We start from the raw sequence: 57,671 nt of genomic DNA, 5'->3' as shown, positions 1-57,671 counted from the left end.
TGCACCCGGTATTTGCAGTATCATATATCCAATAAAGAATATACCTGCTGCAAGTCCCATGTCAGCACTAGATAGATGAATAGATTTAGTCATATATGGTAAAATCATAGCAACATTGATTCTGTCCATATAAGCAGTCATATACATTACAAAAGCAACAGGTATAATTCGACTCCAACGTTTTGATGTACTCTCCATATTAGCATTCTCCTTTCATGAAAATATTTTTGATTTTATTTACATTCTATAAACTTTTGCATAAAAAGCTGCTAATTTAATTGCCTCCTCCATACTGATAGAACTTGCAATATTCTTACCTGCAATATCAAAAGCTGTACCATGATCAACAGATGTTCTAATAAATGGCAATCCCAAAGTTACAGATATAGTTCGCTCAAAATCAACCATCTTTGTAGCAATATGTCCCTGATCATGGTATAGTGATATAACAGCATCAAAAGCACCTTTTAGCGCTATATAAAAAACTGAGTCCGCTGCTATTGGCCCTGTTACATCTATCTCAAGGTTTTTAGCTTTCTCAATTGCAGGTATTATCTCTCTCACCTCCTCATCTCCAAATAACCCGTGCTCTCCACTATGCGGATTTAAGCCTGCTACCGCAATTTTCGGTTTTTCTATACCTAAGCTTTTTAAAGCATTATTGCATTTTAAGATATAGTCATAAACTCTTTCTTTTTTTATCATCTCTACTGCTTGTTTAAGCGATACATGCCTAGTTAGAAAAAACACTCTCAAATTACGCACTTGAAACATTGTCAGTGGATCAACAGTATCTGTAAGTCCTCCAAGTATTTCAGTATGCCCCACATAATCTATTCCACCAGCTTTAAGGGCTTCTTTATTAATTGGAGTAGTTGCCATCGCATTCGCGTACCCATTTTGAATTATTTCAACTGATTTTTTAATAAATTCAAAGGCAGCTTTACCCGCTTCAGCTTGAACTTTACCAAACTCAATATTATTGGAATCAACATTATTCAAGTTAATTAAATCTATGGTGCCATACTCAAATTTCGCCTCTCCTATAATATTGACAATATTAATATTTAAACTTAAATTAGTTACATTTAATGCTCTTTTTATGGCCATTAATTCACCTACAACTAACGGTTTTGAAACAGAATAAATCTCTTTATTAGTTAATGCTTTAACAACTATTTCAGGACCTATTCCTGCAACATCACCAATGGGTATTATTACAACTGGTCTATCCATCTTAGCTTAATTTCTCCTTTCAATATTTTTTTCAATATATGAAACTATATAATCGAGAGTTTTTTCGTCTCCAACCAATCCTCCTTTGGTTATTATGTTCAAACCATTAAATTCACCTCCTATTATCTTCCCATGTACAGCTAATGGAATAACTTGCTCTATAATCTCAATTCCTACTGCATTTATATTCTTTAAAAACTCTTGTGTTATATCACCCCCACTTACATACACAGAACTTACTTTAAAAATAGGATTCTGCAAAATGTACTTAGTTATTTTACTTAATCCATCTGAGATTTTGTATGATATTGTATTTGGACTAACGTTATATTGTTTGGATAATAATTTTAAGTCTAAAACGTCTTCACTTTTTAGTGAAGTCGTTATACATAAATATTTGTTTCCTTTATTATTTTTTATATAGTCAGAGATTCTTGTTATTTCTTCGCTTAAATTTTCAATCACGTTTCTTATATTAACATTCCAGATTAATATATTTCTCTGCTTTGAAATATAATCAATCTGTTTTCTTGTTAGATCTGTTGTACTACCAATAATCATTAAAATTTTGTGTTCTTTACCCTCGTTATAATTTTGTCCTAATAAGTTTTTAGCCATTGCTGTAGTAAAAGGTCCAGGGTCTATACAAACGATAGGTATTTTTGACAATATACACGCTTTTGCAATTGTATCAATGTCCTCATCCGTAGCAGCGTCTATAACAATTATCTCATTTAAATCGTTTGCAATTTTTTCACTTAAAACAACATAACCTTTCATTACATCTTCCAAATAAATATATCCGATATTTTTATTACTTTGCCCTTTTATTATATCTATTATTTTTGAGGACTTAACTGGCGTCTTAGGATCTTTTGAAACACCTGTTCTTTGTAAAGGTATAGAATTGACAAGGAGGTATCCTCCAACTGAAATTCGCCCAGAAGAAGGGTATGCCACCACAACAATAGCTTTATATCCCTCTTTTAATCCATCTAGAACACCATCTATTTCAGCTCCAATATTTCCTCTTAAAGTACTATCTATTCTTTTGCTAATTAAGTCTACTTTTTCTCTAAATTGGTTGACTACGTTTTTTACTGTCTCATATGCATAAGTAGGTTCTTGTGCTCTTGTATCTGTGTTTATACAAACTACATCTTTGTCTATAAAACAATCTGCTATACTTTGATAACTTAATAACGAAATAGAATTAAATCCACTTTCTTTCAACAAAGCTCCCGTCGCATTTGCTCCTGTAAAGTCATCTGCAATAACCAAAATTTTGGGCATCAATAATATCCTCCTTTATCTACATTTAAACCAAATACAGTGTTGGAACTAATTTTTTTAGATCTTCTATTATTTTTTCATCTAAAAGTGAATCGCTTATTAAAATATCAATTTCACTTATTCTACATATTTTTGCAAGTGACCTCTTGTTAAACTTACTATGATCAGCAAGCAAAACTGACTTATTTGCACTTTGAATCATTTTTTTCTTCAAAAAAGACTTTTCAACTGTTGGGGTAGAAACCATATATTCCTCATCAATTGATGATACTCCTATAAACGCGTAATCTACATTAATCGATTTTATAAATTCCTCTGCATAATTCCCAATTAAAGCCCCTACATTTGATTGGACTAATCCTCCGGTACAAAACACTTTTATATTTGAGTTAGTATAAAGCTCAATTGCGATCTTTATATCATTTGTTATAACAGTTATATCTTTTGTGTATTTCAAATTCTTTGCTACTTCCAGACATGTTGTTCCTGCATCAAGTATTATAGATTGCCCTTCCTTGACAAATTCCGCAGCTTTTTTACCGATTCTTTCCTTCTCAGCTTTGTTTATCACTTCTTTATTTGAGTACGGAATCTCATAGTTCAATATATTAGAATATACAGCTCCTCCATGAGTTCTTAATACTATACCTCTTTCTTCTAAATATGCAAGATCACGTCTTATAGTCATTGGCGATACTTTTAATTTTTGGGATAGCTCTTCTACTTCAACTTTTCCATTTTCTTTTAATACACTTATAATTTTAATGCGCCTTTCTTCGGGTAACATTTTCATTCTCCTTGTTCATTTTTATCGATTATATATGTTTATTTATGTTCATATATGTTATATTCGACATAATTTAAAAAAATCCTTCTTAAAGTTTTAAAAAATCTTATAGATTATTGTTCCAAAAACATCTGTAAAAAAGCTGTTTCTTTTTATCTTGGTTGTATTTATTATAAAATCAATTTCCATTCACATTATTTAAGCACTAATAGTTAAGCAGGCTAAGTAATTTTTGGCATTATTCCTTAATATATATTGCTTACTCTCCTTCCTTACTCTCTTTTTCTAATCTAGCATCTAGTAAAATTTGATTTTATTTTGCCATTTTAAGAGCTAAAGATGAAAAGCTAGCCAAATTCTTAGAGTCTGTACTTAATCAAATACTAATCACTCAAGCTATTGAGCAAATCAAAACTCATTGATGATAGTTGATTAATTTTAGATAGAGAAAAATCTTTCCCATAAGGAAGGAATTTTTATTGACAATAACAAGTTGATAAAAAAACCTGCCAGCTAGCAGGTAAAATAGTTTATCTTTCAATTATTCTGTTTTATACATTTGCTTGACGACATATTTTGACATATAAAAATAACTCCTTCCGAGAGCCTATCGATTTAAGTTTTGTACACGGAATTTGAAGCTCCTTTACCTGATTATTTTACGAGATTGCTCGAAATTTTAAGGAAAAAGAAAAACGAAGAATAAAACAGGTGGAATTTCACCTGTTGTTATCTCCAGACAAAGCCTAATACAACTTTACCATAGATTGTATTGGTGTTTTAGGCTTATATATTGAGGCAGCCCCTCTACCGGAATTTTTACCTCACCGTGTATTAAAGGCCTTGCGTAGTTGAAAAATTCCTCTTTTACATAAGTGCCGTCCTCTGTTATCCAGGATGAAGGCAGCAGTTTTTCCTCGTTGCATACTTCTCCCGCGTTTATCACTTCGATGTGTGTGGTATAAGGATTGTCGCTATCTCTTATGATAGCCACCATTTTACCGCTTTCACCGTTTAATGCAAACTGCACCGCTTTTCTGCCAACTTTTTCTGCTTCTTCAAAGTCCACCTGGGAGGCAAAGTGAAGAGCGCTTCTCTGTGTAAAACCTAATCTTGTCATTCTTACCCTTTTATATATCTTTTGTTTTATTAGGTATTCCAGGTAATCGCCAACTCCGCCTAACTGAGTGTGTCCAAAACTGTCCTGTTTGTAGGAACCAGAGCCTGCTTCAACATAATTACCACTTTCATCTTTAATTCCTTCTGAAATGGTGATAAAGACGTTGCCGTACTCTTTGTAAGCTTTATTTACTTCTTCCAGAAATTTTTCTTCTTTGAAAGGTACCTCAGGAAGATATATAAGATGTCTTAAGTTAGGGAGTCGGTCTTTTACTAGGGCAGAAGAAGCAGCCAGCCATCCAGCGTTTCTCCCCATCACTTCAAGTACATTTATTGTTTTTGTCTCGTATGCTTCTCCGTCCAGCGCAAGTTCTAACGTTACAGTTGCAATAAACTTTGCTGCACTGCCAAAACCCGGAGAATGGTCTGTAAATACAAGGTCGTTGTCTATCTATCGTCTTGGGTATGCCGATGACGTTTATTTCAAATCCCACTTCTTTTGCGTAGCTGTGAATTTTATGGACGGTTTCCATTGAATCGTTTCCGCCGATATAGAAAAAGTATTTTATATTGTACTCTTTGAAGATTTCAAATAATTTTTTGTACTCTTCATCATTTTCCCTGTAATCCTTTAACCTGTATCTGCAAGAACCCAGCACTGCTGAAGGAGTAAACCTCATCTGGTTTATTTTATCGTAGGGTATGTCAAATACGTCAATTATCTTTTTTTTTAAAATACCTTCTATGCCGTTTATCCCGCCGTAGACTTTGTTAATTTTAGAAAAGGTTGAGGCTTCCATTATCACCCCATACAGGCTTGAATTTATGACAGCTGTAGGGCCTCCTGACTGAGCTACCAGGCAATTGACTTTAGAAGACATGGCCATACCCCCTACTATAATTTCCTACTTTTTACTTTTATTTATTTCTTCTAAAATAGCTGGTGCCCAATTGCTGCACCCCAGGACATTTTTCATCTTATGTTTTACTATGTTCTTTATGGCTTCCCTTCCTTCTTTTAAGTACTGCCTCGGGTCAAAATTTTCAGGATGTTCCGCCAGGTGTTTTCTTATGGCTGCGGTCATGGCAAGCCTTAAGTCTGTATCTATGTTAATCTTCAATACGCCCATAGTAGCAGCATTTCTTAGAATGTCTTCAGGAACACCTTTAGCTCCAGCAATATTTCCGCCGTACTTATTGCATATTTCAACAAATTCTGGAATTACCGTGGAAGCGCCGTGAAGAACTATAGGGAATCCTTCTGGAAATCTTTTTACTATCTCCTGTAATCTTTCAAAATCCAGTTTGGGATCGCCTTTGAATTTATAGGCGCCATGACTGGTTCCAATAGCTACTGCCAGCGAATCAATCCCGGTTCGCTCTACGAATTCTGCTGCCTGGTCAGGGTGAGTCAAAATAGCTTCATGCTCTTTTACTTTCACATTGTCTTCAATTCCGGCTAAGGTTCCAAGTTCGCCTTCCACAACTACACCTCTTTCATGTGCGTAATCTACCACTCTTTTTGTAAGCTTAACGTTTTCTTCAAAAGGAAGCTTGGAACCGTCAATCATAACAGAGGTAAATCCACCGTCTATGCACTCCTTGCAGATTTCAAAGTCTTCACCGTGGTCAAGATGTAAGGCTATTGGTATGTCCGCAGCTTCCTGAACAGCAGCTTCTACGAGTTTGACCAAATAGATGTGCTTTGCGTATTTTCTAGCCCCAGGAGAAACCTGAAGTATCACTGGTGCCTGCTCTTCTTTTGCTGCTTCGATTATGCCCTGTATAATCTCCATGTTGTTGATGTTGAAGGCTCCTATGGCGAATTTGCCCTCATAAGCTTTTTTAAACATTTCCTTAGTGGTAACCAATGGCATTTAAATCTCCCCATCTTTGGTAATTTGTTGAGCATGGTGAATAAAAATACCGGTTGAGTTATTAATTTCATTTTAAACTATTTCATTGTAAAAGTACATAACTTTCAAGAATAAAATTTTAAGTAACCTTCTTCTGAGTGAATTTTAGGGATTTACCACCCCTTTTATCAATCTTATAACAGGATTTAACTTTTCCCTTTTCCCTATTATTATTTATTATATACTCAAAAATTCTTTTTCATTGAGTATGAGTATATGACTTGATTCATTTATACAGCGGGGTCTCAAATGTAAATGATAAAAAAGGTAAACAAGTCTTCTGTCAGTTTCATCGCGCCATCTTTCAACGAGCCCATCACTTACAAGATTGTCAACAAGTCCTGTCAGGGTACCGGGAGCTAGCAGTAGCCTCCTTTGCAATTCTTTCATGGTTATTGGATTATCAGCAGACAATTTATTCATAACCCAAAATCTCTCCCAAAAAGTCAATGGAAAAGAGATAAAAAGTAGGATTATCGACATAGAAGTAAATCATGTAATTCCCAAATGAAACCAGTTTTATAGTTTTCTATTACTCTTATTTTTACTTTGATTTGTCCTTCCCTAATATCACCGTCACATCTACAGGTGAGTCGTGAGAAATGTCTTTTTCTACGGAAAGTATAGAAAGGGCATTTGCTACTTTTTTAGCTTTTTCTTCATTAGTTCTGGCATATACGTGGGATGAGAAAAATGTAGTTCCTATAACATTTCCTATTCTTATTACATCAAATCCTTGTCTTTTCAATATTTCCGCGTATTTTGAAGCTAGTCCCTCTATATTTGTCCCATTTAATATTTCCACTCTTATATTTTTATTTTCTTCTCCAGTAGATGTATTGGATAGTAAGTTCTTCTTACCTAAAAACTTTGCCACCATCTCAGGAATTTTAGTAGAGTCTGCAAAGAAATAACTAACACCATCTTTATACCCTGGTTCACCGGGCAGTGTAAAAGTATTTACAGTAAAAGGTTTATTTTTTATAAATTGGTAACTGTACTCTGTTATTTCTGATGCAGTCAAATCTGTCTTTACATATTTAGTTATGGTAATAGCCAACGAAGGAAGTTTGGGCAGAATAGAAGGTTGTGTCAATTTTTTGAATATAGCCTCAAGAAATTGGTGCTGTGCTCTTATCCTCCCAAGGTCAGCATCAGGATAACCATATCTATATCTCACAAATTCCATTGCTTTTTCCCCATTTAATACTTGCCATCCTTTTTTTAAGTCTATATGAAGAGGAGGATCAGCACTGTTATCGTCATATTTCATATCAAAAGGAACATATATTTCTACTCCTCCAACTATATCTATCACTTTTTTAAAGCCTTCATAATTTAAAATTATATAATTATCTATTTTTATACCAAGCAGGTTTTCTATAGCTTTTTTTGTTCCTTCTATTCCTTCTTCAGAAAAGGCAGCGTTTATTTTTTTATCACCAGGAGCGTTATAGCCTGGACGATGATAATAAGTATCTCTTGGAATCGACAAGATATTTATACTTTTATTTTCAGGATTGTAGTTTACTATAAATAAGGTATCAGATAAGTTGTTTTCATCGCTTCCTATAACAACGATATTTTTCTGAGTAAGAGATTTGTTTTTAGAAGAAACATTTGAAGAAGGGTTTCCATTTTGAACAGCAGATACATGTATATTTCTGTAAAATATAAGAGCTGCTATTCCTGTAGAAATTATAACTCCCACCAAAAGAAAGGAGAATATTTTAAACAGTTTCATATTTTTCCCTCCTAAATATCTTATTATGCTCATTTAGTCTATCACATATTATATATCTACTGGTATATCACTTTGTTTTAATAATGTCAATTAATGTGATGTTATTGTTATATAGAAAATTCGAAAGGCATTACATCTTTTTTTAAAAAACTTTCATAATAAATAAAAAAAATAAAGACACCGAGACCGATAATATTACTTTCAGTGTCTTTAAAACAAGACAGGTAAAAATAGTGCCAATATTATAAATTTTTCTTATCTTTGCCAGCATACTGCGTCCACCTGTTCCAATCAGGTCATCTGTCGCGCGGAGTATAACCTTAATTTCTTCATCACTTAAGCTCTTAATCCCACCACTATTAAGTTTATATCTTACTTTCTGTTTAGTTCTCCCCATAAATAATACCCCTTTTATATTTTCCCTATATTTTAATAAAAAGTTTCTTTAACCCTGTCTTACTTAATTTTGCTAAGTTCATCAATAAATGCTGGTCTTTTTTTATATAACCTCATTAGCTCATTTATAATTTCTTTTTGACTTTGCTCTCCTGCTATTTTTTTATATCTTTTAAGTATTCCACATACTTTTTGATAGTCTTTTCTATTTGATGAAGAGCTTGCAGCAAGTTTTATATATTTTTTGTATACTTCAATAACTTCATCTTTAAACTTATCTTTTAGCTTATCTGCATATTCTTCTATTCTTGTTGGATTTTCTTTTACAAACTCCATAAGCTCATCCAAGTCATTTTCTTCTAATATGACCTTAAGATAAATATCTTTCCCATGCCATCCCTCGAAGCTTTTTAATTCTTGTTTTAAATTATTGTAAAACTCTGCTCTATCGCCAGTAATTAATTCCTTTAGTTCTCGATAGTATTCAAAATTTCCATCAAACAAAAGCTCTTTTGCCAATTTCATTTGTTCTTCTTTTAATGAAAGCTTTCTATAGGCTTCATATCTCATTTTTTTCCATTTTGATGCTAAACCAGGATATTGCCTGTCTTGTTCCTCCCACTTTAAAGCTAACTCTATGACTTTCTCATACTCTTTTTCTCTAAAACTCTTTTGAATAAACACTTCTTTAAAAAAGTCAAATTCAAGATGTTCTTGTACGAATTGTTCTGCTTCTTCTCTACTCCCATATCTCTCTTTTATCACATAAAGAATTTGAAGTAATTTTTCAGTAATATATTTTCCATAGCGATTTTCGGTAGACCAATTACTTACAAGATATTCTATTTTCGATACCAGTTTATCTCTCAGTTCCTCTATGTCAACAAAGTCAGCACAAAGCCAAAGTATATCAATTCTATAACTTTCCCATCCATCAAAAATTTTACTTTCACTTAATGTCAATAACCTATTAAATATTTCCTTTTTTAAATTTATATCTAGGTTTTCGCTCCGGAATACTATGTCTCCTATAACTTCTATGGCGTCTGATACCAACAAATCTATACTTCCACTCGAATCATCTGCGTATTCAAAAGCCTGTATTGCTTCTTCAAGTACTAAAAATGCAATATCTAATGCTAAAAATATATCCTCAGTATCTCTGGCTTTCCACAATAAATCTCCCATTTCACTTGCAAAATCATATGTTTCATCATAAGAAATAAAACCATCTCTGCCCTTATATTTCCTAACAATAGAATTTATTAGTTTTCTGCACCTTATAAGTTCCTGTTTACTGTCAACCTTTGAATATCTTAAGACGAGCCTATTTTTTAAAGTTTCATCGTCTCCTATTAAATCCATTATGATATCTATTAACTCTTCCTTTGAAAGATTGTCTAATACTTCTTTTATATCTTGACGTTCTTTAGCTCTTTTTTGTACATTTGAAGCTTCATTTTGACTGCTAAAAATCTCCACCAGTTTATAAAAAGCTGCTACCTGATGTTTACAAATAGGACCATAATCATATGGGCAATTACATTCTGAATAGAGAATTTCCCCATTGTCATCTAGTCTTATCATAACCTCATAGTCATCACTACCTTGAATTTTAAAAATATATTCATTTTTTCCGGGATTATAAAGGTCTATTATGTTTCCTCCAACATAGTAATCGTAACCTCTATGTAAAATTATTTCATCGATATAGTCTTCAAAATCATATATAGTCATTTATACTTTCTCACCACTCTTTCTCAAAAAGACAACATTTAGTATTATTATCCAACCCCCACCAATTGCTATATAAGTAATTTTTTGTACTTTTATTATGTGGTTAATAATGTACAATTGACCCACTCCCAGCAAAATTCACCTTGGGAGGATTGGAGAAAATAAAAATGCTCGGAAGTAGATCACTTATAGAGTGGGTCTATTCTTATGATATATTAACTTAAAAGCAAAAGCAATTCTATTTTTTGTACTGCTCTCAGACTTAATAAAATCAAAGTACAGCGTGAACTTGTGGCTGGTGGAATTTATAGGGAAAGGTATTCCTATAAGTTGGTATTTTTATTGAAATATTTTATCTATTAAAAAGTTATGGACTTTCAGGAATTACAATCCAACCAATTATGTACGCTAAAATTCCACTCCCCCATACTATTGCTGCAAAAGCCCAAATTAACCTCACAATTGTAGGGTCTACATTAAAATATTCTGCTATTCCTCCGCAAACTCCACCTAACATCCTATTTTCTTTTGAACGATAAAGCCTTTTTTGCATATTTTACACTCCTTAATTTTATATTTCATTATTAAAAGCTACATCTATATTATATCAGAATTTTAGAATTTTTTAATAAAATTAAAGGATAGAATTAAAAATTTCTATCCTATCCTTTAATTTTAAATATAACTTTTTTAACTTAAAACTTTCTTAGCCATATATTTTTAAATTTTAAATTTAAAATTAACTAATTGCATTTTTAACTACATCTATAAACCGCTTTGCTCGTTCGAGATCAATAGGGTTCCAAAGAACTTCATCTTTTTTTATACTTGTTCCTACAATTACACCGTCACTGATTTTCAAAATTTCTTTTACGTTCTCAATACTCACTCCACTACTTACAATAATATTTTGATCAGGAAAATGTTCTTTCAAACTGGAGACTGTTTCTAATTTAGGTGGCAATCCTGCCCGTGGTCCTGGTATCAAAATAACTTCTGGATTTATCATTAATACTATACTATCTACAATTTCTTCAATTGTTCGTGTATCAAGAGTTGTTGCAGCATGAGGAGTAACATTACAGAATATTGGTAAATCCATGGCCTCAATTTTTCTTCTATATCTCATTATTTCCCCAGGATCAAGATACTGAAATCCAAAAGTACCTGCAAATACTCCTGACACATACATTCTAACAAAATTAGCTTCTAAAGTTTTACCTAGTGCAAGAGTTGCTTTGGGGTCCATCAATACTCCTACTCCAAAAGGCAATTTTATTTCTCGCGTAACAGAGTAAGCTACTCTAGAATATAAGGATACAATTTCGGGGCCTACCTGGTGTTCATATGGTCTATCACCTTCATTTGCAAAAAGAATAGCATCAAAACCAGCAATTTTTAATTTTTCAGCTTCTTCTAATGCCTTATCTTCTATTATTGAAGGAGTGTATTTGTTATTATAATATGGTGTTCCAATAAGTGGTAACAAATGTACCATTCCAATTATAGGTTTTTCTTTGTTAAAAATTTCTTGTATCTTTTTCACACTTTATCCTCCTATCTCTTATTATTTGCTTTTATTCAAAAACATACACTTTATAATATTTTAAAATAAGCTGCTATTATCCCTATTATGAATATCCAAAGTATCAAAGAAACCACCGATTTATTTTTCTTTAATAAATACCACAAAATAAAAACCGTCATAAGGCTTAACAAATTAGGTACTATTTTGTCTAACAATTGTTGTACTTCGATAGTTGTTTGTTGGATTTTAAAAACTAATGGAGTCTTAATATTTACCATTGCAGCAACCAATGCCCCTAAAACAGTAAGACCTAGCACATTCATACCCTCTGTAATTTTCTGCATTACATTAGTTCCTGTTATTTTATTTAAAGCATTTTTTCCCCATTTATATCCTTGAAAATACATAAAATAACCTACACCTACGACGTATGTGGTAAACAGAATAAAAAATAATATTGGTCCAAAAACATTACCTTTTGCTGCAATATCTACTGTTACAGCCAAAAATACCGTTTTTACCAAACCTTGTGTTATAGTATCTCCAATTCCAGCAAAAGGTCCCATTAAACCTGTTTTTAAACTGTTGATAGTTTCATCTGTTATATCTGTATTCCCATTTGCTCTTTCTTCTTCTAATGCTGCTATCATTCCAGGTATCATTGAACCAAAATTTGCTTCTGTATTAAAAAATGTTAGGTGTCGTTTTAGTGCTTGTGAAATTTCTTCTTTTGTATGGTATAATTTTGATACTATTGGTATCATTGAATGTACAAAGCCTAGTGCTTGAAAACGTTCAAAATTATAACAACTTTGCGCAAACATATGCCAGCAGAAAAAACTTTTTAACAAATCAGTTTTTGATAACTTTTTATTATTATCCATTTTCTGTCCCTCCTTGTTTATAAACATATAAAACGTGTAATATTGCAATACTTGCCGCTATAATTGTTACAGCAATCAAATCTAATTTCAAATATGCTACTAAGATAAATCCAATAAACATAAAAGGTAACAACGTATTCCTACCTATATATTTAAGTAAAATGGCAAGCCCTAAAGCAGGTAATAAAGTTCCAACTACTTTTAAACCTGTGATAAGAAATTGCGGAAGAACATTCATTAAATTTTTAAGATAATCGGCTCCAAGATATACTGCTAAAAAAGTAGGAACAAAATAGCCTAAAAAAGGAATAATTTGAGAAGCTACTATATTCATCAAAATAATCCCTTTTGTATTACCATCTTCTGCATATTTATCCGCCTGATGTACCCAAATAGAATTTAAAGTCATTTTTCCTGTTCTAACTAGGAGACCTAAAAAGCCTAGTGTAACTGCGAAAGTAACTCCCATTTCAGGTGGTGCTTTTGCTAACATCGTTAATGCTACAGCGAGATAACCTGCCAATGCTAAATCAGCTGGTAATGCTCCCCCTGCAACTATATATCCAATATACGCCATTTGAATTGCAGCTCCTACTTTTACACCATAAGTCACATCTCCTAAAATTGCCCCTACTATTAATCCGCCCATTAATGGAGCAGCCATATAAAGTGACCAGCTTAATGTTAAAGAAAGCAATCCACCTGATAACCATGTTATTAATCCAATTAAAATAGCTTTAATTAACATTACCATTTACTCCTTTCTATTTATTATTTTTTTGTATAAATCTATCTCACGAATATCTATGGGTTTATCAGAAGGAACAGCTTGGTAATATACTTTCACCCCCTCTTCTACAAGTTCTTTTAATATTTCTAACTCTTCAGGACTAATAGAAACATTTCTGTATAATACTTTTCTACCCGGTTTTGCTCCCATCCCCCCTATATTAAGTTCTTTAAATTTTATAACTTTATCATAAATAAATTTTGCAACCTGAGGAGTTTTAATGAGAATCATTGTATGTTCATCCTTTATTTCTGTCTGATTCACATTTTGAAACATTACTGCAGAAAAAATCTCCAATTTAATTCCTGGAGGAGAAACCATATAAAGAACTTTTTTTAAAAAATCATCTTTATAGACATCATCATCAACAATAATGATTTTACTTATATCTAAATGCTTAACCCAAGCAGTTACCACTTGTCCATGTATTAACCTATCATCAATCCTCACAAAAATCATAATTTATCTCATCTCCTTACACAATGCGGAATATCTGTTTATTTCATCTCTCTAATTTAAACTCATATATCAAATCCTTAATACTTGCATGACCTATTTCCATACAATGTTTTTTCAGTTCCTCCAATGGCATACTTCTATTAGTCAATGCTTCTAGTAACATAGGCAAATTTACTCCTGTAATACACTCTACTTTTGAATTCATTAAAACTTTTAAATTCAGAGCCATTGCATTTGAAGGACTGCCTCCATACAAATCCACAAATACTAACACTCCTTCTCCCTCATCCAATTCTTTTATAGCTTTCAAACTATTCTCACGCAAATATTCAATATTGTCTCCATAAAAAAGTCCTAGTGACATTACATTCTGTTGCTTCCCAACTATCAGTTCAGCACTATTCAAAAGTTCTTTTCCTAAAGCTCCGTGGGCTACAATTAATATTCCAACCATCAGATCATCCTTTCTTTGTTATTAGTCGATTATTATATTAAATTTTCCTTTCTAAATAAAAGCAAATCTCATGCCAGTTATCTATGTTCAACCTTAAAAAGTAAAAAGGGCGATACTACTGGTTTTACAGAGTATCGCTAGCAAAAAATACATATGTGTTTTGTATTAGTTTACATGTGCCATCATTTAACTAAAAGTGTGTTAAAATGTGTGCTAATTATTTCAACTACATATGCTAGCTCTGAATCGGGAATATTTATTCCAAAAACTTCTTCTACTACTTCAAAATGCTTTTTAATAACCAAAAAAAGCTTATGATGAGTTTTCTTTAAAAAATCCAAATCTTCATAAGGTAAACTTTGGTCTTGTATCACTCTTTCAATCATGCAAGAACAATGAAATAAAAACTTTACCAAAATTTCATCATCATAATTTCCATTGATGTCTAACAATATCTCATTTAATACTTTTTCTAAGACTTCATAGGCTTTGTACGGATTTAAAAAGGTTAACGTTTTATCAAGAACATTTATTAAGTTTTTCTTGAAAAAAGGAACATTTAAATCAAACTCTGACATGTCTATCTTCAAGTCTTTGTCTTTGGTCAAAGCAAGGCTTAAAGTTGTAACTTCCGCTACTAATTTATCCAGGTTCATATTTGGCATTAAAGCTTTTCGTGTTGCTTCGATAACCAAAGGGGTACTTACCATTTCTATAGTTTTTGTTGGGATCCCTGTTTTTTGCGTAATTATTTCACCAAAAGTTACTAGAGAACCCATATCTACCAGTAGTAATACACCTTTACCTGTATCTATTTCTCTTGCAATTTTAACAGCCTTATCTAGCACGACCTCAACTTTTTCTTTTAATGGCATATCAATCGCTTTCGCATGGTCTACCCCTAAAAGGGTATTAGCTACATTTGCCATTGTAGTAGCAGCACTATCGCCATGAGCAATAACTAATACACCTATAGTTTCGCATTTTTTGCCTATTCTTAATGCATGGAAAAACATAGTTAAAAATACAATTTCACTTTCAGGCATTCTTACATATAATTTTTCCTCTAATTTTTCTTTGACCTTTTTTGCAATATTATATTCAAATTGAAATTCTTGAGTAATATTTTTTTGAGAAGGATAAGAAATAACCCTTCCCATTTTTATTCTTTCTAAAAGAGTAGAAACGTGCAATGCGATAGCATAAACAACTTTTGGAGTTATTAAATTTTCAAGTTTTTCGCTTATACCAGATATAGCATATTCAACAGCTTCTAAAATATTTGGACTGACAAATTTCAATAACACTTCACGGTTTACCGTTTCATTTTTATCTTCAATAGAATGCAAAAATTTCTCAAAATATTCATTAATTTCTTTTCCTATTTTTTCTCTAATCTCTTGGATGGTTAATCCTTCTTTTTCGTATTTTCCCCAATTATTAATTATAATTTCATAAAAATCATCTCTCGTCTTGTAATTATCCATAAGAAATGTATCTTTCACATCGATAAATTCTTTATTTCCCTCAAATATGACGTCTTCATGAAGGTTAACTTCTAAAAGAGATAACTCATTCCTTCTCTCTTTGATTTTAAATAAACCCTCTTGAATATTTTGAGCTAAAGTTGATAATTTTACCTCAACCATTTCTTTTTTAGAAACCATATATTCCAAAAAAGCTTTCGCGCATATAAGTTGGATATCGCTTTTTAACTGCCCTATATTACCAAGACATTCATATAAAAGTAGCGCTTTTATCACTTCTTTAGATACTTTAATGGGAATCTTAATCCGTCGTGATTCTTCCCAAAAAAACTGGCTGATAAAAGTAAATCTTTCCTTTAAAGTTCTACTTTCAAGACTGGGAAGCTGAATGAGGACAGGAACCCTTCTTAAAAAAGTAGATAACAATACAGACCTTGGGTCTTCCGTAGTAGCTGCAATTATCAATACTTTTGCTTTTCTCGTCGTAGTTGATTCTCCCATTCTCCTATAAATTCCTTTATCAATTAAAGTAAATAACATTTCTTGTCCTTCTGCTGGCAAACGATGTACTTCATCTAAAAATAAAACTCCTCCATCTGCTTCATCAATAATTCCTTTTTTCTCAGCAACTGCACCAGTAAAAGCACCTTTTACATAGCCAAACAATTGAGAGAGCAATAATTGAGGATTATCAGCATAATCTGCGCAATTAAATATAACCAAAGGTGCATCATCCGGAAAAATTCCAAGTTGTATTGCAGATTTATACATTGCCTCTGCAAAAGTAGTCTTTCCTGCACCTGTTGGTCCAATTATCAAAGTATGAAGCCCATTAGGAGGATAAAGTATTGCCGCTTTAGCTTTTTCTATTTGCTCTTTTAAGCTTTCATGAGCTCCTATCATATTATCTAATGCAGTATTTAAAAATATATTGCTACTTGTATTTTTTTGAGACTCTTCATTTCTACAAAATAATTTACTTTCTTTTAATAAAGAAATAAATTCTTCACGACTTCCAAAGACAGAATTTTCAATACGGCAACCCCACTTTTCTTCTAATGATTTTCTATCTAGATATAAAACTGGTTTGCCCTTAATTTTAATCGATTTTTTCTCTTTCACCAATTTATTTAACTCTCTGCTTGTATTAGCTCTATCAATTCCTACTAATCTCCCAATATATTCTGCTTCAAAACCAATTTTATTAATGCCATCTTTAAATTGCAGGCTTATAGTTAATTCTTTTAATTTTTGATAAATTTTATTTTTCCTGCTTGAATCGTCAAAAATAGTTATCACCTACCTTAGGTAACAGATTTATTTAATTATCCAATTACTTTAATAAAGTATTTCTCTACAAACTATAAAAATTCCTTCTTCCAAAATAATTTTTTCGTAAAAATATTAAAAAAATGATAAAATATAAATAAAATAAAAAAGCCACCACAAAGGAGGTATCCCCGTGAAGAGTTATAGAAAAGAGTTGTGGTTTGAAACAAAAAAGAGAAGAGAATTTATAAACATTACACCTCTTATAGAGGAATGCGTTAGGGAAAGCGGAATCAAGGAAGGGCTTCTTTTATGTAATGCAATGCACATTACCTCAAGTGTTTTTATAAATGACGATGAACCAGGCTTACATAAAGACTTTGAAAATTTCTTGGAAAAATTAGCCCCCGAAAAACCCTATGACCAATATTATCATAATACTTATGAAGATAATGCAGACGCTCATTTAAAGCGTACAATAATGGGTCGAGAAGTTGTAGTAGCTATAACAGATGGAAAATTAGATTTTGGTCCATGGGAACAAATCTTTTACGGTGAATTTGACGGAAGAAGGAAAAAGAGAGTGTTGGTCAAAATTATAGGTGAATAAAAAATCTCCAGTTTCCCGGAGATTTACAAAGTCCTTTTATAATCTTCATTGCTTATCTTGTCAGTTTCCTCTACATAACCAGCATTTTCATCATCATAGTCATCATCATAATTATCCAAACCGCTTTTTGTCTTATTAAATCGTGCAACCTCTTGGTAAGAATCCTCTGCATCAAATTGAATTTCTCCTTTTAAATCCTTATACCCCCATCCAAAGGGGTATTTTATCATTCTCTCTTCATTAGGCCTTGAATTCCTTAAATCTTTTAATTTCAAATCATTATTTTTAGCGCATTCTGCACAAAGAGCAGCATAAGGAAGGGCTTCTAATCGTTCTTCTTCAATGGGCTTATGGCAGTGAGTACATATCCCGTAAGTACCCATTTCCATCCTCTTAAAAGCCTCTTCTATTTGCCTTAAAATATGTTTTTCGTTGTCTTTAAGAGCATAATTTTTCTCTACTTCATAAACTTCAGAAGCAAAATCTGCCGGATGATTATCCAACAGAGAAAGTTCTTGATAATACTCTCTCTGTGCAATTCCACCAATGCCATCATTGTAATTCATTTGATTTATTGTGCTTAAGACCTTTTCCTTTTCTTTTAATAGTAATTGTCTAAAATGTTCCAGCTTTTCACTATCCATCATACCAACTCCTATTTAATATAACTTTTGATTTACAATCTTAACTATGTCAGCTATGATACTGCCAATTAGAGGTAAATTTAATACCACCAATTTTTGAAGTATATAAAGAACTATCGCACCAAGTATTGTAAAGCCTACTGCTATTCCAAAACCTCTTGCTACCCCGCCTATAAAGTTTAACCACAAAAGCCTATAAGGGCTTTGCATAAGCTCGACGTAATCAGCAATTTTCATCTTCTCCATCATCTCTGACATTTGGTCCAACTGCTTTTTTATTACAGTTAACATAATATTATTATTGTTTTTATATTCGTCTTTATTCAAGACTTTTTCCTCCTTACATTTAATTTTTCCAGTATCGTTTTCTTTATTACTGTAAAATAAAGCCTTTATAAACGTTTATTTATTCATTAAAAAAAATATGCAATCAATCTTGTATTTAATAATAGTTTACCTCAAAATATAATTCAAGTGAAGCGTTGTTGACTTTTAATTTTGCACATATTATCATTAATTTAAAGTACAAATTGTGGGAGTTGATAAAATGGATTTAAGTTTTAAAACAAAAGTAGTACATACTGGAAACTACATAGATAAAGAAATTCCTCCAATGCCAAAAACTCTTCCTATCTATCAAACTTCTGTTTTCACTTTTGACAGGTTGGAAGAAGTTTACGATTATCTTGGTGGTAATCCTTCAAGGTATATGTACACAAGACTTGGAAATCCTAATCAAACAGCAGTGGAAGAATTAATTGCCAGTTTAGAAGGCGCGGAAGCAGGACAATCTTGTTCATCCGGAATGGCGGCAATTTCTTCAGCTTTGTTGGCAGAAGTAAATTCAGGAGACCACATAATCGCCGCAAAAGATATTTACGGTGGTACAAACAGTCTTTTTAATGCAGAATTTAAAAGACTTAATATTGATGTAACTTTAGTAGATTTCTCCGATTTGGAAGCTGTTGAAAAAGCTATAAAACAAAACACTAAAGTGATATACATGGAAATCATGACAAATCCTCTAATAAGAGTTTTTGACGTTGTGGAAGTTGCAAATATTGCAAAAAAGCACAATATAAAATTGATTGTTGACAATACTTTTACAACCCCTTATTTGATAAAACCAATTGAATTAGGAGCCTATGCTGTAATACACAGCGCAACAAAATACATTAACGGCCACAGTGATGTCATCGCCGGACTTATAGCAGGTAATAAAGAATTTATCTCCCACACAAAAAGAATCACACAAAACTTCGGCGGTTCAATGAGCCCCTTTGACGCATGGCTGACTTTAAGAGGAGCAAAAACTTTATTCTTAAGAATGAGAGAACACTGTAAAAATGCAATGGAATTGGCTAAATTCTTAGAAAGCCATCCAAAAGTCAAAAAAGTGTATTATCCTGGACTTCCCTCTCACCCTGATTACAGTATTTCAAAGAAGTTGTTTAAAGATGAGTTTGGAGGTATGTTAAGTTTTGAAATAGAAGGTGGAGAACCTGAAGTAGATAAGTTTATGCAAGAGCTGAAACTGGTGAAATTTGCTCCTTCACTGGCAGGAGTACAAACCATGATAACTCATCCAAAATCCACTTCCCATAGGTCTCTCAGCAAGGAAGAATTAAACGCGTTAGGAATTTCAGAAGGGCTTATAAGAGTTTCTGTTGGAATAGAGGAGATAGAAGATATTATAAAAGACTTTAAACAAGCTCTTGACAAGATATAAGAAAAAAGTTTAGGGCTTTCCCTAAACTTTTTTATATTTCATCTAGCGCCTTTAATACCTCTTCAACGTGTCCATCTACTTTTACTCTTCTAAATATTTCCCTAACAATTCCTTCAGAGTCAATGATAAAAGTTGACCTTTCTATTCCCATTTTCTTTTTGCCATACATGTTTTTTTCTTTGTATACCCCATATTCTGTAGACACATTCGCATCTTTGTCACTTAGAAGAATAAAAGGAAGATTGAATTTTTCAATAAACTTTTTATGAGAAGTTTCATCATCTAAACTTATACCTATTACAACAGCATTTTTTTCTTCTATTGACTTTATGTTGTCCCTAAAAGAAACAGCTTCTTTTGTACAACCTGGAGTGTTATCTTTTGGATAAAAGTATAAAACAACCTTTTTACCTAAAAAATCTGAAAGGGAAACTTGTTTTCCATCATGAGTATTTAAAGTAAAGTCAGGAGCTTTTTTATTTAGCTCTACCATGCTATCCCTACTTTCTAAAATTATTTTCTTTAGATAATTATTATTCTTTATCTAAATTATATCTATTCTCTTTAAAAAATTCAATAGCTTTTTATCTCTCTCATCAATTCTTCAAATTGGGAAAAATCAAGGGACTGCTCTCCATCAGATAAAGCTTTATTGGGCTCAGGGTGAACTTCCACCATTATTCCATCTGCGCCAGCAGCTATTGCAGCCTTCGCCATTGGTATAATTAAGCTTCTCTTTCCTGTACCATGGCTTACATCTGCAATAATAGGCAAATTTGAAAGCTCATGAATTACTGGAATAGCGGCTATATCTAAAGTATTTCGAGTATAAGTTTCAAAAGTCCTTATACCTCTTTCACACATGATGATGTTGGTGTCTCCTTCAATAGCAATATATTCCGCTGCATAAAGCCACTCCTCATAGGTAGCTGAAAATCCCCTTTTTAATAAAACAGGCTTTTTGGTTTTTCCTACCTCTTTGAGAAGCGAAAAATTCTGCATATTTCTTGAACCTATTTGAAAAACATCAGCATATCTTTCAACAATTTCAACATCCCTTACATCCAAAACTTCAGTTACAACAGGCAAATTAAACATATCGCCTACATTTCTTAGCATTTTAAGTCCATCAATCCCTAAACCTTGAAAAGAATAAGGAGAGGTGCGGGGCTTATAAGCTCCTCCTCTTAAAGCATTTGCGCCCCAGCTTTTAACTTTTTCTGCTGTTTTTACAAGCATTTCTTCATTCTCAACAGCGCAGGGTCCTGCTATTATAAGTTTGTCTTTACCCATAGTTATATTCCCAATTTTTATTGATATTTTGTTATTTTTGTCGCCAATTATTTTAAGGTCCATTTTATCACCTTCATAAAACTTCTTTTAAGCTGGATACAAAACTCTTAACTTCCTGCAGCATTTCAGATTTATTATACCCTTTAGCAATTCTTTCTACAAGGGCACTCCCTACAATAATTCCATCACTAAAATCTTTTAATTTTTTCGCCATCTCCGGAGTAGATATGCCAAACCCTATCGCCTTTGGCATATTGGTGTATTGAGAGACTGTCTTCATATATTCTTCAATGTCAGTTTCAATATCCTCCCTCGCACCTGTCACACCTGTAATTGAAACGCAATATACAAATCCTTTGCCATTTTCAGTAATTAATTTTATTCTTTCTTTTGATGTGGGAGCAACTAAAGGTATTAAATAAATATCGTATTTATCTGCTTCTTCTAAAATATCTTTTCTTTCTTCAATAGGCAAGTCTGGTATGATAAGCCCATCTATCCCTACATCTTTTGACTCTTTTAAAAATTTTTGTATGCCATATTTGAATATAGAGTTATAGTAGACAAGGTAAACCAGAGGGATATCACTTTTTAACCTTATTTTTTCTACTATTTTCATTATATCAGGTATTTTTACACCTTTATTTAAAGCTCTTTGTGAAGAAGCCTGTATTGTAGGTCCATCAGCTAAGGGATCAGAATAAGGTATTCCCAGTTCTATTATATCAGATCCTGCTTCTTCCAAAGCCAAGACTATATCATAAGTCGTCTCTATATCCGGGTCTCCCGCTGTTATAAAGGTTATTAAAGCTTTGTGCCCTTCTCCTTTTAAGGCTTCAAACTTTTTGTCAATCCTATTCATAACTCCACCCCCAATACTTTTGCAACTGTATTTACGTCTTTATCTCCTCTGCCTGACAAATTTACAATGATAATATTGTCCTCACTTAAATTTGGAGCCAGTTTCATAGCATATGCCAAAGCGTGAGCACTTTCCAAAGCTGGTATTATCCCTTCTGTTTGAGATAAATCCATAAAAGCCGCCAATGCTTCTTCGTCTGTCGCATATACATATTGAGCTCTATTACTTTCTTTTAAAAAGGCATGTTCTGGACCTACACCTGGGTAATCCAGTCCTGCAGATATAGAGTATACTGGCATTATTCTCCCCTCTTCATCCTGTAAAAGATAAGTCATCATGCCGTGCAATACTCCTACAGAGCCTTTCGCCATTGTAGCTGCATGTTTCCCTGTCTCAATCCCTTCACCTGCAGCTTCCACGCCTATCAATTTTACCTCTTTATCTTCAATAAAGGGATAGAAAATTCCCATGGCATTGCTGCCTCCGCCAACACAAGCAATCACATAATCAGGAAGTCTTCCTTCTTTTTGAAGTATTTGCTCTTTTGCCTCATCCCCTATTACTCTTTGAAAATCTCTCACCATAGTAGGATAAGGATGAGGCCCAACAACAGAACCCATCACATAAAAGGTATCGTTTATATTCGTCACCCAATCCCTTATTGCTTCATTTACTGCATCTTTTAAGGTTCCCGTCCCTGATTTTACTGGTGTTACTTTTGCACCTAAAAGTTTCATTCTAAAGACATTTAAAGATTGCCTTTTTATATCTTCTTCTCCCATGAATATTTCGCATTCCATTCCAAACATTGCAGCAGCTGTAGCAGTTGCCACTCCATGCTGTCCTGCCCCTGTCTCAGCTATAACTCTCTTTTTATTCATCCGTTTTGCCAATAAAATCTGTCCCAATACGTTGTTTATTTTATGGGCTCCTGTGTGGTTTAGGTCTTCCCTCTTTAGATAAATCTTTGCCCCACCCAGCTTTTTAGTAAGATTCTCAGCATAATACAAAGGTGTAGGCCTTCCTGAATATTCCCTCAAGTAATACCTATATTCTTCCATGAAATCTTTATCCTGTTTAGCTTTTTCAAATTCCCTCTCTAATTCTATAAGCGCATTCATCACAGTCTCTGGCACATACTGGCCTCCAAAACGTCCAAATCTTCCATTCATCGAATACCCCTCACTTTTTCAATAAATGATTTCATTTTTTTAAAATCTTTATAACCTTCTGTCTCAACGCTACTGGAGACGTCAACAGCATATGGATTTACTATTTTTATAGCTTCCTCCACATTGTTTTCATTTAGCCCTCCTGCCAAAATTATTGGAACATTCAATTCAATCCCCTTCAAAACTTCCCAATTAAATGTTTTTCCTGTACCACCGTATTCGTTTTTTGTCAAAGTATCAAATACAAAACTATTTACTTTAAATTCTTTTGTTTTTTCCAAATCTTCTTTGTCTTTTATGCGTATTGCCTTCCACACTGTGAAATTTTTAAAATTATCTATATAATCCTGTGTTTCATCACCGTGAAACTGTAAAACATCGAGATTTAGTGTTTGAGCTATCTTTAATGCATTTTCCACTGGTTCATTTACAAAAACTCCCACTGTTTTGATCTCTTTATCAAGAAGTCTTATGAGGTATAAAGCCTGTTCTACCTCTACTTGTCTTTTGCTTTTTGCAAAGACAAATCCTACATAATCAGGTTTTAGCTCATTGGCATATTCAATATCCTCTTTTCTTCTCAGTCCGCAAATTTTTACTTTTACCAATTTATCCTCCTCCTTTTGCCTCCCTTACAAAATCAGTGATTTTGTCAATATCATCTATAATTTTCATAAAAGTCTCGCCAATTAATACGGCATCTACTCCCAATGAAGCTAAATACCTTACATCTTCAGGTATTTTTATTCCACTTTCGGAAACAATTATTGTACTTTGAGGTATATATTTAATCAAATTTTCTGTTGTGTTTATATCTACATTAAAAGTCTTAAGGTCTCTGTTATTTATACCTATTATGTCACATTCAGCTTCTAATGCTATTGCAAGCTGTTGTCTATCATGAACTTCCACAAGCGCATCTAAACCTACACTTTTAGACAAATTATAAAAATCTCTTAATTTGTCCCCTAATACGGAAACAATGAGAAGTACTGCGTCGGCTCCTAAAATTTTTGATTCATATATTTGGTATTCATCCACAATAAAATCTTTTCTCAAAATAGGTTTTGAACTCACTTTTTTTACTTCCCTGATATAGTTGTCATCCCCTTTAAAAAATTCCTTCTCTGTCAAAACGGAAATAGCGTCAATATCAACTTTCTCATATACTTTTGCAATTTTTACTGAATCAAAGTCTTCTTTTATAATTCCTTTAGATGGAGAGGCTTTTTTTATCTCTCCAATAATTGATATACCCTCTTTTTGAAGTGCTTTCTTGAAACTGCCAGAATAGCCTCCTTTAATTTCGTTAATTAGTTCCTCTACTGGCTTTATTCTTTTTTTCTCTTCCACCTCCTTTTTTTTGTGTCTCACAATCTCATCTAATACCATCAACTAAGCCTCCTTTGGTACTCCAAAATCTCTGTAAGCTTATCAAGAGCTAAACCCGTATCTATTAGATAATTTGCCACTTTTATTCCTTCTTTTAAATCTTCCACAACTTTTCCTATATATAAGGCTGCTGCTGCGTTTAAAACGACTATATCTCTTTTTGGCCCTTTTTCACCTCTCAAAATGTTCAAAATTATTTGAGCATTTTCTTTAGCGTCTTTGCCTTCTAAATCTTCAAGTTTTGCATAAGGGATACCGTAATCTCCTGGGTCTATCACATAATCAATGACTTTGCCTTCTTTTACTTCACTGACAAAAGTAGGAGAAGTAGTAGTTATTTCATCAAGGCCATCAAAGCCGTGAACCACCATAGCCTTTTCAATTCCCAATCTTAAAAGTACTTCAGCAAGAGGATGAATTAATTCTTTATCGTAAACTCCTAACACCTGTCCTTTTACAAATGCGGGATTTGTCAATGGTCCTAAAACATTAAATACCGTTCTTGTGCCTAACTCTTTTCTAATGCCTGCTACGTTTTTCATTGCAACGTGATATTTGGGCGCAAACAAAAATCCCATACCCTTTTCTTCGATTAATCTTTTTGTTTTTTCTGGCACCATTTCAATGTCAAATCCCAATTCCATCAAAACATCTGCACTTCCACTTTTACTGGAAACAGCTCTATTGCCGTGTTTTGCAACTTTTACTCCTGCAGCTGAAGCAATTATAGCAACCGCCGTTGAAATATTGAATGTCTTCCCCCCATCGCCACCTGTACCACAAGTATCTATCACGTAGTCCGAAGCAAGTTCTACTTTTATTGCGTTGTCTCTCATTGCCTTCGCGAAACCTGTTATTTCTTCCACACTTTCGCCTTTTAATCGTAGTCCTATTAATATGCCCCCTATTAAAGAAGGAGTTGCATTACCACTCATAATTTCATTCATAACAGCATAAGCTTCTTTTTCTTCAAGACTTTCATTTAAAACAATTTTTTTAATAGCTTCTTGTAACATGGTATCCCACCTCCAAAAAATTTCTCAAAATTTCTTTTCCCTGCTCTGTCAAGATAGACTCTGGATGAAACTGTAAACCATATACAGGGTATTTATTATGCCTTACTCCCATAATCACTCCTTCCTCTGTATAGGCTGTAATTTCTAAATTTCTTGGAAGAGTTTGTCTATCTATAACAAGAGAGTGATATCTCATTGCCTCTATAGGATTCTTAATATCTTTAAATATTTTTTCACCTTCGTGAAATACGAGAGAAGTTTTGCCATGCATTATCTTATCTGCTTTTACAATTTTTGCACCATATGCATATCCAATCGCTTGATGGCCAAGACATATTCCTAATATTGGAATTTTATGCCCTAGATTTTTAATGACATCAACACATATACCAGCATTTTCAGGCCTTCCCGGTCCAGGGGATAATATAATTTTCTCAGGATTCAGTTTTTCAATCTCTTCAATATCCATTTCATCATTTCTTATTACAAATATTTCTTTGTTCATTTCTCCCACATATTGATAAAGATTATAGGTAAAGGAATCGTAATTATCTATAATCAGAATCATCAAAGAACCTCCTTAAGAGCCATTGCCTTATTTAAAGTTTCACAGTATTCCATCTCAGGAATTGAATCATATACAATGCCTGCTCCCGCTTGAACGTAAGCATAACCTTCTTTGAAGAGAATAGTCCTTATTGCTATGCACATGTCCATATTGCCATTGTAGGAAAAATATCCAACAGCTCCTGCGTAAAAAGACCTTCTCACATTTTCAAGTTCGTCTATTATTTCCATCGCTCTTATTTTTGGTGCCCCAGAAACTGTACCTGCAGGAAGACAAGCTATAAGAGCATCAAAAGCCGTAAGTCCTCTTTTTAACTTTCCTGAAACAGTCGATACAATATGCATTACATGAGAGTAAAAATCTACTTCCATAAAACGCTCTATTTTTACACTTCCAAATTCACTAACTTTTCCTATGTCGTTTCTTCCAAGGTCAACTAACATCACATGCTCTGCCCTTTCCTTTTCATCTTTTAAAAGTTCCTCTTTAAGTCTTAAATCTTCTTCTTCATCTTTTCCTCTTCGCCTTGTGCCTGCAATGGGATTTGTAGTCACTTTGTCTCCAAAAACACTTACAAGGCTTTCAGGTGAAGAACCAAGAAGCTGAAAATCACCAAAATCGATGTAAAAAAGATATGGAGATGGATTTTTTGACCTTAATCTTCTGTATATCTCGAAAGGGTGGGAGCTTACTGCTGCTTTTAACCTTTGAGACAACACTACTTGGAATATGTCTCCTTTTTCGATGTATTCTTTTGCTTTTTCAACAATTTTACAAAACTCTTCTTTTGTAAAATTGTAATTGACTTCTTTTCCCTCTTGAGGTGAAAGGTCATGAAATTCTATGTTAGTTGATTTTATCTCTTGCAAAAGACCGTTAATCTCTTGTAAAACTTTCTCATACTCTACATCTTCATCAGGATATACGTTATAAACAATATAAATTCTGTGTTTAAAGTGGTCATAGCAAATAAAACTTTTATAAAACATAAAGTATACATCCGGTATATTTATTTCATCAGGGTTTTTATCCGGCAGTCTTTCATAAAGCCTTATCGTATCGTAAGATACATAACCCACAGCCCCCCCTACAAAAGGAATATCAAGTCCTAAAGGATTATAATTAACCTGTAAAACATTTTTTATCTCTTCAAAGGCCATACCTTTTTTATGCTCTTCTCTGTCTGTGATAATTTTTATATCTTTGTTGTAACTTAGAATTAATAAATATGGGTCTCTTCCTATAAAGGAATATCTCCCCCAGTTAGTACCTCCATTTGCACTTTCCAGTAAAAATTTGTTTTTGCCTTCAAGACTATAAAAAATGTTTATTGGCGTCAATTCATCTCCGTTTATTTCTGCATAGACTGGGAAGACATATCCTCTTTTTTTGTGTTCGCAAAAATCTTCTTTAGAAATGTTTACCACTTTATCACCTCCTGAAAATTAAAAAAGTCACTCCGCCCATTGGGGCGAAGTGACTCGCGGTGCCACCCAATTTGTCCTGTATTACTAAAAAAAGCATTTCACCAAAAGGGCGAAATGCTCGCTTGTGCCACCTTTTTAACACAGGACCACTCTTTCGGGTACGGAGATTCCTCGATACCCTGTCTTTTTAACGGTAGACCACCGGATACTGCTACTTAAAAGTTCGCATCTCACCTCACGGGCCCATTCAATATCAGCTACAGTACTCGGCTCCCACCCTCCCGAGCTCGCTTTGACTAAACGCTGATATCTACTCTTCCCGGTCATTGGTTTTCATACATATTTATATTGTGTTATTTTAATTCTATAACGCATTAAATTATTTGTCAATATATTTTTATGCAAGTCAATACCTGCAGGCTTAAATTGACAACTGGCACTTTATCACCTCAAAACCTTTTTAAATTTGTTTAAGAGCTTGATCCAAATCCTCTATTATATCATTGTAATCCTCAAGCCCCACTGATATTCTCACCATACTTTCTGTGAAGCCGAACTTCTCAAGCTTTTCTTTTGGATACCCTCTGTGAGTCATGAGAGAGGGTACTTCCACTAATGTTTCTGTATCTCCTAAGCTTACCGCTAACTGACACAATCTTAAATTACTTATAAACTTCTCTAAATTTTTGGTTCCTCCCTCTATTTCAAAACTTATGATAGCTCCGAATCCTCTCATTTGTTTTTTCGCTATTTCATGGCCTTTAAAACTTTTAAGACCAGGATACATAACGTTTTTTACTTTAGGATACGAATTTAAAAAATTTGCTACCTCTATTGCATTTTTTTCATGTTGCCTCATTCTTAAGCCTAAAGTCTTTATGCCTCTCAATATCAACCAAGCATTGAAAGGACTCATTACCCCACCAAATTCACACATATAATCAAATTTTAAATAATGTATATACTTTTCATCTTGGGAAACTGCAACTCCTCCAAGTGCGTCACCGTGACCTCCTATATATTTAGTAGCACTATGAACAACTACATCAGCTCCCAATAGAAGAGGATTTTGAAAATAGGGGGTAGCAAAAGTATTATCAACAACAATTTTAATATCTTTTTTATGGCATGCCCTTGCAACCTCTTCAATATCTATAATTGATAAATTTGGATTAGAAGGGGTCTCAAAATACACAACTTTTGTGGAGTCATCTATACTTTTTTCTAATTCGCTTATATCTGTAAGGTCCACTATTTTATAATTTACTCCATATTTAGGCAGTATATTTGTCACTACGTTATAACTTGAACCATAAAGAGTCTTATAAACTATTACAGTATCTTTGGGTTTTAAAAGAGAAAATAAAACTGAACTAATAGCAGCCATCCCGGAAGAAAAAGCTACTGCCCCTTTGCCATATTCCAACTCCGCTAATCTGTTTTCAAATAATCTTAAGGTCGGATTATTACCTCTTGTATAAACATAGTCTTGAGATTGAAAAAACATCACCTTTTCAACATGTTCGAGGTCATCAAAAACAAAAGTAGTCGTCTGAAAAATTGGAGGATTCAAAGCATTTTCAGGGTTCTTCTTAAACTCAGTTCCATGAATTGCTTTTGTGTCAAACCGATAGTTTTTATTTACTCCCATAGTAGTTCCTCCTATAATTTAATCACATCTAATCATAATTCAATTACTGCTTTACTGCAATTACAATGCTCTTGGTCTAATTTTTCTTCTAAAAAAACTCTTATAAACGTTTTTATCACTTTTTCTTTGTTCAATTCTAAGGTATCTTTTATTTCATGTAATGTTATACTGCCCTTCATTCCTGTAGCCCAATTTGAAACTATCCCCACCGCAGCATAGCACATTCCTAATTCTTTCGCTAAAACTACTTCTGGAACATTAGTCATCCCAACTACATCGGCACCTAAATTTTTATACATTCTTATCTCTTGTGCAGTTTCAAATCGTGGACCTTCAGTGCATACATAAACTGCATCTCCTTTTATTAATAAGTCTTCTTTTTTAGCAGCTTTGTAAAATTTTGCCCTTAAATTACTGCAATAAGGGTCACTCATATCTACATGTCTTACCACTCCATCTTCCCCTTCAAAAAAGGTCAATGGTCTCGATTTAGTAAAATCTAAAAAATCTTTAAGTACTACAACATCCCCTGGCTCATAATTTTCATTAAAAGAACCAACTGCAGCTGTTGCATACACATATTTTACTCCCATTTGTTTTAATGCCATAATATTTGCCCTATAATTTACGAAATGAGGTGGAACTGCATGACCTTTCCCGTGTCGGGGCAAAAAGCCAATTTCTTCCCCTTCAATAGTCACAATATCAATTTCCACTTCTCCATATTTTGTCTCTACCAATTTTTTTGACACCTTTTGTCCTATTTCGTAAAATCCAGTACCACCAATAATCGCCTTTTCCATTTAAAATGTACCCCCTCTGTCTTTTGTATTTATATGCAAATAATCAAAATTAATCCGAGTATCCTTCACTTTAGCTTTAATATGTTTTCCCTGAAAGGAGGCCTAATTATTCCTTTTTCTGTAATTATTCCCGTTATATTTTCATGAGGAGTCACATCAAAAGCTGGATTGTACACTTCTATTCCTTCAGGTGGAATTCTTACGCCATTTATATGAGTTACCTCTTCAGGACTCCTTTCCTCTATAACTATCTCTTTCCCTGTCTCAATGTTAAAATCAATTGTGCTGGTAGGTGCTACCACATAAAAAGGAACGTGGTATATCTTTGCGATAGCAGAGAGCATAAAAGTTCCAATTTTATTGGCAGTATCCCCATTTAAAGCAATTCTATCGGCCCCTACTAATATTACATCTATTTTCCCATCTCTTATCAAAGTAGCAGCAACACTATCAGCAATTAATTTTGCAGGAATTCCTTCTTGTACTAATTCCCATGCTGTCAATTTTGCGCCTTGAAGCCTAGGCCTTGTCTCATCAGCATATACAAAAATATTTTTCCCACTGTAATGGGCTTCTCTAATAACTCCTAAAGCAGTTCCATACCCTACGGTTGCAAGGGCTCCCGTATTGCAATGGGTCAAAATAACTGCATTTTCTTTAATTATCTCATTCCCAAATTTAGCCATATTTTTGTTGGTTTCTATATCTTCGTAGTAAATATCATCTGCTTCTTTTTTTAATAGCTCATATAGGTCTTGTAGTTCTAGCTCTTTATTATTCTCAATAACTTTTTTCATTCTATTTATTGCCCACATAAGGTTTACAGCAGTAGGTCTTGATTTTGAGAGAATTTCTAAAGCTTCCTCCATTTTTTTGAAGAAACTTTCTTTTTCCTCATTAATAAATTCTTTTGCAGCCAATACCATCCCATAAGCTGCTGCAGCTCCAATTGCCGGTGCCCCCCTTACCACCATGTCTTTTATAGCAAAATTTACGTCTTTATAAGTTCTGCACTCAAAAATCTCATAACTATTGGGCAATTTTCTTTGGTCAATTAAATATAAAACTCCATCTTTAAACTCTATAGTTTTAATCTCTCCCACTTTTTTCACCTCTTTATTATTTTTTTACCTGCCCATAAGTTTTAAACTTTTCTAACATTAACCTCATTTCATCTTCCGGAAGAATAACTGGTTCTCCTATAGATTTTGACCTGTAATATAATTCTGCCACGTACTCAATTTGAATACTTATATTAAAAGCATTAGGCAAATCTTCAGCTCCTACCAAAAGTCCGTGATTGGCTAATAGCACAGCTTTTCTGTCCTTCATAGCCTCAAAAGCGTTTTCTGCCAATTCTTTTGTACCAAAAGTTGCATATTTAGCACATCTGACATTTGGTCCTGCTAAAGCCACAAGGTAATGAACTGGTGGAAGGTCCCAATGTAGACAGGAAAGAGTTGTAGAATATACTGGATGAGTGTGTATAATAGCGTTTATGTCTTGTCTGTTAGTGTAAAAAATTCTGTGCATCTCATACTCTGAAGAAGGAGTCCTATTACCTTCTATTACATTACCATTTAAGTCCATTACTACTACATCCCCAGGCTTAATTTCAAAATAATTCATTCCTGAAGGAGTTATAGCCATCAATCCTTTTTCCTTATTGTAAATGCTTAAATTCCCTCCTGTACCTCTTGTAAGATTAGAATTTATAAGTTTTTTGCCATAATCTACTATTTGTTCTCTTTCTGATTTTAATAGCACTTTTATCACCCCATTTTTAATATGTACTCTAGTGTAAATGATTTTACAACTTCTACTAAAGCCATCATATAATAATGCAAATAAAGTGTCAACTTACAAAAATTTAGGTATCCTGCCTTAGCAGAATACCTTTTCCATGTTATTTTTTCCCTATTAACTCCTTCGCCCTTTTTTCAACATTATACATTACTTTTTCCACATCTACGGTTTTTATTTCTCTATTTTCCATTATTATTTTGCCATTTATTATCACTGTATCCACATCTGATGCTTGAGCAGTATAAGCTAAAGCAGAAATTAAGTTGTGGTGTGGATAAAAATGCGGCTTGTCAATATCAATAATCACTATATCCGCTTTTTTCCCTACTTCGATGGAACCTATCTCTTTATCCCACAATAAAGCTTTAGCGCCATTGATTGTCGCCATTTTTAGAGCTTCCAAGGCCGGTACGGCAAGAGCATCGTAATTTAACGCCTTATTAATAGTGGCAGCAAAATGAATCTCTTCAAACATGTTTAGGTTATTGTTACTGGCTGGACCATCTGTTCCCAAAGCTACGTTTATTCCTTTTTTTAGCATTTGATCCACAGGAGCAAAACCACTGGCTAACTTGGCATTACTGGTAGGATTGTAAACTGGTGATACCTTCATTTCCTTTAATATTTCAGTGTCTTCATCGCTTACATGAACACAATGAGCTGCTACAGTCGGAACATCAAATACTCCTATGTCCTTTAAATGTTTCACAGGAGATTTTCCATGCTTTTGGAAACTTTCTTCTACTTCTTTTTTTGTTTCTGATACATGAATATGAATTCCTGTATTTAACTCCTTAGCCAATTCTACTACTTCCTTCAAATAAGAGGAGCTACAAGTATAAGGTGCATGAGGACCCACCATTACTTTGATTCTTCCATCCGCTTTATTATGCCAGGTATTATAAAGTTTTCGCGTATCTCTTAACTTTTCCTTATTTATTTCAGCGTCACTTTCTTCTATAATACCCCTTGTCAACACTCCTCTTATCCCTACTTCTTCTGTTGCTTTAGCTACTTCATCCATAAAAAAATACATATCGCAAAAAGTAGTAGTACCAGAATAAATCATCTCTATCATACTCAATAAAGAACCCCAGTAAACGTCTTCTGCTGAAAGTTTAGATTCAACAGGCCAGATATGTTTACTCAACCAATCAAATAACGGCACATCATCTGCATAATTCCTAAGTAAAGACATTCCCAAATGAGTATGAGCATTTATAAGACCCGGCGTTGCAATTTTTTTTGTTCCATCTATGACTCTGTCAACTTTTATATCCGGATTAATTTCTCCTATGTAAGTTATCGTGTCGCCTTCAATATAGATATTGGTGTTTTCCATAAGTGGCTGTTCTTCTTTCATAGATAGCAAAGCTACATTTTTTATAAGCAGATTCATAATATCCCTCCTAAAAATAATGTTTAAAAAGGGGAAAAATCCCCTTTTTAAACTTGTGTTTGCTGCTCAATGTGAGAAGCACATCTTGCGCAAATAGTTGGATGCTCTTTTATAGTCCCTACTGTTTCACTGTACATCCAGCAGCGTTCGCATTTTTCCCCCGGTGCATGGGTTACCACAATCTTCAAATTATAATCATCACTTTCATAAGCATTTTGAGGAGCAGGTTCTTCTGGTTGGTGAAGTACCACTTTTGAAACTATGAACACATATTCGAGGTCATTAAAGCCTTTAAAGAAATCATAAAGCTCTTGAGATGGATATATATCCACTTGTGCCTCTAAAGAGTGACCTATCTTTTTGTCAGTTCTCGCTATTTCAAGAGCTTTAGAAATATCTTTTCTTATGTCAAAAAGTTTTTCCCATTTTTCTATTATATAAGGATTATTGTATTTTTCTTGGACTTGAGGCCAATCAGCTAACTGAACACTTTCAAAATTATTTTGACTGTCGTGCTTCATATATGACCATATTTCTTCTGAAGTAAATGTAAGCACTGGTGCTATCAACCTTACAAGAGTGTCTAAAATAATGTAAAGTGTCGTTTGAGCCGCTCTTCTCTCTTTAGAAGTAGCAGGATAAGTATACAATCTGTCTTTTAAAATGTCCAGGTAAAGGCTACTCATATCTACTACACAGAAGGTATGAACCAGATGGAGAAAATCGTAATACTCATATTTATCAAAAGCCTCTGTAAGCTCTTCAACTACTCTGTTAAGCCTAAATAAAGCCCATTTATCTATCTCTAAAAGCTCTTCGTAAGGGAGCATATCCTTATCAGGGTCAAAGTCATAAAGATTGCTTAACAAGAACTTACTAGTGTTACGTATTTTTCTGTACGCTTCTGTCATCTGTTTTAAAATCTCTTGTGAAATTCTCATATCTGAAGTAAAGTCAGCAGAAACAGTCCAAAGCCTCAAAATATCTGCTCCATATTCTTTAATTACATCAGCTGGGTCAATACCATTCCCTAAAGATTTTGACATTTTCCTTCCTTCACCGTCTACAACAAACCCGTGGGTCAATACGTTTCTATAAGGTGCTTTTCCACGTGTTGCCACAGATGTCAAAAGGGAAGACTGGAACCATCCTCTGTGTTGGTCTGAACCTTCTAAATAAAGCTCTGCAGGCCACTTTAGGTCAGGATGAGTTTGCAACACAGCTGCATGGCTGGAGCCTGAATCAAACCACACATCCATTATATCTGTCTCTTTCCTAAACTTCGTAGAACCGCATTCGCAAGTAATCCCTTTTGGCAATATCTCTTCAGCTGACATTTCAAACCATGCATCTGAACCCTTTTGCCTGAAGATCTTTTTAACTGCATTTATTGTATCATCATTTATAAGCGGTTTCCCACACTTTTCACAGTAGAATATAGGAATTGGCACACCCCATACCCTTTGCCTTGAAATACACCAGTCTCGTCTATCTCTTACCATGTTAGTTATGCGCTCTTCGCCCCATGAAGGATACCAATTAACTTCTTTAATAGCTTTTAGTGCCTCTTCTCTAAATCCTTCCACAGAAGCAAACCACTGTTCTGTCGCCCTAAATATTATTGGACTTTTACATCTCCAACAGTGAGGATATGAGTGGGTAATACGGGTTTCTGCCACTAATGCATTAGCTTTTTTCAAGTCTTCCTTTATGACCTTGTTAGCCTCTTCATAATACAGACCAGCATATCCTGGCGCTTTATCTGTAAAATATCCCTTATCATCTATTGGATTTAAAACCTCAAGCCCATACTCTTGCCCAACTAAAAAGTCTTCTTCGCCATGGCCGGGAGCAGTATGAACACATCCAGTACCAGCTTCTAAAGTTACATGCTCACCCAAGATTATTAAAGAATCTCTGTCATATAAAGGATGGGTAGCCTTCATGCCCTCCAAATCTTTTCCTTTAAATACAGCAACTATTTCATAATCTGAAAGGTTAGCTTCTTTCTTTACAGTATCTAACATGTCTTTTGCCATTATATATACTTCGTCTCCAAACTTTGCAAGCGCATAATCAAACTCTGGATTTAAAGCAATTGCAAGGTTAGCCGGAATAGTCCATGTAGTAGTTGTCCATATTACAAAATACACATTATTAAGATTCTCAACAATTCCCTTGAATTTCCCTAAATCATCTTTAACTCTAAATTTTACATAAATAGAATCAGAGGTTTCATCAAAGTATTCAATTTCTGCTTCTGCCAAAGCAGTCTCACAGCTGGGGCACCAATATACAGGCTTTAGACCTTTATAGATATAGCCTTTCTTAGCCATTTCACCAAATACTTCTATCTGTTTAGCTTCATACTCCGGATTCAAGGTAAGATAAGGATTATCCCAATCTCCCCTTACTCCCAATCTTTTGAATTGAGCTTTTTGCTTTTCAATCTGAGAAAAAGCAAAATCCCTACACACTTTTCTAAATTCTGTAGGACTTACTTCATGCCTTTTTATACCTAAAGTTTTTATAGCTTGCTGTTCAATAGGAAGACCGTGTGTATCCCATCCTGGCACATAAGGAGCATCATAACCCCTCATTGTTTTGTATTTCACTATAATGTCTTTTAATACCTTATTCATAGCAGTTCCAATGTGTATATCTCCATTAGCATAAGGCGGCCCATCGTGTAAAATATATTTTTCCTTGCCTTTATTTTTTTCCAATGTTTTATGATAAATATCCATTTCTTCCCATCTTTTTAATATCTCTGGCTCTCGTGTTGGCAAATTAGCCTTCATAGGAAAATCTGTCCTCGGCAAATTAAGTGTCTTGTTGTAATCCACTGAACATTACCTCCTCTTCAAATATTATCTTTCAAACTAAAAATAAAACTTCTCGTCAGGGACGAGAAGTTCGCGGTACCACCCTACTTATTAAGACAAAGAAAAACTTTGCCTTAATCTCTCATTTAAGATAACGGGAAGCCCGGCACAGCTTACTGTAGTTCAGCCTGCAGCTCCGAGGTGATTTTCAGTAGAAACGAACTTATTGGCTCGCACCTACCGCCAACTCTCTGGAAGTTGCTTCTACTTACTCGTCCTCATCATAGCTTTTAACAATATTTTTTACACAATTATATAATACCACAAGTTTTTCGTCAATAGTATACATATCTATGCAGTCAGAGCAGATTTCACTTTTACCCCATGAAGACTTCCAAGTTTACCAGTAAGAGCCCCTATTTCATCCGTTGTACCATCAACTATTAAAGCGATAACCGATACTCCCCTATCTTTATAGGGTATACCCATTCTTCCTACAATAATGTGGCCGTACTCACTCAATATGTGATTTACCCTATCCGCCACATTTTCTCTATTTTGAATCAATATTCCAACAACCCCTAATCTATTCTGCATCCTTCTCCTCTTCCTCATCTGGAATCAATTCTTTCTCATCTATGGAAAGGATCGCTTCTAATTGTGCTTCTAACAGAGCTTTAAACTTAGCTTTAAAAACATTGAGCTGTTTGCGATACCTTTCTAATTCCATTCTTATCCTTACAACTTCTTGGTTTGCTTTTTCCAATATTTTTTCTGCATTTTGTTGAGCATTTTGTATTATAAGCTGTGCTTCTTTTTCTGCATTTCTCTTTAACTCTTCGGCAGTATTTTGAGCGACAATTAGAGTATTATTTAAAGTAGTTTCCATGTTGATATAACTTTGGAGCTTTTCATTCATTATGTTAATTCTATCTTTTAACTCTGCATTCTCTTTGTATAATAACTCATAATCTTCCATAATTTTATCCAAAAACTCATCAACTTCTTCTTCATTATAACCCCTAAAAGACCGCCTAAATTCTTTGTTGTGTATATCCATAGGTGTCAGCATAATATTACCTCCTTTTCTTTTGTAACATTATATAAACCTTAGAATATGTACAGAAACGCGACCTTTTTTTGTATTACCTCTCACTTCTTCTAATCTAATTCTTCCAAAACCACGTAAAGAAATTACATCTCCCTCTTTTACTTCTGAAGAAGGGTCTTCTGTATACTCCCAATTTATTTGAAGAAGACCGGACTTTATAAGTTCTGAAGCCTTCGTCCTTGATATACCAAAACCTGCAGCTGCCACACTGTCAACCCGTAGTGAGGCTACGGTAGAAAAAATGTCCTTATATTTTATTTCAGGTTCTATCACATCTTTCAAGTCAATTGAATTAACTCTTACCTTCTCTTTCCCGACTTTAAAAAGGTTCATAAGTACATAACTTTCCACATCTTTATGTAACAATATGTCACATTTATCCTCTTTTACAATTATATCGCCTATTTTTTGTCTTTTTATCCCTAACCCTAAAAGTGAACCCAACACATCTCTATGAGATAGCTTAGAAAAATTGCCTTCAATTCTTACAGCGCAAATAGGGGTATCTTCCGGCTGTAAAAAATCGGGGTAAATAATTGCTATCTTTCTTTCTGCTAAAGGATATCCTCCATCTAGATTATAGTTTATATCTTGCTGTCGATACTTTAATATAGTTTTTTCAAAAATTTTTTGTTCAGAGAGGCTTAAAAAGTCTGTATATTTTACTCTTTTAGATTTTAAAACGCCTTTAATTATGTCTTCAAATCGGGATACAGTAAATTCCTTGTCCATCATATATACCTCATCAGTAATAATACTAATTTAAAAACTAAAGGACGAACTAAATACTGAATCACCAAAATCGCCAAAACTGGCGAAAAATCTATCATTAAATTTCTTCCAATAGAAGACCTAAATTGTAATGCCCTAAAAGGCTCAAGTATTGGTTCTGTCGTTACGATCACAAAGCGAGAAAGTGGATTTGACATATTCTCCATTCGTAGCAAAGATAAAATAACCCTTATCAATATAAGCCAATTTATAACTTCAAAAAAATAATCTAATGCTGTTAAAATTGCAAAATTTACAGGCAAAATCATTTCCTCCTTATCAATTTAGATTGTATAAAGAATTTACTTCATCTTTTATATCCCCTGTAATATCAAAATTCTCAGGCGCAACTAAAAATATATAGCCAGATATCTTCTTTATCTCTCCATTAAGAGCATAGGCTGCACCGCTTAAAAAATCCACTACTCTTTGAGCTTCATTTTTGTCCATCTTTTGTAAATCTACAATCACCGGTTTTTTATTTTTCAATTCATTACATATATTCATCACTTGTTCAAACTTTTCTGGCTTTAAAATCAAAACTTTTACTTGGGGCTGTGTATGAATATTGACAATTTTAGGCTTTCTATCGTAAGGTATGACAGGTTGTAAAGAGTCTACTTCTTCTTTCTCTTCTTCTGGCTCATCGATACCAAAGAAACTCATTAATTTATCAATCATTTTTGAAGACATTAATTATCCCTCCACATTATATTGTCTTTGCCCAAAAATAGAAGTGCCAATTCTAACAATATTCGCCCCTTCTTCAACTGCTACCCAATAGTCATTGGACATACCCATTGACAAAAATTCTACTTGTACATTATGTTGCTTAATTTCTTTTAGCTCTTCAAATAATTCTTTCATCTTTCTAAAATAGGGCCTTACCTCTTCTGGTGGAAGGTAAGGAGCTATTGCCATAAGCCCTCTAATTCTTATATTATCATATTTTTCCATTTCTTTAACAAAATTATGCATTTCTTCAGGAGGAATTCCGTATTTACTTTCCTCTCCACCAATATTGATTTCCACCAAACAATCTATTATGAGACTCTTTTGTTTAGCCCTTTTGTCTATTTCTTCTGCCAGTTTAATACTATCTAAAGAATGTATCAACTTAACTTTGTCAATAATGTATTTCACTTTGTTTGTCTGTAAATGTCCTATAAAGTGAAATTTTACCTCATTTTTTAAATAAGGATATTTTTCATTTAACTCTTGAACCTTATTCTCACCTATGTCAGTTATGCCACAAGCAATAGCCTCTTTTATAGTCTCTACACCGAAAGTTTTAGTAGCTGCCACAATTAATATTTCCTCTGGATTTCTGTTTACCCTTAACGCATGCTCTTTTATGTTTTCCTTTATCTTTCTTATATTTTCACATATAGTCGTATTTATCCCCCCTTATTTGCTCAAGTAATCCTCTCCATTTACCGCTATTTCGTCATATATTTTTAATCCAGATGTTTTATCAACGCTTTCTACAATTGCATATTTGCCATCTGTAGCCTTTATTACTACTTCTTTAAAAGTAGGAACTTTGCCATTTTTTATTACAAAAACTCCTTCTTTTCCTTCTTTTTGCACAATAGAAGAAAGAGGTATTTTAAGTCCATTGAACTCTTTAACTTTAACTTTTACATTTATTTTAGAAGTTTTATAAAAGTTGGGATATTCATCTATCATCTCAATTATTCCTATATATAATTTATCGTCACCTTTGTAGGTTTTTATAACTTTTCCCCGCAATTCACCACTATAATTATCAATCAAAATTTTCACATTACTACCTTCTTTTAATAAGTCCTGTTGTTTTTCATTTAAAACCAACGCTAAATACCACTCCAAATTATCCACTATTTTTACAAAAGGGTAATCTCCTTTTACTTCTGTACTAATTTCTTTGGATTGAAAGTTTAAATTTTCAAGTTGTGTCGGATTTAAATTGAACATATTTCTTTCATTTAGAATACTTTCACTGCCATCAAAATAGTAACTTACAATTCCTGACTCTGGTGAATTTATAGTAATCGCATTTTTTTCTACATACTTTTCTAAATACTCTTTTTGCTCTTTTAAGTTTTCAATTCTTTGAAGTATTATTGGCCCTTTACTTAAAATTTCTTCTTTTTTGGCTTTTAAGTCTTCAATCCTTTTTTGTATTTTATCTGCATCAGGGCTATTTTGCTGTATCGCATTTTGATAATTTTGCTCTTCTGTCTTTATCATGTTGTCTAATTTTTGAACATCTGAATAAAAAGGTATATTAGTATCCTGATTTTTTAGTTCTCTGTTTATCTCATCTAATTGATGTAGTTTCTCCTCATCAAAATCGGCAGAATAAACTTGCACAATAGGAGTACCTTTGGAAACTTTTTCTCCACTTGGTACAAGTTTTTTTATTTTACCATCAAAAGGAGCATTTATCATCATTTCATTCTTTATAACATATCCTTGGGCATTAAAGGCTATTAAAATACTTCCATAAATCACTACTGTAGTTTTATTTTTGTTTGCAAAAGTCGTTATCCCTACTTTACTTATGTAAACTATCACCAATAATATAACTATAATTTTAGCTAACCTTTTCACATCTCTCACCTATCAATATATTCTATATAAATGCCGATTTTCCTTCTACAAATTTATGCATATATTCATTTTATCACAGTTTTCAATATTTTTATAGAGAAAAAGGAGATGGTGAATTGCCATCCCCTTATTAATTCTATCAGTTCTAATCTCGCAGTAAAATGTCTTAATATTGAAGGCTCAAGCGCATCTTTTTGGCCAGACATTGTAAAACTATCACCATAAGAGAAAATTTTATTTATGTGCTACAACTTCTATTTCTATAAGCGCACCCTTAGGAAGACTTTTTACTTCAACTAAGGAACGGGCAGGTGGATTGTCTTTAAAATACCTTCCATAAATCTCATTAATTTTTGCAAAATCCCCCATGTTAGTGACAAATACAGTTGTCTTTATAACATTGTTAAGGTCCATCCCCGCAGCTTTTAAAATCGCTTTTATGTTTTCTAAAACCCTTTCCGTCTGCGCTTCAATACCTCCTTCTACAAATTCTCCTGTAGCAGGATCAATTGCTATTTGCCCTGACGTGTACAAAAAGCCGTCTACCATTATAGCTTGAGAATATGGCCCAATAGCTTTTGGAGCAGCATCGGTGTTTATTATGGTTTTCATTTATCCCATCCTTTCAGTAAAAGTGTTATACAATATTTTAAAAATCAGGTACGTAAATATTATATCATTAATATTTGCGGCTTTTCAATATTTTTTAATAATCATAATTTTTTTGCACTCTTTTGTTCTCAAAAATTTTAATACTAAACCCACTGAAAAATAACGTAATATTGAAATAAAAAGAGAAAAATCTCATTTTCCTTGTGTTTTTTAATGTTTTAGACGGAAAATTGCAGACAAATTTGATTATTTAATCCTAAGATTGTTTCTGAAAGATTAGGACATACATATTCCACGGTAATTCACCTTCTTTTTTATATTTTTATTTTTTGTCTTTATTTCCATTTATTAGTATTTCAATAATTTTTTCGTTTCGTATTTCTTCTACTGACACTCCATCATTATTAGTCAGTTCCAAGATCTCTTTGTCTCCTTCAACATCAAATATATATCCTCTACTTGCTTGTATGTGAGCTACACTTTGCCCATTTTTGTCTTTTAACATTAATATTTCTCTTTCTTTCACAGGATCAAAATAATATCCGACTGATACTTGCTCATGTGCTACTGTCCAGGCATCATTATTTGTTAACATGAATATTTCTTTGTAGTGATTTGGTACAATTTCTTTAATTTTGATTCTTCTCTTTCTTATAAGCATGTGTGCTATCGTGTCTCCTGTTTTTGTATTCGCAGTGAGTTTTAATACGTTTACTATTTCTTCTTCTTTTAACTCTCTTAATTCTTCCGTTCTCATGTTTCTTATCTGCTGCCATGCAACTGTTTCACCTGTGGAATCACTGATTTTCAAAATATCTTTATCGCGTACCAAATCGAAAAAGTATCCCTGCAGTACCTGCTCGTGTGCTACTGTGTATCCATCATTATTTGCCAATATTAAAATTTCTTTATCCCTTACTGGGTCAAATTTGTATCCATTTTTTGCTTGGAAATGGGCAACTGTTAATCCACTTTTGTTTGCTTGCATTAATACTTTTTTGTCGCGAACAGGATCAAATGCGTATTTCCCCCGTAATACTTGTATATGGGCTGTTGTCCAACCGTTGTTATCTGCCAACATGAGTATTTCTTTGTCTTTAACAGGATCAAATATATAACCATAAAAAGCTTGGACATGTGCTACTGTCCAGTTGTTTTTATCTTTCAATGTGAGTATCTCTTTGTCATTGACAGGATCAAATATATAGCCTTTTCGTGCCTGTATATGAGCTACGGTTCTTCCATATTTATCAGCAAGTTTTAATATATCTTTGTCTTTTTTAGGGCTAAAAAAATATCCTTCTTCTGCTTGCTGATGGGCTACTGCCCAGCCATCATAAGTGGACAGCATTAATATTCCTTTGTCTCTTAGGGTGTCAAAAATGTATCCCCTCTTCGCCTGTTCATGAGCTACTCTCCAACCTTCCTTATCTGCCAGCATTAATATTCCTTTATCGCAAACAGGATCAAAAAAGTGACCCTTTTTTGCTTGTATATGTGCTACCGTTTGCCTTTTTTTATCTGTTATCATTAATATTTCTTTGTCACGTATCGGGTCAAATCTATATCCGCATGACGCCTGCACATGTGCCACAGTTTCTCCGTTGATGCTCTTTAACATTAATATGTCTTTATCACGAACAGGATCAAATCGGTATCCGTTTTTTGCCTGCTCATGGGCTATTGTCCAGCCTCTTTCATTTTTTAGCTTTAATATTTTTTTCTCTTTTTGCGGATCGAAGCGATATCCGTCACTTAATAATTTATAAGCCTCTTGGTATTTCACTGTATTCACCTCTTTTTCCCTCTTTACTATTATTTTTAATCTGTAGAGTTTAAAATGTCAATTTTTTTGCTGGTTTTTTAATTTTACGGTCAAACCCAAATTTTTCTATAAAAATCCCTTGAACTAGAATCAGATGTTTTTATCACCACTACTAGACATGTTTCATCAATATTGGTTAGTATAATAGAGTTACATTCATTGTATAAAGTTTCTAATAATGATATTGTGCTCTAATCTAAAAAGCAAAGACAGATATCCAGAAAATACCCACCCCAACTCTTGACAACGAACCTATAAAAAAATAAGAGCAGTATCCAAAAAAGATACTACTCTTTTATCACAACCTTTTTGGCCCACCTTGGTACTTCTACATCTTCGTTGTTTATAAGCCCAATTATTATTTTCATCTTTGGTGGTGGATTATCAGGCCATGATGTATAGCCATCTGTTAAAACCACACAGATATTTGGACGTGGTTTTAACTTTGCTGCTGCTTCAATTCCTTTTCCCATATTTGTCCCACCTCCACCCTTTAAATTAATTTGTTTTATGTTTGTTATTTTGTCGACAACATGTACGTTGTAGTCGCAGGCAATGTATTTTATTCCTTCTCTTAATCCCATAGATTTTAATATACCGTCAATTTCTGCAAGTGCCTGCGACAACATGTTGTCTGACATACTGCCTGACGTGTCGACAACAACTGCAACACTTGGTGTAGGCTGTCTTAGGAAAGGCAGGACAACATTTTGTATTGTACTTTGTCTCCTTGATGGACGACTGTATGAATAATCCACCATGCCTGATATTGTTGCAGTTGCATTCCTTACAACAGAAGCAAGTTCTTTTCTCCAATTAATTTTGGGTTTTAATTTTTCTTCTGCCCAGCGTGTTAGATGTGCTGGAACAGCGCCTATATCTTTTGATGCTTCTGCTTTTATTGCAGTTGCTACTTCTTTTCTAATAATTTCTTGCTCTGCACTTGAAATACCCGGGGTTTCTTTATCTGTATCTGGGAGTTCCCACGGTTCGGGCTGTCCTGTTGCAATTGAACCGCACCTCCCTGCTGCAGGCTGTGGTATGTTTCCCTCTTTTTGATCATTGGCAGTAGGGGAATTCCAAGCTGAGGATGTGTTTTGTTTTTCCATAATTTTTTCTGCGTATTCTTCGGCAAGGAGTTTTGGGGGCAGCCCTAACTTTTCAGGAGTTATCGCTTCTTCTGGAAGTTTTATTTTTTCTGCTAAGATGTCGTCGTTTATTTCTGCATCGGCTGCAATGTTTGCAATGTCTGGCGGAAAGTTTACAAGTCTGTTTGCATGATCCCGCAGCATGTGGAGAGTTTGGTGATACAAAATACCCATGATCTCTTCTATGCTCCATATATTTTCTACTGCAGGATCATAATATAACCGCCATCTTCTGTCTACTGCCATCGTTCCTAGCCCTGGCTTTTCAACAGTCTGCAGAGCCCACAGAGCTGAGGCAAGGTACGGCCTTTCTTGAATAAGCCTGAACCTTGCAGCCTGCATTTTTGGAGGTAACAGCATAAAAACCCTCTCCTTTTGTAAAAAGAGGAATTCAAAATTATAAAAAAATTACTGAATTCCCCTTAATTTCACTTTAAAAAGTTTTAAAACAGCAAAAATATTTCTGCTGTTTCTCTCGTCTTTCATTTATTAAATTTCTTAAACAAGTAATTTTAAAATAATTAACATGCTTTATGCTTTCTGCATGTTCCAAAAAAACATTTTAAGGATTTTACAGACTACCTCTTTATAGAAAAGAGAAATTATGTCGGCAATCTTTTTAATTATATTCTTATTATACCATGTTTTTTAAAAAACAATAAAAAAGAGAGCATGTCAGATCAGTCCTGCAGTTTTTAGGAGCGTGACGAATTCCTGTATCTGCTTCGTTGGCAGCGGGAAGTCTTTCTGTCTTGCAGTGATGAGGATCCTGATCGCCCCTGCTGCTATGTCCCGTCCTCCCTGCTTGGCTGCCTCTCCTAATATCTCCCAAGCTGCAAGCCATCTTTCTTTTGTCGGCTTTTCTACAACAGCCTGGGCTACACCAGCCAATACTGCATAGGCCTTATCGCCGCGAGTCGGAAGCTTAAAGCTCGCGGGATTTTTTAAAAGGTCTTCTGGGTTGGGCAGATCTAAATCCTTTACCCAAGCTAGAAATTCTATCGCTGTTCCTTCCCCTATACAGCCTGCAGTAAGGATGATTTTTACATCTTCATCTGCTCCAGCAGCATCACTTGCTGTCATCAAGTAGGCGGTCATTTCCCATGAACGTCGTGACGCCCATGCACGGCCAGCATAGCTCTCCTCCTTTGGTAGCTGATGAAGCAGCTGTGGGCGAGCATGTATGAATGCTGCAATAAGGTTCTTTGTCTTTGCTAACCCCTTCTTCCAATCTTTTGGAAGAAGGGGTATATTTTCTTTTTCTTTCTTAAAGTCTATTACGAAGTCTTCTACCCACTCACTAGCGTTGGGTTTCCAATCTATGTGACAGAACCTGTTAGCCAGCGCTGGTGTCAAGTCCCATCCGTATGCTGCCTGCTGAGGTGGATTAGCAGCTGCCACTACTGCTATGCCGTCAGGCAGTTTCAAGTCGCCCACTACTCTATCTAGGACGACTCTTAACAAAGCTGCCTGAACAGCCGGCGGAGCAGTGGAAATCTCGTCTAGAAATAAAAGTCCTTCTCCTGCCTCCGCCAACCTTTTTGCCCATGCAGGCGGCGCCATTTTTGCTTCCCCGTTGACTATGATGGGAAGCCCTGAGAAGTCGCTCGGTTCCCGTATAGAGGCTATTACTGTTTCCACTGGGATGCCGAGCTGTTCTCCCAGCGAAATAATAAAAGATGTTTTGCCTGTTCCAGGATCTCCCCATAAAATAACAGGCACTTTTGCCTGTACTGCCAATGCCACTGCAATTTTTTCCTTACCCATTTAAAATTCCTCCTTTCTAAACTTGAATTCGGCAGGTAAGATATCGAAAGTTGCAATCATCCAATGGACAACATACCTTTTTAAGCATCTCTTCCCCCCACAATTTTAATCAACAAAATCAAGGCTTATATCAAGACTTTCAACCGAATGAGTAATTGCTCCAACAGAAATTATATCCACACCTGTTTTTGCAATCTCTTCAATATTCTCAAGAGTAACATTTCCAGAGGCTTCAATCAAAACCCTGCCTTCCGCCAGTAAAACAGCTTCTTTCAATTGATCAATAGTAAAGTGGTCAAGCATGATAATATCTGCTCCTGCCTCTAACGCTTCCTTGAACTCATCAATGTTTCTTACTTCAACCTCAACTTTCATAGTATGTGGAATGCTCTTTTTTGCGCTTGCAATAGCCTCTTTTATACTTCCAACAGCTTTTATATGATTATCCTTTATCAATACTGCATCAGATAAAGAATACCTATGATTCTTACCACCACCTATAAATACCGCATATTTATCAAGCATTCGTAAAAGTGGCATTGTCTTTCTTGTTTCTGTCACAACCGCTTTATAGTTCTTTATTTTCTCTGCATATTTGTTTGTCATTGTAGCAATTCCACTCATCCTTTGAATAAGATTTAAAGCCAATCTCTCTCCTTTTAGAATTGCTCTAGAATTTCCTTGAATCTTGGCAATAATCTCTCCCTTTTTTATCCTATCTCCATCTTTTTTCAACTTCTCAAATCTTATATTCTCATCCAACAAAAAAAATACTCTCTTTGCTACATCTATTCCACATAAAATCCCATCTTCTTTAACCTTTAAAATGGCATCTGAAACGCTTTCGTCAGGTATTAGCAAATCGGTTGTTATATCTCCATATGGCATGTCCTCTAAAAGTGCCTCTTTTATCAATCTATCAATGGCAATAAAGTTAAGCATTTACATCAATTACCTCCCAACCATTTAAGCAAAATGTAAGATGCTTTTTCCAATTAGTATCATCCTGTTGTGGAAAGTCGCATCTATAATGAGAACCTCTGCTTTCTTCTCTCGTCAATGCTGCTTGAACAATTGGGTACGCTACTGTGAGCATATTATAAAACTCTATCTCTTTTAAAGTTTGGAGTTTTTTATTTTTTAGATAGTCTAACTTAATTATTAAAAAATCCAAAAGGTTTCTTAAACCATCTTTTTCCCTAACTATTCCTGCTTGAGAACTCATCTTTTCTCTTAGCAGCTCAGTTTCGGAAATTATATCTAAGTTGACATTTTCATACTCTTCTTTGTGACTAATAATAGAAGTAATTTTTAGACTTCCCACTTGATGATTATTAATAAACTGTGCAATTCTTCGACCAAAGACCAAACCCTCTAAAAGTGAGTTAGATGCTAGTCTATTTGCGCCATGGACCATTGTCCCTGCAGCTTCACCGCATACAAACAGGTTCTCAACTGTGGTCCTTCCATTTTCGTCTGATAACACACCACCCATACTATAATGCTGAGCAGGAGCTACTGGTATTCTTTCTTTGGTTATATCCAATCCTAACTTGATACAATTACTGTATATGTTAGGAAACCTTCTTTTTATAAACTCCTTGTCAAGATGAGTGACATCTAAAAAAACATTTTCAGCATTTGTCTTTTGCATTTCAAAATAAATAGATCTTGCAACAACATCTCGCGGAGCTAGTTCGGCTAAAGGATGGTAGTTTGACATAAATCTCTCGCCTTTGATATTGTATAGTATCCCACCTTCTCCTCTGACCGCCTCTGAGATTAAAAAGCTCTTGTTCATTGGATGAAATAAAACAGTGGGATGGAACTGCACAAACTCCATATCAACAACTTTTGCACCACATCTTATAGCTACAGCACAACCATCACCAGTGGTTACCTCAGGATTTGTAGTGTATTTATATAAATACCCATATCCACCAGATGCTAATACTATATATTTTGCAAATAGAATTAAATTCTTTTCCTTTTGCGAGAGCAAAACACCTACGGCAGTATTGTCAATTGTTATTATATCTACTAAAAATGTATTTTCAAAAACTGTAACATTTTCATATGTCTTTAATTTCAAGCCCAAATGCTCTGAGATAATTCTTCCTGTTGCATCGCCGCTTGCATGAATTATTCTTTTTCTGCTATGAGCTCCTTCTTGACCTAAAACAATTTCGCCTTCATCATCCAAATCAAAAGGAATCCTCATATTTAACAAGATCTCTATATTAAGTAGAGCTTCATCTACTAATATTCTTACCATTTTGGAGCTGCACAAGCCAGCCCCTGCCTTGATAGTGTCCATATAATGGATATCTGGACTATCATCGCTGCTAATGGGTGCTGCAATACCACCCTGAGCAAGGGTGGTATTGCTAATCTGAATTGTTTCTTTAGTAACCATGGCAACCTTTAGCCTTCTGTCAAGGTTGACAGCAGTATATAGCCCCGCCACCCCAGTTCCTATAATCACAACATCAAATGTGGCTATATCATCTTTTTTTATATCAAAATCCCAAACATATCTTTTTATATCTATCAATTCAATCATCTCCATAAACTTAACCAATTTGAAGCATCTTTCTTAATGCTCTTTGAGCACCCTCTAAAACATTCTCATCCACATTTATCTCATATCTTTCATACAGCAAAGCCTCTCTTAGAGAGGTTAATGTTATCTTTTTCATGTTCGGACAAACCATTCCCGGATGAAGGAGATAAAATTCCTTTTCAGGGTTTAGCTTTTTCAGACTATATAAAACCCCCGTTTCTGTACCTATGATGAATTCCTTTGCAGATGAAGATGTTGCAAAATCAATTATCTGTTTAGTACTGCCAACAAAGTCAGCAAGCTCAACAACCTCTTCTCTACATTCAGGATGAACCAAAAGCAGTGCATCTGGGTAAGCAGACTTTGCCTTTAAGACATCCTCCTTTTTGATTTTATAGTGTGTAATGCAAAAGCCTTCCCACAAAATTATATCCTTCTCAGGAACATTTTTCTTTACGAATAACCCCAAATTTTTATCTGGCAAAAAAATGATCTTGTTATTTGGAATATTCCTCACTACCTTAATGGCATTTGAGGAAGTGCATATAACATCCGATTTTGCTTTAACAGAAGCAGGAGAATTAATATAACACACTATTGAATAATCAGGATACTTTTCTTTTAATCTGTCCACATCATCAGCTGTGATCATGTCAGCTAGGGGACATCCTGCATCGATCTCGGGTAGCAAAACCTTTTTTTGTGGTGATAATATCTTTGCACTTTCGGCCATAAAATGGACCCCACAAAATACTATAACATTTTCCTCTCTTTCAGCACAAACTTTGCTAAGGTAAAACGAATCACCCACAAAATCAGCAATCTCCTGCACATCATCAATTTGGTAATTATGCGCTACTATTATTGCATTTTTTTGTTTTTTTAAATTGAATATCACTTCTTTTAAGGTATTCATATCCAATTAAATCACTACCTTTAATCTAAAATTTTATTTTTAATATAACACTTACTTATAATAAATTCAATATTCCAAACCAACCTAAGCTACTTTTGATTTATATCATATAATCCAAATACCCCTGCAAAATATAGGTGGCTACTAACTTATCAACCACCTTTCTTTTAGCTCGCCAGGTAAGCTTATCATCTAAAATACGCTCAACAGCCTTGGTTGAAAATCTCTCATCCCATTTCACAACCTCAAGCATCGACGTTTTCATCGCACCAAAGTACGTTGGGCCAGAGGAATGGTCTACGGCCTTGACATGACCGACGAAATGCTTATACCCTCATTTACCTTCAAGTGAAATTAGCGCTGCTCCAAGTGCTCCAATAATCTGTGGTTCAAATGGGATTATAAGTTTTTCGCCGAGCCTGCTTTCGATGGCATAAACTACTCCCTGATTTTTGGCAACGCCCCCTGTCATCATGTATTTTCCTTTTCTTCCTATTCTGTCGACCAGGGAAACTGCTTTTGAAGCAACGGCTTTATTGAGGGCATGTATTATATCCCTTTGATCCTTATTTTGCGCAATAAGAGATATTACTTCTGATTCTGCAAATACAGTGCACATACTGGTAATCGTGATATTTTCTTTTACTTCCTTATGGACTTTTGCCATTTCTTCTATTGAAATGCCTAACGTTCTCGCCATTACTTCAAGAAACCGGCCTGTCCCTGCTGAACATTTGTCATTCATTACAAAATCAATGACATTGCCGCTGTCATCTAACCTTATCACTTTGCTATCCTGTCCGCCTATATCTATAACAGTTCTAACAGTATTGTCTATAAAAAATGCGCCTTTGCCGTGACAGGTAATTTCAGTTACAATTCTATCTGCAAAGGGAATGCTTACTCTTCCATACCCTGTTGCTACTATTGATGTAATATCCTTTTCTTGAAGTCCTGCATTATTTAAAGCAATTTCAAAAGCTTTAAAAGCACTTTCTAGAGCTTTAGGACCTGTTGGAATAATAGAATATGATATTATGTTTTTGTTTTCGTCGATTATAACTACATTTGTAGAAGTAGAGCCACTATCCACTCCTACAAAATATCCCTTCTTGGCTCTCTGTTTTTCCATCTTTTTAATACCGGTTGATTCCAAAAAGGCATCTATTCTTGTTAAAATCTGTCCGCTATTTGAATCGTTATAGTCAGTTTCAATTTTTAAAAGTGGAAGGTCTGCTTTGCTTTTGAGTTCAGCATACTCATAGGAATAAAAATCACAGAACTTTATGGTATTGTATATTATCCCCTTCAATTCTTTATTGATTAACTTGCTTCGATCTTCTGCCATTCTCATACAGGGTGTTAAATTGAGAAGCGATTCCGCATAGCTTTTTAATAAATTATCTTTTGCTTCAATATTGAATACTCTTTCTTCAGCTGTGCAGGTAAAATTTATTACGTTTGCTGTACAAGAATTTATGATTTTTTCTATAACATCATCTTTAAGCCTCGCACCTAATATAGCAATACTTTCAGCAGATTGTTTTTCTTTATTAAAAGACTTGCTTTCTAGAATTTTTAGCAAATTCTCTTCAGCAAAATTCTTGTTTTTAAAGGCCTGATACGCTTCCATAAATTCAATTATTTCATTGTAAAAAAGATCTATTGCGAGAGGATCTTTTTTTCTGGGCAGGTCCAGAATATGGATAAATTTTACTTTATCTTTTAATACATCATAAAGCCTTTTTATACTATCACAACACGCAGTTAATATAACCTCTTCAATATTATTTTCAATTATATTTTCCAAAACCCCTTTTGCAAAACTGCACATATTTGAGTGAATCAGGGCCTCAGCATGTTCATGAGACTTATATCCTGACTCAAGTCTTACCGGTTCTTCTCCAAAGGCTTCGATTATTTCTACAGGCGTGTATTTGCAAATGTACCCTATCAATTTTTCACCTCCAGAAAGATTGCTAAAGCATTTCAAGAAAAGCTTCGAGCCTCGTCCTATTCTGCCCCTCTTGATTATTTCTTTTGTCTACACAATCCCCATCTAAATAAAGAAATGGAATACCCACTTCTGAAGCAAGATTTTTAATTATAAACGTTCCACCCATGGACTGTTTACAGCCCAAATGACAAAACTGTATAATGCCGTCCGGTTTTATTTTTTCTATCAGTTCTTTGATTCTTGCAACTTTTCTATTTATTTCACCATTAAAAGAGTTTAAGATAAGCTTTTCAGCGATTCCCTTGAAGGGGTCGTTTTCATCAATTTCATCAACAAAATCATAATTTAAGTCACTACCAGCAATGTGAAATTTATCGCTGAAGTTAAAGTAATCTTTAAAATTTTTCTCAAATATAGGAAGAAGGTGTATAAAAAATATGCTTTTTCCACTTCTTTCAGGAGCTCTTTTTATATCCTCCACTAACATCTCATAAAAATGTAATACTTCCTTGCTTCCAATGAATACATGGGATGCAAAGAGCATATACATTTCAAAGGTCATAGTAGGTATAAATCTTTTTTCTCCCGCATAATTTAAATATTCTCTCATAAGTGCTCTTGTTTTATTTTCCGTTTTTACGACTTCCCTCAATTTATCAGTATCAAGCTTTCTGTTAAAGACTTCCTCAAGCTTTTCCGCCACTTCTAAAAGTTGTTTTTTTACATACACTACAGCGTCTTTAGAATATTTGTAGGGAATATCAATAATGTACAGTGGAACCCCGTGCTTTTTTGAAAGATACTTGAAAGTAGGTATATTCGCATCACAGATCATGGAAGTAGTCATCATAAATTTAGGTTTTTTGAGAATATTAAGCTCACTGGCTCCTATAAAAGTTTTATGGTAACTGCATAAAGTATTTGACATGCCTCTCGATTCGGCAGTATCGACGAGATAATCTTCGATGAAGAAGCCTGACATGAAAGAAGAATATGCTTCAATAAATAAGGGTTTTATGTCCATAGCAATCAAAAATTCAGAGGGTGCAAAGAGGTTTACCCAAGCAGAATTTTGAGGATTTGCTAAAGAATCTTTTATGCTTTTTATAGAGTATTTATTTAGGTAATGAAGAGATTTGGGAATCCTTTTGTCTTTGAAAAAGCTCACATAATAGTAAGCAGAGGTAAGACCAAAATTTATTAGCTTATCTACTTTTTCCGGTCTATCCATATTATCTTTTATAATATTGGTATAAATCTTTACTGTATCCATTTTATCACTACCCCATAAACTAACCTTCCTTACAAAAGTGGTTTTTTATCCAGTTGATATTTATTTCTCATCTCCTAGATAATTTGTTTTGCCCTTTCCCTAAGCATTCTTTCTTCTTCATTTTCAGGCTCAGGTAAGGTAACATTATGCGGCGCTGGTCTTCCATTCTCATCTACATGAATAAAAGTAGCAAAGCCTAAGATGCGCAATACTTATTTCGTTCATCATTTTAGCCTCCTTTAAATTAATTCTATTCATTGGCAAAAGAATGCAAAATCCTTTAATTTAATATTATCACAGTTTTTAAGTTTAGCCAAACCCGTTTTATGAGAAACATTCTTGACAAGACGATGAAGTAGAAGAATCACTTATAGAGAGTGTAACGGATTTATTATCACTGTGAAGTGTGGTTATAAGTAGAAGGTAATTAAGGAGAAACGGAAGGAAGAATATGTTGAGAAATTGAAGAATCTGAAGCATATAAGATGATATTGGAGAAAGGAATAGAGAAAGAAATAGAAAAAGATGTAATGCAAGAAAAAATTGCTATTGTAAAAGAAATGTTAAAAGAAGGCATAGATATCGACAAAATTGCAAAAATTACAAAGTTACCTGTAGAAGAAATAAAGAAATTGCTAAATTAATGTTTTAAAAGGTTAAGAAGAGTTTCAAAAATGAGACTTTTTTATTTTCAAAATAATGGTACAGATTTTTGAGACTGTAAAGACTCAATTTGGCGAAATGGAATGTTTTAAGTCCATTTTATAAATTTCCTAATGAAGTAAGGAAAATAATGTATACAACGAATATAATTGAAGGATTCCATAGGCAGTTAAGGAAAGTTACAAAATCAAAAACAATATTTCCATCCGATGAAGCATTAGAAAAAATGCTATATTTGGTAAGTATGAATGTATTAAAGAAATGGACCGTAAGATATAAAAATTGGGATATAGTATTAAACCAATTGATTATAATGTATTCAGGCAGATTAGAAAAATATCTATCCTGAAAATAGTGTCTCTCAAAAAGGCAACAAAGAACTAAACCCATACCAATGTAAAAATATGGGATAAATGAATGATTAATAAGGTTAAATTAAAAGTTAAGACGCTACAGATTCGACCGTGACCTTAAGACCTAAAGACTCTAGCTTTTTTAAAGATTGACGAATAATCATATTACGCTTTTTCTCTTCATAATAAGTAGGACCTAATTCAATATATGGTTGCTTTTGCTTGAGAATATGATAAACTATAACTAAAATGCTATGTGCCACTGCAACTGCTGCTCGGTTTGCTCCTCTTCGAGCAGCGATGCGGTGGTACTGACTTGAGAGATAAGTATCTTTTGCCCTTGAGGCAGCCCTGGCAGCTTCAATAAGAGAGCTTCGCAATTTTTGGTTACCTTTTCGAGTTCTGGCAGACTTTTGTTTACCAGCACTTTCGTTATGACCTGGACACAGCCCTGCCCAGGAACACAAATGGGCAGCAGAGGGGAACTGTTCCATATTTGTACCGATTTCGGCTATTATTTGTTCTGCAGTTCTTCTTCCGACACCAGGGATAGTATCCAGCAGTGCCAGGTCTTGTTCAAAAGGGTGCATTCTATTTTTAATTTCTTCATCTAATTTAGTTATTTCTTGGTCAAGATAATCAATATGCCTGAGTTGAATTTCAATGAGAGTTTTTTGGTGATGATTAATTAGGCCTTTTAAAGAGCGTTTTAGTTCATCCATTTTATTTTTCAATTTACCTTGGGAAAGCTGTGCTAAGGTTTCAGGATTTTCTTCACCATTTATGATAGCCTCAAGAATAGAGCGACTAGAAGCTCCATTAATATCAGAGACAACAGAAGACAGTTTAATATTAGCACCTTCTAAGACCTTTTGTATGCGGTTAAGCTCTCTTGATTTTTCTTCAATGAGGCTTTTTCTATAGCGGACAAGTTCGCGAAGCTCTCTTTGTTCTCTGTCTGGGACAAAGCTGCCTTGCAAAAAGCCATGTTGCAAGAGACTTGCTATCCACTCGGCATCTTTTACATCAGTTTTTCTACCAGGGACATTTTTAATATGCTTAGCATTGACGAGTAGGATTTTAATATTCTCAAGCTCAAGGAGATTGTAAATAGGTTTCCAGTAAGAGCCGGTACTTTCCATAGCAACAACAGAACAACCTTTAGCTTTAATAAATTCTTTTAATGCAATAAGGTCATCGGTCATAGTTGAAAAAGTGCGGATTTCTTTACCTTCTGGTGTTATTATACAAGCTACGACATTCTTTTTATGGACATCTAATCCGCAAACGTGAGAATAAACTAAATCCATGAAAGAACCAACTCCCTTTTTAAAATTTGAACGATAGCGACTTGTAATATTGAAAAGCTGGTGCAACAACCATAAGGGGTTATTCTATCCTGCGTGCTTCCCGTAAAGGGAGCAACAATCTGTGGTGCACCTGGTCGTTGGAGTCTGCCTATAAGTCGGGCTCAAAGCACCAAGGTAAGAACGACCTTTCTTCACCAGCCGCTGTACTAATTATACATCAAAAAAGGGTATTTTCATCCTCTGATGGTGCCGTAGTTACGGCATAGAGGTCTATAAGCTTTATAAATTCTCCTCCCGTAATTGACATAGTTAATTTTAAAAGAATGTCAGTGTTGCTCTTTTTCCTTGGACTTCCGGAAATATATAAAATATTCATCTCCTCACCCTTTTCATACATTTTAACACTCTGTGTCAACTTTCAACTTGTTTGACAGCACTATTTTATAAAAACAATGTCTACTGAAAAACCATTAAAAGCTACTTAACGCTTTTTCTGCTGCTTCTGCTATTATTTCACTTAATGTTGGATGTGTGTGTATAGTTGCCGTAATATCCTCAATTTTTCCGTTCATTCTGATAACCTGCGTTGCTTCTGCAATCAACTTTTGCCAACTATCTGCATTCCATATAATTTATGTGTCTTGGATACTTCTTCTTTATCCAAGGCCCTAATTTAAGATATAAAATCAGTAAAATAATCTGAAAGATAGGCATGGTAGCCGCTGGTATAGCAACCATAGGAGAAAAAGCAGCAGTAGCTTTCACTAACAAAGTCCTTGTTAAATCCATTGGCAAAATAAGAACTTCTAATATAGACATAAGTAGTTGACCTGTCGGTACAGGAACGTTCGTATGAGAAGCAAAAATCCTCATCCAAAATGGAACTGCAAAAATTGCAGCAATAAAACTTAAAGCCACAATCATAGTGCTTAATTCAACATCTCCTTCAGCAAGGCAACTTTGCCGGCTTTTAATGTATTTATGTATACAAAAATACAGCTTATATACTGGTATACAGTATTATTAGCAATTTTACTTGCTATATTGTGGATAAGCACTTTTATAAAGTCTTTGATTGGAACGCTTAATGGGACACTGTTGGTTCCTTCAGAAAGTAATAAAAAATAGTTGTGATATTTTGGCCAGTAGGCTAAAATATTTTAACTTAAATATTCGATAAATCGAATATTTACAAGCTCTTTTTAAACCAAAAAAGGAGTGTAAGAAATAGGTAATCTTAAAAAATTGCAAAGCCATCTCAATGATTCTTTTTATCCCTAATTGCTGCATTGGCACACTGTATTAAGAGAGGTTTTAAGTAAACGCCTGCTCTTTAGACATGGACAGATTTTTTCTTACCTGCACTTTCGTTGTTTTGAGGAGTAAGACCAGCCCAAGAGCAAAGGTGCTTGTCAGATTTAAAAACTGTCATATCCGTGCCGATTTCAGCGATGATATAAGTTGCCGATTTTTCGGTTATGCCAGGGAGGGTAACAGCGATATCAATCAAGTCTTGATAAGGTTTGGCTAATTGAGAAATGGCTTTATCTAAATCAGAAACACATTGATTGATAAAGTCATAGTGTTTTCTGCAAACCTTCAACTTGACTGATTGATCATCCCTCAATTCGTATCCAATAATCGACTGAATGACTTCGTCAGCCTTTTTATAAAGACTTTTGTGTAGAAGTGACTTGCAGTATTCAGGGTCAAAAGTATCGCAAGTTAAAATATATTCAATGATAGAAGAAGCAGATTTACCGAAAGAATCACTGACGACGGAGGCTAAAGCGATATTGGATACGGTGAGGGCATTTTGAAGCCTGTTTTTTTCACTAGAGCGATGTCCAATAAGTTTAAAACGATAGCGAACAAGTTCACGTAACATGCGGATATCCTTAGGAGGGACGAAACTAGAAGGGACGAAAAGCTTAAATATGAACGTATTAAAAAGCGTCGGGGTCATAAACGTACAATTGTTGCTATTGCTCGTATGATCCTCACCTGCCTCTATCATATGCTTTTGAAAAAAGAACCTTTTAATCCATCTGACTCCGATTACACTAATATGCCAGAAAAACTTTATCAAAAGCATAAGCAACAATATATTAAAAAAGCTATTAAATTTTTAGAAAAAGAAGGTTGTACTATTATCCCTCCAAAAATTACTTAACATCATTATATATTACCATTATTTGGTTTTGGGCAGCTTTATTTGGTGCCCTTTTTGGTGTGCCCAAATTTCACTATTTCACTTTCACACTAGTTTCTATGACGATGATTCTTTAGATGTCAATACTGCTAAATCTGCTGCCGAGTCTAAAGATTTGTACGATTCTAAAACTTTAATCCCTTCTCTTAAGGAATTCTTTAATTTACATCCTAATTTCTCTTATAGATACTTCTTAGGTGACGCCGGGTTTGATTCTTTTGATAATTATAAATACTTGTTCTCAAAGCTTGGCATAATACCTATTATCCCTATTAACCCTCGAAATTCTAAAAACTTAC

At 34.2% G+C, this 57,671-nt stretch carries 59 protein-coding genes, 3 pseudogenes and 2 other annotated features (1 of these 64 running past the window's edge); of the genes and pseudogenes, 5 read left to right on the top strand and 57 right to left on the bottom strand.

Translation table 11 applies throughout. The features are described 5' to 3' along the window. From M663_RS0113215 to M663_RS0113130, 18 genes and pseudogenes are all read right to left on the bottom strand, one after another. Positions 1–198, bottom strand: partial view of an MFS transporter gene (locus M663_RS0113215; protein WP_042805403.1) — the 5' end (the start) only. Its footprint begins 1,059 nt before the window's first position; only the first 198 of its 1,257 coding nucleotides appear in the window; it begins with the start codon at positions 196–198; its stop codon lies off the left edge, out of view. 39 nt (positions 199–237) lie between these two features. After that, positions 238–1,236, bottom strand: coding sequence for a 4-hydroxythreonine-4-phosphate dehydrogenase PdxA (pdxA, locus tag M663_RS0113210; protein ID WP_029689263.1), 999 nt, complete (start codon positions 1,234–1,236; stop codon positions 238–240). A gap of 6 nt (positions 1,237–1,242) precedes the next feature. Then, complete coding sequence (locus M663_RS0113205) at positions 1,243–2,529, bottom strand: four-carbon acid sugar kinase family protein (RefSeq protein ID WP_029689262.1); 1,287 nt, start codon at positions 2,527–2,529, stop codon at positions 1,243–1,245. Between the two features lie 25 nt (positions 2,530–2,554). Beyond that, the gene (locus M663_RS0113200) at positions 2,555–3,316 is read right to left on the bottom strand and encodes a DeoR/GlpR family DNA-binding transcription regulator (protein WP_029689261.1); all 762 of its coding nucleotides are present in this window, start codon (positions 3,314–3,316) and stop codon (positions 2,555–2,557) included. Positions 3,317–4,073: 757 nt separating this feature from the next. Continuing rightward, on the bottom strand, positions 4,074–4,826 hold the full coding sequence (locus M663_RS15720) for a diphosphate--fructose-6-phosphate 1-phosphotransferase (RefSeq protein WP_273702746.1): 753 nt from the start codon (positions 4,824–4,826) through the stop codon (positions 4,074–4,076). Continuing rightward, a complete protein-coding gene (locus M663_RS15715; protein WP_273702745.1) occupies positions 4,756–5,316 on the bottom strand; it encodes a 6-phosphofructokinase in 561 nt (186 codons plus the stop codon). Before M663_RS15715 ends, M663_RS15720 begins: the two co-directional genes overlap by 71 nt. Positions 5,317–5,340: 24 nt before the next feature. Beyond that, positions 5,341–6,312 carry a class II fructose-1,6-bisphosphate aldolase gene (fba, locus tag M663_RS0113190; RefSeq protein WP_029689260.1) on the bottom strand — a complete coding sequence of 324 codons (972 nt, stop codon included), beginning with the start codon at positions 6,310–6,312 and terminating at the stop codon, positions 5,341–5,343. 303 nt (positions 6,313–6,615) lie between these two features. Then, a pseudogene (locus M663_RS15885) lies at positions 6,616–6,786 on the bottom strand (MarR family transcriptional regulator); the annotation flags it as partial. A gap of 109 nt (positions 6,787–6,895) precedes the next feature. Beyond that, a complete protein-coding gene (locus M663_RS0113180) occupies positions 6,896–8,095 on the bottom strand; it encodes an LCP family protein (protein ID WP_029689256.1) in 1,200 nt (399 codons plus the stop codon). 142 nt (positions 8,096–8,237) lie between these two features. Further along, on the bottom strand, positions 8,238–8,492 hold the full coding sequence (locus M663_RS0113175; protein ID WP_029689255.1) for a hypothetical protein: 255 nt from the start codon (positions 8,490–8,492) through the stop codon (positions 8,238–8,240). A gap of 59 nt (positions 8,493–8,551) precedes the next feature. Then, complete coding sequence (locus tag M663_RS0113170) at positions 8,552–10,228, bottom strand: SWIM zinc finger family protein (protein WP_029689254.1); 1,677 nt, start codon at positions 10,226–10,228, stop codon at positions 8,552–8,554. Positions 10,229–10,595: 367 nt separating this feature from the next. Next, on the bottom strand, positions 10,596–10,781 hold the full coding sequence (locus M663_RS0113160) for a PspC domain-containing protein (RefSeq protein WP_029689253.1): 186 nt from the start codon (positions 10,779–10,781) through the stop codon (positions 10,596–10,598). A 186-nt stretch (positions 10,782–10,967) separates the two neighbouring features. Further along, positions 10,968–11,774 (bottom strand): BtpA/SgcQ family protein, encoded by an 807-nt coding sequence (locus tag M663_RS0113155; RefSeq protein ID WP_029689252.1) that lies wholly within the window; start codon positions 11,772–11,774, stop codon positions 10,968–10,970. Between the two features lie 50 nt (positions 11,775–11,824). Then, complete coding sequence (locus M663_RS0113150; protein ID WP_029689251.1) at positions 11,825–12,640, bottom strand: PTS system mannose/fructose/sorbose family transporter subunit IID; 816 nt, start codon at positions 12,638–12,640, stop codon at positions 11,825–11,827. Then, on the bottom strand, positions 12,633–13,388 hold the full coding sequence (locus M663_RS0113145) for a PTS sugar transporter subunit IIC (RefSeq protein WP_029689250.1): 756 nt from the start codon (positions 13,386–13,388) through the stop codon (positions 12,633–12,635). The genes M663_RS0113150 and M663_RS0113145 overlap by 8 nt, the downstream gene beginning before the upstream one ends. A 6-nt stretch (positions 13,389–13,394) precedes the next feature. Beyond that, positions 13,395–13,889, bottom strand: a complete 495-nt coding sequence (locus tag M663_RS0113140) for a PTS sugar transporter subunit IIB (protein ID WP_029689249.1) — start codon at positions 13,887–13,889, stop codon at positions 13,395–13,397. A 43-nt stretch (positions 13,890–13,932) separates the two neighbouring features. Continuing rightward, a complete protein-coding gene (locus M663_RS0113135; RefSeq protein ID WP_029689248.1) occupies positions 13,933–14,343 on the bottom strand; it encodes a PTS sugar transporter subunit IIA in 411 nt (136 codons plus the stop codon). A 182-nt stretch (positions 14,344–14,525) separates the two neighbouring features. Next, positions 14,526–17,129: a sigma-54-dependent transcriptional regulator gene (locus tag M663_RS0113130; protein ID WP_273702744.1), complete on the bottom strand. Its 2,604-nt coding sequence runs from the start codon at positions 17,127–17,129 to the stop codon at positions 14,526–14,528. A gap of 163 nt (positions 17,130–17,292) precedes the next feature. Between M663_RS0113130 and M663_RS0113125 the strand changes: the two genes are divergently transcribed. Continuing rightward, the gene (locus M663_RS0113125) at positions 17,293–17,709 is read left to right on the top strand and encodes a secondary thiamine-phosphate synthase enzyme YjbQ (protein WP_029689246.1); all 417 of its coding nucleotides are present in this window, start codon (positions 17,293–17,295) and stop codon (positions 17,707–17,709) included. A gap of 23 nt (positions 17,710–17,732) precedes the next feature. Here the strand turns inward: M663_RS0113125 and M663_RS0113120 are convergent, their stop codons facing one another. Both M663_RS0113120 and M663_RS0113115 read right to left on the bottom strand, forming a co-directional pair. Beyond that, the gene (locus M663_RS0113120) at positions 17,733–18,353 is read right to left on the bottom strand and encodes a TraR/DksA C4-type zinc finger protein (RefSeq protein ID WP_029689245.1); all 621 of its coding nucleotides are present in this window, start codon (positions 18,351–18,353) and stop codon (positions 17,733–17,735) included. A gap of 15 nt (positions 18,354–18,368) precedes the next feature. After that, the gene (locus M663_RS0113115) at positions 18,369–18,680 is read right to left on the bottom strand and encodes a DUF5665 domain-containing protein (protein WP_029689244.1); all 312 of its coding nucleotides are present in this window, start codon (positions 18,678–18,680) and stop codon (positions 18,369–18,371) included. 220 nt (positions 18,681–18,900) lie between these two features. Between M663_RS0113115 and M663_RS0113110 the strand changes: the two genes are divergently transcribed. Continuing rightward, entirely contained in the window at positions 18,901–20,082 is a 1,182-nt protein-coding gene (locus M663_RS0113110; protein WP_029689243.1) for a PLP-dependent aspartate aminotransferase family protein, read from the top strand. A gap of 31 nt (positions 20,083–20,113) precedes the next feature. Here M663_RS0113110 and bcp read toward each other — a convergent pair whose 3' ends face one another. The 32 genes from bcp to M663_RS0112940 all read right to left on the bottom strand — a co-directional run bounded on the left by bcp (position 20,114) and on the right by M663_RS0112940 (position 52,834). Then, positions 20,114–20,575 (bottom strand): thioredoxin-dependent thiol peroxidase, encoded by a 462-nt coding sequence (bcp, locus tag M663_RS0113105; RefSeq protein ID WP_029689242.1) that lies wholly within the window; start codon positions 20,573–20,575, stop codon positions 20,114–20,116. 80 nt (positions 20,576–20,655) lie between these two features. After that, positions 20,656–21,438 carry a 3-deoxy-7-phosphoheptulonate synthase gene (aroF, locus tag M663_RS0113100; RefSeq protein WP_273702743.1) on the bottom strand — a complete coding sequence of 261 codons (783 nt, stop codon included), beginning with the start codon at positions 21,436–21,438 and terminating at the stop codon, positions 20,656–20,658. 10 nt (positions 21,439–21,448) lie between these two features. Continuing rightward, positions 21,449–22,237: a tryptophan synthase subunit alpha gene (trpA, locus tag M663_RS0113095; protein ID WP_029689240.1), complete on the bottom strand. Its 789-nt coding sequence runs from the start codon at positions 22,235–22,237 to the stop codon at positions 21,449–21,451. Next, entirely contained in the window at positions 22,234–23,409 is a 1,176-nt protein-coding gene (trpB, locus tag M663_RS0113090; RefSeq protein ID WP_029689239.1) for a tryptophan synthase subunit beta, read from the bottom strand. The genes trpA and trpB overlap by 4 nt, the downstream gene beginning before the upstream one ends. Next, complete coding sequence (locus tag M663_RS0113085; RefSeq protein ID WP_029689238.1) at positions 23,406–24,017, bottom strand: phosphoribosylanthranilate isomerase; 612 nt, start codon at positions 24,015–24,017, stop codon at positions 23,406–23,408. Before M663_RS0113085 ends, trpB begins: the two co-directional genes overlap by 4 nt. Position 24,018: 1 nt before the next feature. Continuing rightward, positions 24,019–24,801, bottom strand: coding sequence for an indole-3-glycerol phosphate synthase TrpC (gene trpC / locus M663_RS0113080; protein ID WP_029689237.1), 783 nt, complete (start codon positions 24,799–24,801; stop codon positions 24,019–24,021). Further along, a complete protein-coding gene (gene trpD, locus M663_RS0113075; RefSeq protein ID WP_029689236.1) occupies positions 24,801–25,817 on the bottom strand; it encodes an anthranilate phosphoribosyltransferase in 1,017 nt (338 codons plus the stop codon). Before trpD ends, trpC begins: the two co-directional genes overlap by 1 nt. Further along, entirely contained in the window at positions 25,798–26,385 is a 588-nt protein-coding gene (locus tag M663_RS0113070) for an aminodeoxychorismate/anthranilate synthase component II (RefSeq protein WP_003867685.1), read from the bottom strand. Before M663_RS0113070 ends, trpD begins: the two co-directional genes overlap by 20 nt. Then, on the bottom strand, positions 26,385–27,812 hold the full coding sequence (gene trpE, locus M663_RS0113065; protein WP_029689235.1) for an anthranilate synthase component I: 1,428 nt from the start codon (positions 27,810–27,812) through the stop codon (positions 26,385–26,387). The genes M663_RS0113070 and trpE overlap by 1 nt, the downstream gene beginning before the upstream one ends. A gap of 37 nt (positions 27,813–27,849) precedes the next feature. Beyond that, positions 27,850–28,148 (bottom strand) — a binding site (T-box leader). A gap of 124 nt (positions 28,149–28,272) precedes the next feature. Next, positions 28,273–29,463 carry a PLP-dependent aspartate aminotransferase family protein gene (locus M663_RS0113060; RefSeq protein WP_029689234.1) on the bottom strand — a complete coding sequence of 397 codons (1,191 nt, stop codon included), beginning with the start codon at positions 29,461–29,463 and terminating at the stop codon, positions 28,273–28,275. A gap of 32 nt (positions 29,464–29,495) precedes the next feature. Beyond that, positions 29,496–30,266, bottom strand: coding sequence for an S-methyl-5'-thioinosine phosphorylase (locus M663_RS0113055; protein WP_029689233.1), 771 nt, complete (start codon positions 30,264–30,266; stop codon positions 29,496–29,498). 65 nt (positions 30,267–30,331) lie between these two features. Then, complete coding sequence (gene mtnA, locus M663_RS0113050; RefSeq protein WP_029689232.1) at positions 30,332–31,369, bottom strand: S-methyl-5-thioribose-1-phosphate isomerase; 1,038 nt, start codon at positions 31,367–31,369, stop codon at positions 30,332–30,334. A 16-nt stretch (positions 31,370–31,385) separates the two neighbouring features. Beyond that, positions 31,386–32,033 (bottom strand): L-fuculose-phosphate aldolase, encoded by a 648-nt coding sequence (locus tag M663_RS0113045; protein ID WP_029689231.1) that lies wholly within the window; start codon positions 32,031–32,033, stop codon positions 31,386–31,388. A 139-nt stretch (positions 32,034–32,172) separates the two neighbouring features. After that, a complete protein-coding gene (locus M663_RS0113040) occupies positions 32,173–33,471 on the bottom strand; it encodes an amidohydrolase (RefSeq protein ID WP_029689230.1) in 1,299 nt (432 codons plus the stop codon). Positions 33,472–33,518: 47 nt separating this feature from the next. Further along, complete coding sequence (ileS, locus tag M663_RS0113035) at positions 33,519–36,317, bottom strand: isoleucine--tRNA ligase (protein WP_009052491.1); 2,799 nt, start codon at positions 36,315–36,317, stop codon at positions 33,519–33,521. 54 nt (positions 36,318–36,371) lie between these two features. Next, positions 36,372–36,590: a binding site (T-box leader), on the bottom strand. A 57-nt stretch (positions 36,591–36,647) separates the two neighbouring features. Next, positions 36,648–36,893: a TM1266 family iron-only hydrogenase system putative regulator gene (locus M663_RS0113030; protein ID WP_029689229.1), complete on the bottom strand. Its 246-nt coding sequence runs from the start codon at positions 36,891–36,893 to the stop codon at positions 36,648–36,650. Beyond that, positions 36,883–37,368: a DivIVA domain-containing protein gene (locus M663_RS0113025; RefSeq protein WP_029689228.1), complete on the bottom strand. Its 486-nt coding sequence runs from the start codon at positions 37,366–37,368 to the stop codon at positions 36,883–36,885. Before M663_RS0113025 ends, M663_RS0113030 begins: the two co-directional genes overlap by 11 nt. Before the next feature lie 27 nt (positions 37,369–37,395). Further along, positions 37,396–38,142, bottom strand: coding sequence for a YlmH/Sll1252 family protein (locus tag M663_RS0113020; protein ID WP_003867668.1), 747 nt, complete (start codon positions 38,140–38,142; stop codon positions 37,396–37,398). After that, on the bottom strand, positions 38,139–38,441 hold the full coding sequence (locus M663_RS0113015; protein ID WP_003867667.1) for a YggT family protein: 303 nt from the start codon (positions 38,439–38,441) through the stop codon (positions 38,139–38,141). The genes M663_RS0113020 and M663_RS0113015 overlap by 4 nt, the downstream gene beginning before the upstream one ends. A 16-nt stretch (positions 38,442–38,457) precedes the next feature. Continuing rightward, positions 38,458–38,871: a cell division protein SepF gene (gene sepF / locus M663_RS0113010; protein ID WP_003867666.1), complete on the bottom strand. Its 414-nt coding sequence runs from the start codon at positions 38,869–38,871 to the stop codon at positions 38,458–38,460. Positions 38,872–38,874: 3 nt separating this feature from the next. Further along, on the bottom strand, positions 38,875–39,579 hold the full coding sequence (locus M663_RS0113005; RefSeq protein WP_172632707.1) for a YggS family pyridoxal phosphate-dependent enzyme: 705 nt from the start codon (positions 39,577–39,579) through the stop codon (positions 38,875–38,877). A 6-nt stretch (positions 39,580–39,585) separates the two neighbouring features. Further along, positions 39,586–40,773 (bottom strand): HlyD family efflux transporter periplasmic adaptor subunit, encoded by a 1,188-nt coding sequence (locus M663_RS0113000; RefSeq protein WP_029689227.1) that lies wholly within the window; start codon positions 40,771–40,773, stop codon positions 39,586–39,588. Positions 40,774–41,007: 234 nt separating this feature from the next. After that, the gene (locus M663_RS0112990) at positions 41,008–41,385 is read right to left on the bottom strand and encodes a RidA family protein (RefSeq protein ID WP_029689226.1); all 378 of its coding nucleotides are present in this window, start codon (positions 41,383–41,385) and stop codon (positions 41,008–41,010) included. Between the two features lie 322 nt (positions 41,386–41,707). Then, positions 41,708–43,171: a pneumococcal-type histidine triad protein gene (locus tag M663_RS0112980; RefSeq protein ID WP_029689225.1), complete on the bottom strand. Its 1,464-nt coding sequence runs from the start codon at positions 43,169–43,171 to the stop codon at positions 41,708–41,710. A gap of 326 nt (positions 43,172–43,497) precedes the next feature. Next, positions 43,498–44,718, bottom strand: a complete 1,221-nt coding sequence (locus tag M663_RS0112975; protein WP_029689224.1) for a VWA domain-containing protein — start codon at positions 44,716–44,718, stop codon at positions 43,498–43,500. Between the two features lie 315 nt (positions 44,719–45,033). Beyond that, positions 45,034–46,125 carry an AAA family ATPase gene (locus M663_RS0112970; RefSeq protein WP_029689223.1) on the bottom strand — a complete coding sequence of 364 codons (1,092 nt, stop codon included), beginning with the start codon at positions 46,123–46,125 and terminating at the stop codon, positions 45,034–45,036. A gap of 105 nt (positions 46,126–46,230) precedes the next feature. Continuing rightward, positions 46,231–47,067 (bottom strand): carboxylating nicotinate-nucleotide diphosphorylase, encoded by an 837-nt coding sequence (nadC, locus tag M663_RS0112965; protein ID WP_029689222.1) that lies wholly within the window; start codon positions 47,065–47,067, stop codon positions 46,231–46,233. Further along, the gene (gene nadB / locus M663_RS0112960) at positions 47,060–48,706 is read right to left on the bottom strand and encodes an L-aspartate oxidase (protein ID WP_273702742.1); all 1,647 of its coding nucleotides are present in this window, start codon (positions 48,704–48,706) and stop codon (positions 47,060–47,062) included. The genes nadC and nadB overlap by 8 nt, the downstream gene beginning before the upstream one ends. After that, positions 48,699–49,604 carry a quinolinate synthase NadA gene (gene nadA / locus M663_RS0112955; RefSeq protein ID WP_322785800.1) on the bottom strand — a complete coding sequence of 302 codons (906 nt, stop codon included), beginning with the start codon at positions 49,602–49,604 and terminating at the stop codon, positions 48,699–48,701. Before nadA ends, nadB begins: the two co-directional genes overlap by 8 nt. Positions 49,605–49,704: 100 nt before the next feature. Continuing rightward, complete coding sequence (gene ruvX / locus M663_RS0112950; RefSeq protein ID WP_029689219.1) at positions 49,705–49,869, bottom strand: Holliday junction resolvase RuvX; 165 nt, start codon at positions 49,867–49,869, stop codon at positions 49,705–49,707. Positions 49,870–49,938: 69 nt separating this feature from the next. Beyond that, entirely contained in the window at positions 49,939–51,561 is a 1,623-nt protein-coding gene (locus M663_RS0112945; protein WP_029689218.1) for an acyl-CoA dehydratase activase, read from the bottom strand. 22 nt (positions 51,562–51,583) lie between these two features. Continuing rightward, positions 51,584–52,834 carry a 2-hydroxyacyl-CoA dehydratase family protein gene (locus M663_RS0112940; RefSeq protein WP_029689217.1) on the bottom strand — a complete coding sequence of 417 codons (1,251 nt, stop codon included), beginning with the start codon at positions 52,832–52,834 and terminating at the stop codon, positions 51,584–51,586. A 485-nt stretch (positions 52,835–53,319) separates the two neighbouring features. On the opposite strand from M663_RS0112940, the gene M663_RS15705 reads away from it, so the two are divergent. Continuing rightward, entirely contained in the window at positions 53,320–53,478 is a 159-nt protein-coding gene (locus M663_RS15705; protein WP_003867657.1) for a helix-turn-helix domain-containing protein, read from the top strand. Between the two features lie 104 nt (positions 53,479–53,582). Beyond that, a pseudogene (locus M663_RS14910) lies at positions 53,583–53,846 on the top strand (transposase); the annotation flags it as partial. A gap of 93 nt (positions 53,847–53,939) precedes the next feature. Here M663_RS14910 and M663_RS0112920 read toward each other — a convergent pair. The 5 genes from M663_RS0112920 to M663_RS0112895 form a co-directional block, all read right to left on the bottom strand. After that, complete coding sequence (locus tag M663_RS0112920) at positions 53,940–55,160, bottom strand: IS110 family transposase (RefSeq protein ID WP_029689216.1); 1,221 nt, start codon at positions 55,158–55,160, stop codon at positions 53,940–53,942. Positions 55,161–55,377: 217 nt separating this feature from the next. Further along, positions 55,378–55,557 carry a hypothetical protein gene (locus M663_RS0112915; RefSeq protein WP_003867654.1) on the bottom strand — a complete coding sequence of 60 codons (180 nt, stop codon included), beginning with the start codon at positions 55,555–55,557 and terminating at the stop codon, positions 55,378–55,380. A gap of 73 nt (positions 55,558–55,630) precedes the next feature. Beyond that, complete coding sequence (locus tag M663_RS15700; protein WP_003867653.1) at positions 55,631–55,732, bottom strand: hypothetical protein; 102 nt, start codon at positions 55,730–55,732, stop codon at positions 55,631–55,633. A 40-nt stretch (positions 55,733–55,772) separates the two neighbouring features. Further along, positions 55,773–56,135 (bottom strand): hypothetical protein, encoded by a 363-nt coding sequence (locus M663_RS0112905; RefSeq protein ID WP_255345467.1) that lies wholly within the window; start codon positions 56,133–56,135, stop codon positions 55,773–55,775. Between the two features lie 358 nt (positions 56,136–56,493). Then, positions 56,494–57,048, bottom strand: a complete 555-nt coding sequence (locus M663_RS0112895; RefSeq protein ID WP_003867651.1) for a transposase — start codon at positions 57,046–57,048, stop codon at positions 56,494–56,496. A gap of 427 nt (positions 57,049–57,475) precedes the next feature. Here M663_RS0112895 and M663_RS15695 point away from each other — a divergent pair. After that, positions 57,476–57,671, top strand: a pseudogene (locus M663_RS15695) (DDE transposase); the annotation flags it as partial.

The sequence above is a fragment of the Thermoanaerobacter sp. A7A genome, from assembly GCF_000445185.1.
Taxonomy (GTDB): Bacteria; Bacillota; Thermoanaerobacteria; order Thermoanaerobacterales; family Thermoanaerobacteraceae; genus Thermoanaerobacter.
The sequence above is the reverse complement of the archived record's forward strand: the minus strand, read 5'-3'. Positions and strand labels throughout refer to the sequence as shown.

Coding starts and splice junctions, on each gene's coding strand:
- pdxA (WP_029689263.1), bottom strand. CDS start 1,236: ATGGATAGACCAGTTGTAATAATACCCATTGGTGATGTTGCAGGAATA.
- M663_RS0113205 (WP_029689262.1), bottom strand. CDS start 2,529: ATGCCCAAAATTTTGGTTATTGCAGATGACTTTACAGGAGCAAATGCG.
- M663_RS0113200 (WP_029689261.1), bottom strand. CDS start 3,316: ATGTTACCCGAAGAAAGGCGCATTAAAATTATAAGTGTATTAAAAGAA.
- M663_RS15715 (WP_273702745.1), bottom strand. CDS start 5,316: ATGTCTTCTAAAGTCAATTGCCTGGTAGCTCAGTCAGGAGGCCCTACA.
- fba (WP_029689260.1), bottom strand. CDS start 6,312: ATGCCATTGGTTACCACTAAGGAAATGTTTAAAAAAGCTTATGAGGGC.
- M663_RS0113180 (WP_029689256.1), bottom strand. CDS start 8,095: ATGAAACTGTTTAAAATATTCTCCTTTCTTTTGGTGGGAGTTATAATT.
- M663_RS0113175 (WP_029689255.1), bottom strand. CDS start 8,492: ATGGGGAGAACTAAACAGAAAGTAAGATATAAACTTAATAGTGGTGGG.
- M663_RS0113170 (WP_029689254.1), bottom strand. CDS start 10,228: ATGACTATATATGATTTTGAAGACTATATCGATGAAATAATTTTACAT.
- M663_RS0113160 (WP_029689253.1), bottom strand. CDS start 10,781: ATGCAAAAAAGGCTTTATCGTTCAAAAGAAAATAGGATGTTAGGTGGA.
- M663_RS0113150 (WP_029689251.1), bottom strand. CDS start 12,640: ATGGATAATAATAAAAAGTTATCAAAAACTGATTTGTTAAAAAGTTTT.
- M663_RS0113145 (WP_029689250.1), bottom strand. CDS start 13,388: ATGTTAATTAAAGCTATTTTAATTGGATTAATAACATGGTTATCAGGT.
- M663_RS0113140 (WP_029689249.1), bottom strand. CDS start 13,889: ATGATTTTTGTGAGGATTGATGATAGGTTAATACATGGACAAGTGGTA.
- M663_RS0113135 (WP_029689248.1), bottom strand. CDS start 14,343: ATGGTTGGAATATTAATTGTAGCCCACGGAGCTTTAGGAAAAGAACTT.
- M663_RS0113120 (WP_029689245.1), bottom strand. CDS start 18,353: ATGGATAGTGAAAAGCTGGAACATTTTAGACAATTACTATTAAAAGAA.
- M663_RS0113110 (WP_029689243.1), top strand. CDS start 18,901: ATGGATTTAAGTTTTAAAACAAAAGTAGTACATACTGGAAACTACATA.
- bcp (WP_029689242.1), bottom strand. CDS start 20,575: ATGGTAGAGCTAAATAAAAAAGCTCCTGACTTTACTTTAAATACTCAT.
- aroF (WP_273702743.1), bottom strand. CDS start 21,438: ATGGACCTTAAAATAATTGGCGACAAAAATAACAAAATATCAATAAAA.
- trpA (WP_029689240.1), bottom strand. CDS start 22,237: ATGAATAGGATTGACAAAAAGTTTGAAGCCTTAAAAGGAGAAGGGCAC.
- trpB (WP_029689239.1), bottom strand. CDS start 23,409: ATGAATGGAAGATTTGGACGTTTTGGAGGCCAGTATGTGCCAGAGACT.
- trpC (WP_029689237.1), bottom strand. CDS start 24,801: ATGGTATTAGATGAGATTGTGAGACACAAAAAAAAGGAGGTGGAAGAG.
- trpD (WP_029689236.1), bottom strand. CDS start 25,817: ATGTTACAAGAAGCTATTAAAAAAATTGTTTTAAATGAAAGTCTTGAA.
- M663_RS0113070 (WP_003867685.1), bottom strand. CDS start 26,385: ATGATTCTGATTATAGATAATTACGATTCCTTTACCTATAATCTTTAT.
- M663_RS0113060 (WP_029689234.1), bottom strand. CDS start 29,463: ATGGGAGTAAATAAAAACTATCGGTTTGACACAAAAGCAATTCATGGA.
- M663_RS0113055 (WP_029689233.1), bottom strand. CDS start 30,266: ATGGAAAAGGCGATTATTGGTGGTACTGGATTTTACGAAATAGGACAA.
- M663_RS0113040 (WP_029689230.1), bottom strand. CDS start 33,471: ATGAATCTGCTTATAAAAAATGTAGCTTTGCTATCTATGAAAGAAGAA.
- M663_RS0113030 (WP_029689229.1), bottom strand. CDS start 36,893: ATGCAGAATAGATTAGGGGTTGTTGGAATATTGATTCAAAATAGAGAA.
- M663_RS0113025 (WP_029689228.1), bottom strand. CDS start 37,368: ATGCTGACACCTATGGATATACACAACAAAGAATTTAGGCGGTCTTTT.
- M663_RS0113020 (WP_003867668.1), bottom strand. CDS start 38,142: ATGATGGACAAGGAATTTACTGTATCCCGATTTGAAGACATAATTAAA.
- sepF (WP_003867666.1), bottom strand. CDS start 38,871: ATGTCTTCAAAAATGATTGATAAATTAATGAGTTTCTTTGGTATCGAT.
- M663_RS0112990 (WP_029689226.1), bottom strand. CDS start 41,385: ATGAAAACCATAATAAACACCGATGCTGCTCCAAAAGCTATTGGGCCA.
- M663_RS0112975 (WP_029689224.1), bottom strand. CDS start 44,718: ATGCTGTTACCTCCAAAAATGCAGGCTGCAAGGTTCAGGCTTATTCAA.
- M663_RS0112970 (WP_029689223.1), bottom strand. CDS start 46,125: ATGGGTAAGGAAAAAATTGCAGTGGCATTGGCAGTACAGGCAAAAGTG.
- nadC (WP_029689222.1), bottom strand. CDS start 47,067: ATGCTTAACTTTATTGCCATTGATAGATTGATAAAAGAGGCACTTTTA.
- nadA (WP_322785800.1), bottom strand. CDS start 49,604: ATGAATACCTTAAAAGAAGTGATATTCAATTTAAAAAAACAAAAAAAT.
- ruvX (WP_029689219.1), bottom strand. CDS start 49,869: ATGAAAACGTCGATGCTTGAGGTTGTGAAATGGGATGAGAGATTTTCA.
- M663_RS0112940 (WP_029689217.1), bottom strand. CDS start 52,834: ATGGATACAGTAAAGATTTATACCAATATTATAAAAGATAATATGGAT.
- M663_RS15705 (WP_003867657.1), top strand. CDS start 53,320: ATGATATTGGAGAAAGGAATAGAGAAAGAAATAGAAAAAGATGTAATG.
- M663_RS0112920 (WP_029689216.1), bottom strand. CDS start 55,160: ATGGATTTAGTTTATTCTCACGTTTGCGGATTAGATGTCCATAAAAAG.
- M663_RS0112915 (WP_003867654.1), bottom strand. CDS start 55,557: ATGTATGAAAAGGGTGAGGAGATGAATATTTTATATATTTCCGGAAGT.
- M663_RS15700 (WP_003867653.1), bottom strand. CDS start 55,732: ATGAACGGAAAAATTGAGGATATTACGGCAACTATACACACACATCCA.
- M663_RS0112895 (WP_003867651.1), bottom strand. CDS start 57,048: ATGTTACGTGAACTTGTTCGCTATCGTTTTAAACTTATTGGACATCGC.